53 protein-coding genes, 2 tRNA genes and 1 pseudogene (1 of these 56 only partly in view) are annotated in these 55073 nt (G+C 72.5%); 19 read left to right on the forward strand and 37 right to left on the reverse strand.

Annotation, left to right across the window (positions count from 1 at the left end):
* Both ACQP10_RS30735 and ACQP10_RS30740 read right to left on the reverse strand, forming a co-directional pair.
* Positions 1-883, reverse strand: the 5' portion of a protein-coding gene (locus ACQP10_RS30735) for an amidohydrolase family protein (RefSeq protein ID WP_433540188.1). Its footprint begins 341 nt before the window's first position; the window shows 883 of its 1224 coding nt (coding positions 1-883); the start codon lies at positions 881-883; the stop codon falls past the left edge of the window.
* Between the two features lie 151 nt (positions 884-1034).
* The gene (locus tag ACQP10_RS30740) at positions 1035-2216 is read right to left on the reverse strand and encodes an FAD-dependent monooxygenase (RefSeq protein WP_433540189.1); all 1182 of its coding nucleotides are present in this window, start codon (positions 2214-2216) and stop codon (positions 1035-1037) included.
* 62 nt (positions 2217-2278) lie between these two features.
* Here ACQP10_RS30740 and ACQP10_RS30745 point away from each other — a divergent pair, with 62 nt between their 5' ends.
* Positions 2279-2851 carry a helix-turn-helix transcriptional regulator gene (locus ACQP10_RS30745; RefSeq protein WP_389999713.1) on the forward strand — a complete coding sequence of 191 codons (573 nt, stop codon included), beginning with the start codon at positions 2279-2281 and terminating at the stop codon, positions 2849-2851.
* Between the two features lie 40 nt (positions 2852-2891).
* Here ACQP10_RS30745 and ACQP10_RS30750 read toward each other — a convergent pair whose 3' ends face one another.
* From ACQP10_RS30750 to ACQP10_RS30760, 3 genes are all read right to left on the reverse strand, one after another.
* A complete protein-coding gene (locus ACQP10_RS30750; RefSeq protein ID WP_179824645.1) occupies positions 2892-3350 on the reverse strand; it encodes a DNA-binding protein in 459 nt (152 codons plus the stop codon).
* A 292-nt stretch (positions 3351-3642) separates the two neighbouring features.
* Positions 3643-4230 carry an ATP-binding protein gene (locus tag ACQP10_RS30755; RefSeq protein ID WP_433540190.1) on the reverse strand — a complete coding sequence of 196 codons (588 nt, stop codon included), beginning with the start codon at positions 4228-4230 and terminating at the stop codon, positions 3643-3645.
* A 134-nt stretch (positions 4231-4364) separates the two neighbouring features.
* Positions 4365-5321 (reverse strand): TIGR03885 family FMN-dependent LLM class oxidoreductase, encoded by a 957-nt coding sequence (locus ACQP10_RS30760; protein ID WP_179824649.1) that lies wholly within the window; start codon positions 5319-5321, stop codon positions 4365-4367.
* A gap of 110 nt (positions 5322-5431) precedes the next feature.
* Between ACQP10_RS30760 and ACQP10_RS30765 the strand changes: the two genes are divergently transcribed.
* Positions 5432-6421, forward strand: a complete 990-nt coding sequence (locus ACQP10_RS30765) for an SCO6745 family protein (protein ID WP_389999707.1) — start codon at positions 5432-5434, stop codon at positions 6419-6421.
* A 48-nt stretch (positions 6422-6469) separates the two neighbouring features.
* Here ACQP10_RS30765 and ACQP10_RS30770 read toward each other — a convergent pair whose 3' ends face one another.
* Both ACQP10_RS30770 and ACQP10_RS30775 read right to left on the reverse strand, forming a co-directional pair.
* Positions 6470-6838, reverse strand: a complete 369-nt coding sequence (locus ACQP10_RS30770; protein WP_346019325.1) for an STAS domain-containing protein — start codon at positions 6836-6838, stop codon at positions 6470-6472.
* Positions 6839-7207: 369 nt separating this feature from the next.
* Positions 7208-10189, reverse strand: a complete 2982-nt coding sequence (locus ACQP10_RS30775) for a glycosyl hydrolase (protein ID WP_433540191.1) — start codon at positions 10187-10189, stop codon at positions 7208-7210.
* A gap of 416 nt (positions 10190-10605) precedes the next feature.
* Between ACQP10_RS30775 and ACQP10_RS30780 the strand changes: the two genes are divergently transcribed.
* A complete protein-coding gene (locus ACQP10_RS30780; protein ID WP_179824655.1) occupies positions 10606-10971 on the forward strand; it encodes a hypothetical protein in 366 nt (121 codons plus the stop codon).
* A 125-nt stretch (positions 10972-11096) separates the two neighbouring features.
* On the opposite strand, the gene ACQP10_RS30785 is transcribed toward ACQP10_RS30780, so the two are convergent.
* The 3 genes from ACQP10_RS30785 to ACQP10_RS30795 form a co-directional block, all read right to left on the reverse strand.
* Positions 11097-11546, reverse strand: a complete 450-nt coding sequence (locus tag ACQP10_RS30785; RefSeq protein WP_433540192.1) for a DUF6098 family protein — start codon at positions 11544-11546, stop codon at positions 11097-11099.
* 245 nt (positions 11547-11791) lie between these two features.
* The gene (locus tag ACQP10_RS30790; RefSeq protein WP_433540193.1) at positions 11792-12805 is read right to left on the reverse strand and encodes a cytochrome d ubiquinol oxidase subunit II; all 1014 of its coding nucleotides are present in this window, start codon (positions 12803-12805) and stop codon (positions 11792-11794) included.
* A 4-nt stretch (positions 12806-12809) separates the two neighbouring features.
* Positions 12810-14273, reverse strand: a complete 1464-nt coding sequence (locus tag ACQP10_RS30795; RefSeq protein ID WP_433540194.1) for a cytochrome ubiquinol oxidase subunit I — start codon at positions 14271-14273, stop codon at positions 12810-12812.
* A gap of 268 nt (positions 14274-14541) precedes the next feature.
* On the opposite strand from ACQP10_RS30795, the gene ACQP10_RS30800 reads away from it, so the two are divergent.
* On the forward strand, positions 14542-15099 hold the full coding sequence (locus tag ACQP10_RS30800) for a dihydrofolate reductase family protein (protein ID WP_179824667.1): 558 nt from the start codon (positions 14542-14544) through the stop codon (positions 15097-15099).
* 15 nt (positions 15100-15114) lie between these two features.
* On the opposite strand, the gene ACQP10_RS30805 is transcribed toward ACQP10_RS30800, so the two are convergent.
* From ACQP10_RS30805 to ACQP10_RS30835, 7 genes are all read right to left on the reverse strand, one after another.
* Positions 15115-16725, reverse strand: coding sequence for a beta-N-acetylhexosaminidase (locus tag ACQP10_RS30805; RefSeq protein ID WP_433540195.1), 1611 nt, complete (start codon positions 16723-16725; stop codon positions 15115-15117).
* A gap of 159 nt (positions 16726-16884) precedes the next feature.
* Positions 16885-18450 carry an NEW3 domain-containing protein gene (locus tag ACQP10_RS30810; protein ID WP_399500199.1) on the reverse strand — a complete coding sequence of 522 codons (1566 nt, stop codon included), beginning with the start codon at positions 18448-18450 and terminating at the stop codon, positions 16885-16887.
* A gap of 13 nt (positions 18451-18463) precedes the next feature.
* Positions 18464-20005 (reverse strand): alkaline phosphatase D family protein, encoded by a 1542-nt coding sequence (locus ACQP10_RS30815; protein WP_433540196.1) that lies wholly within the window; start codon positions 20003-20005, stop codon positions 18464-18466.
* 131 nt (positions 20006-20136) lie between these two features.
* Positions 20137-21471 (reverse strand): ABC transporter substrate-binding protein, encoded by a 1335-nt coding sequence (locus tag ACQP10_RS30820; protein WP_433540197.1) that lies wholly within the window; start codon positions 21469-21471, stop codon positions 20137-20139.
* A gap of 18 nt (positions 21472-21489) precedes the next feature.
* Entirely contained in the window at positions 21490-22371 is an 882-nt protein-coding gene (locus ACQP10_RS30825) for a carbohydrate ABC transporter permease (RefSeq protein ID WP_389999690.1), read from the reverse strand.
* A gap of 9 nt (positions 22372-22380) precedes the next feature.
* Positions 22381-23403 carry a carbohydrate ABC transporter permease gene (locus ACQP10_RS30830; protein ID WP_389999687.1) on the reverse strand — a complete coding sequence of 341 codons (1023 nt, stop codon included), beginning with the start codon at positions 23401-23403 and terminating at the stop codon, positions 22381-22383.
* Positions 23400-24734 (reverse strand): glycoside hydrolase family 36 protein, encoded by a 1335-nt coding sequence (locus ACQP10_RS30835; protein ID WP_346019317.1) that lies wholly within the window; start codon positions 24732-24734, stop codon positions 23400-23402. Before ACQP10_RS30835 ends, ACQP10_RS30830 begins: the two co-directional genes overlap by 4 nt.
* Before the next feature lie 171 nt (positions 24735-24905).
* Here ACQP10_RS30835 and ACQP10_RS30840 point away from each other — a divergent pair, with 171 nt between their 5' ends.
* Together ACQP10_RS30840 and ACQP10_RS30845 are read left to right on the forward strand one after the other, a co-directional pair.
* Positions 24906-26081 (forward strand): ROK family transcriptional regulator, encoded by a 1176-nt coding sequence (locus ACQP10_RS30840; protein ID WP_346019316.1) that lies wholly within the window; start codon positions 24906-24908, stop codon positions 26079-26081.
* A 128-nt stretch (positions 26082-26209) separates the two neighbouring features.
* The gene (locus ACQP10_RS30845) at positions 26210-27058 is read left to right on the forward strand and encodes an NAD(P)H-binding protein (protein WP_433540198.1); all 849 of its coding nucleotides are present in this window, start codon (positions 26210-26212) and stop codon (positions 27056-27058) included.
* A 115-nt stretch (positions 27059-27173) separates the two neighbouring features.
* On the opposite strand, the gene ACQP10_RS30850 is transcribed toward ACQP10_RS30845, so the two are convergent.
* On the reverse strand, positions 27174-28415 hold the full coding sequence (locus ACQP10_RS30850; RefSeq protein WP_433540199.1) for an MFS transporter: 1242 nt from the start codon (positions 28413-28415) through the stop codon (positions 27174-27176).
* Between the two features lie 80 nt (positions 28416-28495).
* Between ACQP10_RS30850 and ACQP10_RS30855 the strand changes: the two genes are divergently transcribed.
* From ACQP10_RS30855 to ACQP10_RS30865, 3 genes and pseudogenes are all read left to right on the forward strand, one after another.
* Positions 28496-29557, forward strand: coding sequence for an ArsR/SmtB family transcription factor (locus ACQP10_RS30855; protein WP_346019313.1), 1062 nt, complete (start codon positions 28496-28498; stop codon positions 29555-29557).
* 105 nt (positions 29558-29662) lie between these two features.
* Positions 29663-29857: pseudogene (locus ACQP10_RS30860) on the forward strand (WD40 repeat domain-containing protein); the annotation flags it as partial.
* An 81-nt stretch (positions 29858-29938) separates the two neighbouring features.
* Entirely contained in the window at positions 29939-30421 is a 483-nt protein-coding gene (locus ACQP10_RS30865; protein ID WP_346019312.1) for a WD40 repeat domain-containing protein, read from the forward strand.
* Between the two features lie 166 nt (positions 30422-30587).
* On the opposite strand, the gene ACQP10_RS30870 is transcribed toward ACQP10_RS30865, so the two are convergent.
* A tRNA-Lys gene (locus ACQP10_RS30870) sits at positions 30588-30664 on the reverse strand.
* A gap of 428 nt (positions 30665-31092) precedes the next feature.
* Between ACQP10_RS30870 and ACQP10_RS30875 the strand changes: the two genes are divergently transcribed.
* Positions 31093-31461 (forward strand): PRC-barrel domain containing protein, encoded by a 369-nt coding sequence (locus ACQP10_RS30875; protein WP_179824683.1) that lies wholly within the window; start codon positions 31093-31095, stop codon positions 31459-31461.
* An 87-nt stretch (positions 31462-31548) separates the two neighbouring features.
* Here ACQP10_RS30875 and ACQP10_RS30880 read toward each other — a convergent pair whose 3' ends face one another.
* A complete protein-coding gene (locus ACQP10_RS30880) occupies positions 31549-32145 on the reverse strand; it encodes a nucleotidyltransferase (protein WP_346019311.1) in 597 nt (198 codons plus the stop codon).
* A gap of 66 nt (positions 32146-32211) precedes the next feature.
* Here ACQP10_RS30880 and ACQP10_RS30885 point away from each other — a divergent pair, with 66 nt between their 5' ends.
* Positions 32212-32727, forward strand: a complete 516-nt coding sequence (locus ACQP10_RS30885; RefSeq protein ID WP_433540200.1) for a DUF6328 family protein — start codon at positions 32212-32214, stop codon at positions 32725-32727.
* A 22-nt stretch (positions 32728-32749) separates the two neighbouring features.
* Positions 32750-32899: a GPGG-motif small membrane protein gene (locus tag ACQP10_RS30890; RefSeq protein WP_175593845.1), complete on the forward strand. Its 150-nt coding sequence runs from the start codon at positions 32750-32752 to the stop codon at positions 32897-32899.
* Positions 32900-33122: 223 nt separating this feature from the next.
* Here ACQP10_RS30890 and ACQP10_RS30895 read toward each other — a convergent pair whose 3' ends face one another.
* Positions 33123-33836: a metallophosphoesterase family protein gene (locus ACQP10_RS30895; protein WP_312873488.1), complete on the reverse strand. Its 714-nt coding sequence runs from the start codon at positions 33834-33836 to the stop codon at positions 33123-33125.
* Positions 33833-34078 (reverse strand): BON domain-containing protein, encoded by a 246-nt coding sequence (locus ACQP10_RS30900; RefSeq protein ID WP_346019309.1) that lies wholly within the window; start codon positions 34076-34078, stop codon positions 33833-33835. The genes ACQP10_RS30895 and ACQP10_RS30900 overlap by 4 nt, the downstream gene beginning before the upstream one ends.
* Positions 34079-34229: 151 nt before the next feature.
* Here ACQP10_RS30900 and ACQP10_RS30905 point away from each other — a divergent pair, with 151 nt between their 5' ends.
* On the forward strand, positions 34230-35450 hold the full coding sequence (locus ACQP10_RS30905) for a glycosyltransferase (RefSeq protein ID WP_346019308.1): 1221 nt from the start codon (positions 34230-34232) through the stop codon (positions 35448-35450).
* Positions 35451-35632: 182 nt separating this feature from the next.
* Here ACQP10_RS30905 and ACQP10_RS30910 read toward each other — a convergent pair whose 3' ends face one another.
* Positions 35633-35884: a DUF4235 domain-containing protein gene (locus tag ACQP10_RS30910; protein WP_179824692.1), complete on the reverse strand. Its 252-nt coding sequence runs from the start codon at positions 35882-35884 to the stop codon at positions 35633-35635.
* A 125-nt stretch (positions 35885-36009) separates the two neighbouring features.
* Positions 36010-36273: a DUF6458 family protein gene (locus ACQP10_RS30915; protein ID WP_346019307.1), complete on the reverse strand. Its 264-nt coding sequence runs from the start codon at positions 36271-36273 to the stop codon at positions 36010-36012.
* 76 nt (positions 36274-36349) lie between these two features.
* Between ACQP10_RS30915 and ACQP10_RS30920 the strand changes: the two genes are divergently transcribed.
* On the forward strand, positions 36350-36868 hold the full coding sequence (locus tag ACQP10_RS30920; protein WP_346019306.1) for a shikimate kinase: 519 nt from the start codon (positions 36350-36352) through the stop codon (positions 36866-36868).
* Positions 36869-36945: 77 nt separating this feature from the next.
* Here ACQP10_RS30920 and ACQP10_RS30925 read toward each other — a convergent pair whose 3' ends face one another.
* The 6 genes from ACQP10_RS30925 to ACQP10_RS30950 form a co-directional block, all read right to left on the reverse strand.
* Positions 36946-37578 (reverse strand): DUF305 domain-containing protein, encoded by a 633-nt coding sequence (locus ACQP10_RS30925; RefSeq protein WP_433540201.1) that lies wholly within the window; start codon positions 37576-37578, stop codon positions 36946-36948.
* Positions 37579-37643: 65 nt separating this feature from the next.
* On the reverse strand, positions 37644-38519 hold the full coding sequence (locus tag ACQP10_RS30930) for a lytic polysaccharide monooxygenase (RefSeq protein ID WP_433540202.1): 876 nt from the start codon (positions 38517-38519) through the stop codon (positions 37644-37646).
* 259 nt (positions 38520-38778) lie between these two features.
* A tRNA-Lys gene (locus ACQP10_RS30935) sits at positions 38779-38852 on the reverse strand.
* A gap of 656 nt (positions 38853-39508) precedes the next feature.
* Positions 39509-39907 carry an OsmC family protein gene (locus ACQP10_RS30940; RefSeq protein WP_179824698.1) on the reverse strand — a complete coding sequence of 133 codons (399 nt, stop codon included), beginning with the start codon at positions 39905-39907 and terminating at the stop codon, positions 39509-39511.
* 157 nt (positions 39908-40064) lie between these two features.
* Complete coding sequence (locus tag ACQP10_RS30945) at positions 40065-40349, reverse strand: hypothetical protein (protein ID WP_346019303.1); 285 nt, start codon at positions 40347-40349, stop codon at positions 40065-40067.
* A 36-nt stretch (positions 40350-40385) separates the two neighbouring features.
* Positions 40386-41444, reverse strand: coding sequence for an NADP-dependent oxidoreductase (locus ACQP10_RS30950; protein WP_346019302.1), 1059 nt, complete (start codon positions 41442-41444; stop codon positions 40386-40388).
* Positions 41445-41810: 366 nt separating this feature from the next.
* On the opposite strand from ACQP10_RS30950, the gene ACQP10_RS30955 reads away from it, so the two are divergent.
* On the forward strand, positions 41811-42179 hold the full coding sequence (locus tag ACQP10_RS30955; protein ID WP_179824705.1) for a phage holin family protein: 369 nt from the start codon (positions 41811-41813) through the stop codon (positions 42177-42179).
* A 24-nt stretch (positions 42180-42203) separates the two neighbouring features.
* Here ACQP10_RS30955 and ACQP10_RS30960 read toward each other — a convergent pair whose 3' ends face one another.
* Entirely contained in the window at positions 42204-43157 is a 954-nt protein-coding gene (locus ACQP10_RS30960) for a LacI family DNA-binding transcriptional regulator (protein ID WP_346019301.1), read from the reverse strand.
* A 280-nt stretch (positions 43158-43437) separates the two neighbouring features.
* Between ACQP10_RS30960 and ACQP10_RS30965 the strand changes: the two genes are divergently transcribed.
* Both ACQP10_RS30965 and ACQP10_RS30970 read left to right on the forward strand, forming a co-directional pair.
* Positions 43438-44415: an amidohydrolase gene (locus tag ACQP10_RS30965; protein WP_433540203.1), complete on the forward strand. Its 978-nt coding sequence runs from the start codon at positions 43438-43440 to the stop codon at positions 44413-44415.
* Positions 44412-45017 (forward strand): cysteine dioxygenase, encoded by a 606-nt coding sequence (locus tag ACQP10_RS30970; RefSeq protein ID WP_346019299.1) that lies wholly within the window; start codon positions 44412-44414, stop codon positions 45015-45017. The genes ACQP10_RS30965 and ACQP10_RS30970 overlap by 4 nt, the downstream gene beginning before the upstream one ends.
* A gap of 78 nt (positions 45018-45095) precedes the next feature.
* Here ACQP10_RS30970 and qcrB read toward each other — a convergent pair whose 3' ends face one another.
* Positions 45096-46784 (reverse strand): cytochrome bc1 complex cytochrome b subunit, encoded by a 1689-nt coding sequence (gene qcrB / locus ACQP10_RS30975; protein WP_346019298.1) that lies wholly within the window; start codon positions 46782-46784, stop codon positions 45096-45098.
* A 342-nt stretch (positions 46785-47126) separates the two neighbouring features.
* On the opposite strand from qcrB, the gene ACQP10_RS30980 reads away from it, so the two are divergent.
* Positions 47127-48146, forward strand: coding sequence for a LacI family DNA-binding transcriptional regulator (locus ACQP10_RS30980; protein ID WP_433540204.1), 1020 nt, complete (start codon positions 47127-47129; stop codon positions 48144-48146).
* Between the two features lie 3 nt (positions 48147-48149).
* On the opposite strand, the gene ACQP10_RS30985 is transcribed toward ACQP10_RS30980, so the two are convergent.
* Positions 48150-49424, reverse strand: coding sequence for an MFS transporter (locus ACQP10_RS30985; protein ID WP_433540205.1), 1275 nt, complete (start codon positions 49422-49424; stop codon positions 48150-48152).
* 100 nt (positions 49425-49524) lie between these two features.
* Here ACQP10_RS30985 and ACQP10_RS30990 point away from each other — a divergent pair, with 100 nt between their 5' ends.
* Positions 49525-50511 (forward strand): ArsR family transcriptional regulator, encoded by a 987-nt coding sequence (locus ACQP10_RS30990; RefSeq protein WP_346019296.1) that lies wholly within the window; start codon positions 49525-49527, stop codon positions 50509-50511.
* On the opposite strand, the gene ACQP10_RS30995 is transcribed toward ACQP10_RS30990, so the two are convergent.
* The 4 genes from ACQP10_RS30995 to ACQP10_RS31010 all read right to left on the reverse strand — a co-directional run bounded on the left by ACQP10_RS30995 (position 50486) and on the right by ACQP10_RS31010 (position 54653).
* Positions 50486-51421, reverse strand: coding sequence for a carbohydrate ABC transporter permease (locus ACQP10_RS30995; protein ID WP_246424482.1), 936 nt, complete (start codon positions 51419-51421; stop codon positions 50486-50488). The two genes, ACQP10_RS30990 and ACQP10_RS30995, sit on opposite strands and share 26 nt — an antisense overlap.
* The gene (locus ACQP10_RS31000; protein WP_433540206.1) at positions 51418-52305 is read right to left on the reverse strand and encodes a carbohydrate ABC transporter permease; all 888 of its coding nucleotides are present in this window, start codon (positions 52303-52305) and stop codon (positions 51418-51420) included. Before ACQP10_RS31000 ends, ACQP10_RS30995 begins: the two co-directional genes overlap by 4 nt.
* A gap of 40 nt (positions 52306-52345) precedes the next feature.
* The gene (locus ACQP10_RS31005) at positions 52346-53638 is read right to left on the reverse strand and encodes an ABC transporter substrate-binding protein (RefSeq protein ID WP_179824718.1); all 1293 of its coding nucleotides are present in this window, start codon (positions 53636-53638) and stop codon (positions 52346-52348) included.
* A gap of 235 nt (positions 53639-53873) precedes the next feature.
* Positions 53874-54653 carry an AMP-binding protein gene (locus ACQP10_RS31010; RefSeq protein WP_346019294.1) on the reverse strand — a complete coding sequence of 260 codons (780 nt, stop codon included), beginning with the start codon at positions 54651-54653 and terminating at the stop codon, positions 53874-53876.
* Positions 54654-55073 lie beyond the last annotated feature (420 nt).

Raw genomic sequence — 55073 nt, forward strand, 5'->3', positions numbered from 1 at the left:
CCAGCCCGACGTCGAAGAAGACGTGCGGGTACGCCTGCGCCAGGAAGCCCGCGCCGCGATGGAACGGGTAGCAGTGCAGCAGGAGCAGCGGGATCCCGCGCGGCTCGGCCAGTTCCACGAAGCCGCGCAGCAGCAGCGGGTCGGCGCGGCGGAGGTCGAGGTCGGGGTCACCGTACCCGGTGTGGAACTGCAGCGGCAGCCCGCGCCCGACGCCCGTCCAGATGAGGTGGCGCACCAGCACCGGGTCGTCCAGGCGGGTCCCGCCGGTCCGCTCGACCCGACGCAGCCAGCGGCCGGCCGCCGCGGTCACCTCCCCCGGGGAGGGCGGGGCGGGGTCGAAGTCGAGGCCGCAGCGGTAGGCGGCGACGGTCTTCAGGCCGCGCGCCGTACGGCTGCGCTCCCACAGGGCCGCCTCGAAGGCGGCGGCGAAGGCCGCGGCGCCGACGCCCTCGGCGGCGACCCGCTCGGCGACCGCCTCCAGCCGGACGATCTCGTCGGCGGGCCGGCCGGTCAGGGCGGACATCCCGGACGGTCCCAGCAGTTCACCGGCCCGGTAGCCGGTCTCCACCAGGAAGCGGTCCACTCCGGCGGCGGCGAGCAGCCGCCGGCCGGTCTCCTCGGCGCCCAGCTCGGCGCGGCGGGCGAGGTAGGCGTCCGGTTCGGGATGCGGATCGAGGCCGAGCACGGGCGCGCAGTGACGGAGGACGGCGAAGCCGAGCTGTGAGTCGAACCGGGTCGTCCAGGCGGGCACCGGCCGGTCCGACTCGGTGAGCGCCTCCTCGAACTCCCACCGCGGCAGGTCGCGGACCAGCACCCCGTGGACGTGGTGGTCCACCAGCGGGATCTCCCCGATCGCCCGCCGCAGGTCCTCCAGGCCGGCCATCGGACCACCTCCGCCCGCCTCACGGCCGCTCTCCCACCATTGTGGGCACCGGCCGGACGCCCCGGTCGTACGGCCGCGCCCGTGTCACGGCCGGGCCGGGTAGGCCGGACGGGCGGGTCCGGCGGAACCCCGGCACGGAACCGGTGGGCGTTCAGCGGGACGGCGCGGTCACCGGGTCGTCCCAGGAGAGGCGGTGGTCGTACATCCAGGCCAGCATGTCCTTCTTCTCCACCTGCCGCATGATCGTCGGCAGCACGAGGTCACGGAGGAACGCGCCGGCGGGTCCCGGGGCCTTGCCGCTGCCGTTGCGCCGTCCCTGGGCCACAACCTTCTCCACCCGCTCGCGCCGCAGCCGTTCGAAGGCGGCGAACGCCTCGCGCGTACCGGGCACGTCGCGCAGGCACCTGGCCAGCACCACCGCGTCCTCGATGGCCATGGACGCGCCCTGGCCCGAGGAGGGCGAGGTCGCGTGCGCGGCGTCGCCCAGGAGCACCATGCGGTCGTTGAACCACGTCGGCACGGTCGGGAAGTCGTAGGTGTTCCAGGGGCCCAGGATGTCGCGGGTAGCGCCGATGACGTCGGCCATCGGCCCGGTGTCGCCCTCGAACAGCTCCAGCAGCCTGGCCCGCCACCGCTCCGGGCCGATCGCGGCCAGCTCCTCCTGGGTCGGCTCCTCGGGGCTCGCCGGGTTGGCGAACCACCACACCTCTCCGTCCGGGTGGATCACGTAGCCGAAGAAACACCTCCTGCCGAAGATGAAGTAGCTCGTCCCGGGGACGCCCGGCACCGTGACGCCGCGGGCGAAGCCTCCGGCGTTCAGCAGGCCGACGTGCCGGGCCCGCGGCGCGCCGTGGTCGATGATCGTCCGGGTGCGCGAGCGCAGGCCGTCGGCGCCGATCAGCAGGTCGCCCTCGGCGGTGCTCCCGTCCGCGAAGACCGCCCGCACGCCGTCCGGGGTGGCCGAGGCGTCGGTGAGGCGCCTGCCGTAGTGGATCGGCACGCCGCGCCGTACGGCCTCGTCGCGCAGCGCCCGGTAGAGGTCGGCGCGCCGGATCGTCCGGGAGGGCCGGCGCTGGACGGCGAGCCGCCTGCCGCGCCGGTTGAGGATCTCCATCCGCGGCGAGTCCACGCCCAGGTCGCGGACGATGTCGTACAGGTCGAGCAGGCGCAGCGCCTCCATCCCGTTGGTCGCGAGCGTGAGGAAGGCGCCCACGCCTTCGGAGCCGCGGTCGTACGCCTCGAACACCTCGCCGTCGATGCCGGCGCGCCGCAGGGCCATGGCCGTGACCGGGCCGGCGATGCCCCCGCCGATGATCAGAGCTTTCTTGGTCATGAAATGAATATACATAAAATGACTAACAAGGACCAGGGATGGCCGCCGTTACGATGACAGGCATGTCGACGAGGCGATCTCCACTGGCCATGGCGCTGCTCTCCCTGGTCAGCGAGGCGCCGATGCACGCCTACCGGATGCAGCAGCTGATCAAGGAGCGGCACAAGGACGACGTGGTCAACGTCGCGCAGCGCAACAGCGTCTACCAGACGATCGACCGGCTGCTGCGTGCCGGGCTCATCGCGGTCCGGGAGACCTCGCGCGAGGAGAACCGCCCCGAGCGGACCGTCTACGAGCCGACCGGCGAGGGCCACGAGACGCTGCGGCGGTGGATGCGGGAGATGCTCTCCGCCCCCGCCCGGGAGTTCCCCGAGTTCCCCGCGGCCCTGGCCTTCCTGCCGGTGCTGGAGCCCGACGAGGTCCGCGCGGCGCTGGAGGAGCGGGTCGCGTCCCTGGAGACCCGGCTGGCCTCGCTGGAGCAGGAGCTGGCGGAGGGGGCGGCCTTCCTGGAGCGCGTCTTCCTCGTGGAGAGCGAGTACCAGCGGACCGCGCTCACCGCGGAGCTCGGCTACGTCCGCGGCCTCGCCGAGGACCTCCGCTCGGGCCGCCTCGCCTGGGACTACCGGCTCCCCTAGTCGACCGGTACGGCCCGGCGGGCGGCCCCGCCGCCGAAGGTCAGCCGGAGCCGCCCGTCTCGGCGGCGATCCGGCCGGCCAGGCGCTCGTAGCGCTGCCGGGCCGCCTGGGAGGTGCCCAGCCCGAGCCCGAAGGCGATCTCCTGCCAGGTGAGACCGCGGCCCCGGGCCATCTGCAGGAGCCCCGCCTCAAGCTGGTCCATCTCCGCGCGGGCCAGCGGGATGAGGGTCAGGGCGGCGGTGATGTCGGCGTTGTCCACCTCCGGCTCGCCCTCCTCCGGCAGGGCGGAGCCCGCGGCGAGGAACGAGACGAGCCTGACGGCCTCGTGCGGGCCGAGCACCGACGGGTGGACCTGCCGGGAGCGCTGCTCCTCGGTGGCGGCGTGCCGGTCGGCGATGCGCGACAGCGCGGCGTACACGCGGTGCGCCCGCGCCTGCCCCGGGTCGGGGGGCGTGAAGGGATCGAGTGACTGCGATGACTGGTCGGTATCAGAAGACATGCGATCAGCATGGCTCCGGCAACACAACGTTGTCAACGAATTGATTTAAACGAAATGTTCAAAAGAGGGTGACGGTTCGGCGCTCTCCCCCACCGCGCCGTGTGGATCGCCCCCCGGTCCGGCCCGGCACATGACATCCCCACCTGACGTCCCCCGTCACGTGACGTTCCCACCTGACGCGCCACCCGTCACGCGACACTCCGATCCGACGTGCCACCCGCCACGCCGTACGACTCCACCCGCCCTGGCAGGCGTCCGTCACGCCGTACGGCCTCACCTCTCGGCCGGCCCGTCACGCCGTGCGGTTCGGCCCGTTCCCGGCGGCCGGGGCGCCGGGGGTCCGCGGGTGCGGGACGGGCGCACCGAAGACGAACCAGACGACCTTCCCTCCGGCGGCCGGCCAGGTGACGCCCCAGCCGTCGGTCAGGACGCCGACGATCTGCAGGCCACGCCCGCCGGTGGCCTCGTCGTCGGCCTCGCACACCCGGGGTGTCCCGGCCCCCGGATCGAACAGCTCGCCGTACACGTGGCCGGCACCGCAGCGCAGCCTGAGCGCGCACGCCGCGCCGCCGTGCCGGACGGCGTTGGTGACCAGCTCGCTGACGACGAGCACGCAGTCGTCCACCAGGTCCCCGGCCCCGGACAGGGCGAGCTCGTCGCGCACCAGGGAACGCGCGTCACGCACGCTGGCGGGGGTCGCGGGCAGCAGGCGCTCGGCCGTGCGGGTGAAAGCCGTGCCTGCGGAGACCACGGGCGCGGGCACGACAGGCGCGGGCACGGCATGCCCGGACGCCACCCGGACCGGCGCGGCGTGGGCGGCGGGTCCGTGGGCGGACGCCGGGCCGAGCGGCTCGGCGCACGAGCTGGGCTGGAGGGTCACCTGCTTCTCCTCTGCATGGGAGCGCTCCCACACCTCAATGTAGAGGAGATGACCGGGTTATGTGAACTGATTGCGACACAACTGTTTCGTCCGGATCCCCTTTCCTCACCCGACCTTCGGCGACACCCGCGGACTCAAGGAAGCTGCGGCAGGACCTTCGCCCCGAAGGCGTCGATGAACGCCTCCTGCTTCTGGCCCACGTGGTGCAGATAGATCTCGTCGAAGCCCAGCTCCACGTACTCGCCGATCCGGGCCGCGTGCCATCCCAGGTCCGTCGAGACGTTGACCGACTCGGTCACCTTCGACGGCGGCACGTCGGCGGTGACCATGTCGAACAGCTCGGCGCTGTCGATGTCCCAGCTCACCGGCGGGCCGAAGACGTTGCTCCGCCACTGGTCGTGGGCGGTCGCCAGCGCCTCGTCCTCGCTTTCGGCCCAGCTCAGGTGGACCTGCAGGACCGCCTTGCCCTTCCCTCCGGCGTCGCGGTAGGCGCCGAGGACCTCGCGCAGCGTCTCCACGGGGCCGTTCACGGTGATCAGCCCGTCCGCCCACTCCGCGCACCACTGGGCGGTCCGCGCGCTCACCGCCGCGCCGAACAGCTCCGGCGGGACCTCCGGCCTGGTCCACAGCCGGGCCCGGTCCACGGTGACCAGGCCGTCGTGGCTGACCTCCTCACCGGCCAGCAGCGCCCGGATGACGTCGACGCACTCCCGCAGCCGCGCCGTACGGACGTCCTTGCGCGGCCAGCGGTCGCCGGTGATGTGCTCGTTGCTCGCCTCGCCGGTGCCCAGCGCCGCCCAGAACCGTCCGGGGAACATCGCCCCCAGGGTGCCGATCGCCTGGGCGATGATCGCCGGATGGTAACGCTGGCCGGGAGCGTTGACCACGCCGAACGGCAGGCTCGTGGCCTGGAGGGCGGCGCCCAGCCAGGACCAGGCGAAACCGGAGTGGCCCTGCCGCGCGCTCCAGGGCGAGAAATGGTCCGAGGACATCGCCGCCGCGAACCCGGCCTGCTCGGCCCGCGTCACCGCCTTCAGCAGCTCGGCCGGATGGATCTGCTCGTGTGATGAGTGGAAGCCATAGGTCGCCATGGCACCCGGCTACCCGAACCGGGACGGTTCACGCGAAACCGCGCGTGACGGTCCCGCGCCGGTCGCGCATGCTGGTGGACGGAGGATCTTCGACGAGGAGGGAGCCGGGAATGGGCTCGAACGTGCCCCGGATGATGTGGCAGTTGCTGGAACCCCTGCACGCCGTCACCTACTTCGCACCGGAGGCGCGGTCGGCGGCCGACGCGGCCGGCATGCGCGGGTTCTGGATGGGATACTTCGCGACCCGGGCGGCTCCGCTCGGCGCGGTGGGCCCGGAGGTGGTCACCGCCGCCTTCCACGGTTTCCCGCCCGCCAGGGTGGCCCGGGCGCTGCCGGACGCCTGGGGGTTCGCGTCCCCGGAGGCCGTGCTCCGGGCGCGTCTCGACGGGGCCGGGGCCGCCCTGCGGCGGCTGCTCGCGGGCGCGGCGGCGCCGGGCTCCCCCGAGGGGGCCGGTTCGCTGCCGGACGCCCCGGAGAAGGCGGGTTCGCCGGCGGATGTCCCTGAGAAGGCGGGTCCGCTGCCGGACGTCCTGGAGGAGGCCGGTTCGCTCGCCTGGGAGGCGGCCCGCCGCGCCGACACCGCCGGGCGGGTGCTCGCCGCGGCGAACCAGGCCCTTCCCGAGCCGGCGGAGCCGTACCTGCGGCTGTGGCAGGCGGCGACCACGCTGCGCGAGCACCGCGGTGACGGGCACGTCGCCGTCCTCGTCGCCTGTGGCGTCTCCCCGGTCGAGGCCCACCTGCTCAAGATCGCCGCCGCCGAGACCGGCGCGGACGGGCTCCGCCTGGCCCGGAAGTGGGACGAGGCCGAGTGGGACGCGGCGCTCGGCTCCCTGCGCGCGCGGGGATGGCTGGACGGCGCGGGCCGCCTGACCGGGGAGGGCGCGCGGGAGCGCGACCGGATCGAACGGCTGACCGACGAGGCCGCGGCCGGCCCCTGGCGGGCGCTGGGTGAGGAGTCCACCGCCACGCTCGCCCGGCTGCTGTGGCCGCTGGCGAACGCGGTGATGGAGTCGGGCGTGTTCCCGGTGCCGAACCCGGTCGGCATGCCGTGGCCGCCCGAGCCGGTGGACGACCTCACCGGCGGCCCCGTGACACCCTGATCCATGACGCCGGGCGTGGCGTCCCCTCCCGGGCTGCGGCCGGGGCCGTCAGCCGCGGGTCCGCGCGCTCGCCAGGGAACCGGCGACGTCCGGGTCGATGATGAAGAAGGAATGGAGGTCGGTGATCTGCAACAAACGCTCCAGGTGGCCGCCCACCCCGGCCAGCCGCAGCCAGCCGCCCGCCTCGAAGGTCGCGTTCATCCCGCTCAGGAAGGTCCGCAGGCCGGTGGAGTCGCAGAAGGTGACGTCCTTGACGTCGATGACGATGCGCGCCTGCCCGCCGGAGACCAGGCGGTCCACTGCGCCCCTGAGCAGCGGGCTGGAGGTCCGGTCGATGTCGCCGGTGACGGTGACCACGGCGCAGCCCGCGTCATGATGGTGGGCGACGTCGACGAACAGCTCTCTACTCATCGTCATCCACTCATTCCACGCGGCTGAGATGCCACCCGCGCCGGTAGCCGGCCAGTGATCAAGGTATACCCCTGGCGCCGGGTCGGCCGGGCGACGCTCAGGAGACATGTGCGTAACGGCCCCGCCCGCGCCGGTCGGGTCGCCCTCCGACCGGTGGAAGCAGACCTGCGGCGGCTTGCCGGCCCCGTCGCGCGGAACGCCCACCCGCGCCGCACGAGGCGGCCGGGGCCGTCATGGCCCCGGCCGCCTCACGTTCCACCCGGCCGCGCCGCGCCGCCACCCCGCCCCGGGGTACGGCCGGCCACCACCACCGTCGCCGCCGCCACCGCCGTCGCCGCGGCGGGCCGGCCGGACGGCGGCCGGTGTCGCGGTGGATCAGCCGAACGGCAGCCGTACCAGCGACGTGTCACCCGCGCCGAGGGTGGTGGCACCGTTGCCGATGGCGTTCCAGACCTCGACCCGCACCGTGCCGCCGACGAGGTTCCCGTACGCTCCGGACGCCGACTGAAGTCCGGCCGCCTGGGTGTAGTGCTCCCACCCGGCCAGCGGGTCGGTGGCGAAGTAGCGGTAGGTCTCCACCCGGTCCCAGCTCCCGTTCCCGGTGAGGTCGTAGGAGATCCTGAGCTGGGTGCCGTTGCCGACCGTGGTCCCGGCGTCCAGGAACAGGTCGAAGGCGGTCGTGCCGCCGTTGTGGGCGGCGGTCAGGCCGGTCGCGGTGAAGACCCGCGCGTTCGTGGGCGTGCCGTCGTGGTTGACGCCACCGGCCGAGGTGATCGTGACGGCGCCCGCCGTGCCCTTGGCACCCGGGAGCGTCCCGTCCGCCCGGAGGTACCGGGTCGCGGTGAAGGGGGCGGCGGTCACCGTCGGCGTCACCGTCGGGGTCGCCGTCGGGGTCGCCGTCGGGGTCGCCGTCGGCGTCGAGGTGGGGGTCGCCGTCGGGGTGGCCGTCGGGGGGAGGCCGCCGTCCGCGTCACCGCCGCTCCAGTTCAGGGCGCCCGAGGCGACCGTCCTGCCCGCCGGCACGGTGAGCCGGGTGCCGTTGGAGAAGGTCACCGTCATGTCGGTGCCGGTGATGTTGGACGCCACGTAGGTGCGGGCGCCGTTCCTGCTGAACACCTTGGCCAGCGGGTGGTCGGCGACGACGGTGGTGTCCACCGTGCCGAGCGCCGCCAGGTTGCGGATCCAGTGGAAGGTGTGCGCCCGGCTCTCGCCCTCCTCGGGGGTGTAGCCGGGTGCCGCGCGCAGCTTGGCCAGCGCGGCGTCGCCGTCGCCGAGCGCGAGGTACTCCCACAGGATGTCCTGCCACACCGTGGGCTCTCCTCCGTTGTTCCTGACCACCTCGGCGTAGTTGCGGCGCACGTAGCCGGGGTCGTCGCCGAGGTAGAGGTGTCCGCCGGTGACCGGGAGCATGTTGATGCCCTGGATCATCTCCGGTTCGGCGCTGAACCAGGTGGCGTAGGCGCCGCCGTCACCCCAGACCATGCCGACCGCGCCGTGGCCGAACTCCCCGGGGAAGTTCCGGTCGCGGATGTCGAACCAGTACTCCTTGATCGCCTCGGCCTGGGTCGTGTACATGTAGACGCCCGCGTCGCGGACGGCGGTGTCGCCGGTGGCCTGGCCCCACTGGATGAGGGCGTTGGCGAAGTTCATGCCCTCGGACGAGGACTCCTGGTTGTTGCCCGCGGCGAACGCCCCGTGGCCCGACGCCCAGTCGTGGCCGGCGTAGATGTCGAAGTCGCGCAGGTACGGGAAACGCTCGTCGCCGCGGTCGTAGTTGTCGGCGTCGCGGATCAGCAGGTCCACCATGCCGCCGTACCGGCTCTTCTTCGCCCAGTCCGGCTGGAACTTGGCGAGCGTCGCCGCGGCGGCGATGTAGTAGCCGTAGTGGAAGTGATGGTCGTTGAGCTCCTGGTCGGAGCCGTAGGAGGCGGGGTAGCCGATCAGCGTGCCCCAGTTGCGGTCGTAGTAGAAGACGCGGGAGGTCTTGCCCGCGGCGGCGGTGAACCAGTCGGTGAGGCGGGTGCGGACGGCGGTCAGCGCCGCGTCGCGGACCGAGGTGAGGCCGAGCTGGTCGGCGATCTCCGCGATCCGGGCGGCGCGCCCCAGGCCCTTGCCGGTCCAGTAGGTGTCGTCGCCCCGGGCCGCCATCGGGTCGCCCAGCTCGGCGTTGAGGTGGCCGGTGACCGTGGCCAGGTCGGCGCCCGAGCCGTCGGCGACCGCGGGGACCTCGGGCAGTACGCCGGTGTAGGTCATCGTCGTCGTGAACCCCGTCCCGGTGATGATCTTCATCGGGCCGCGCGCGGAGGCGTACGTGGGGGTGAGGGGGGTCGCGCCGGTCAGGCGGTTCCACTGGTGGGGGTACAGGGCGATGACGGTGCCCCGCTCCGTGCCCTGCCTGGCCGCGGTGGTGAAGCCGTACGTCGTGGTGACCCTGCCGCTCGGCTGGTCGTACGCGTAGGAGACGCGGGTCCCGGTGACGTGCGCGTGCGCGTACCTGGCGTAGGTGGCGGCGAGGGCCGCCCTGTCCTGGCCGCCGGGCAGCACCGCCACCGAGAAGAAGCCCTTGCCCGCGAGGGAGGAGGTGATCGCCGTCCCGCTGACGGTCCAGGTGGAGCCCGCCGGGGCGTAGGCGACGTAGTCGCTGCCGCCCGCGGTGAACCCGATGACGGGGCCGTCGTTCGACCAGACCGCGGGGGCGCCCGCGGTGCCGTTGATCCGCGCGTCGCCGCCGGTGACCTGGAAGTAGGTGAACGGCAGGCCGTGGCCGATGGTCGCCTTCATGGTCCGGGCCCCGTCGCTCCAGTACGGCGTGACGGTCCAGTCGCTCCAGCCGTCCACCTTGACGTCGGGGGAGCTCATCCCGGTGACGCCGACCCGGATGTCCTCGCGGTACTCGTACTTGTACTCCCCGACGCCGGTCGCCGTGCCGGTGATCGACGTCGGCCCGGAGTTGTAGGAGAGGCCGATGCCGTCGGGGAAGGTGTCGTAGGAGGCGGGGTGGGCGTGCAGGATGTCGCTGTAGGCGCAGTCGTTCCGCTTGAAGAGGAGCGAGGACCACCAGTCGTTGGTGGGGACGGCGCCCTTGGGCGCGTTGCCGGTCACCCAGCGGCGCGGGTTGGTGGAGAGGTCGGCGCAGCCGGTCGGCAGGGAACGGCCGGCGGGCAGCGTGTCGGCGTAGCCGCCGGCGCCCACGGCGGCCGCCTCGGCGGGACGCGCCGCGCCGAGGCCGGTGCCGGCGCCGAAGACGCCGGCCAGCAGCGTGACGGCCGCGAGCACGGCGAGGCCGCGCCGGCGGGCGGGGCTTCTTCCCGGGGGTCGTGGTGTGTCCGGCCTCGCGGCGTGGTTCGGGTGATCCATGGGGGTGCCTCCAGGGGAGGGATCGGATCTGGAGCGGAGCGGCTGAGAGAGCGCTCTCACAGCGGAACGTAGCCAGCCACCCGGCCGCCGTCAATGCTTCGCCGCGATTGCCGCCGGACGAATTTCCGCCGCCCGCTTTTCTCAATGGAACCGCTGGCAGGAGGGGTTGCCCTCGGGCTCCGGGAACCTGACGGGGAGACTGACCGGAGGATCCGATCAGCGTCCGAGAGCTAGAGAGCGCTCTCCCATCAATGTCGGAGGGTCCGGGCGGGCGCCTCCCGGCCGCGCCCGTCCGGAGAGCGCCGGCCCGCGCGCCGCAACTGGCGGAGCGGCCACAAAACCATGACTGGACACGCAGAGTGATTGTTCGTTTACTTTCAGTGTTCACTCCGGCACCCCCTGCTTCAGGAGGAATCATGCGGCACGGAAAACTCATGGCCATCACGCTGGCGACCGTCGTCGGCTGCGCGGGCCTGGCTGCGGCGGCGGCCGCCCCGGCCACCGCCACCGTCGACGCCCCCACCAGCTCGGCGGCCGACTTCACCGGCTACCAGATCGTCAAGCTCCCCAACGCCAACGTTCCCAACTTCTCCCGCCGCGTGGTCCGGTGCCCCGCCGGTAAGCGGGCGGTAGGCGGCGGCGCCGAGGCACAGGGCGCGGACGCGATCCTCGTCGGTTCCTTCCCGACCGACGACGGCACCGGCTGGATCGGCCTCGGCCGGCAGAACCGCTACGGCGACGTCGGCATCAGCGTCTACGCGGTCTGCGCCAACGTCGGCTGATCCGCCTTCCCCCGCTCTGGCCAGACCTCCCCCGGGTCTGGCCAGAGCCTTTTTCGGATCCAGGTCCGGGCTCGGGTCCGGGTCCGGGGCCTGTCCCGGTCTCCCGCGGCGGCCCGGCCGCCCCATCAGCGGGACCGCTTGCGGTCCAGCGTGCCCCAGGCATGGCTGTTCTGGGCCTCGACGAGTTCCGCGGCCTCCCGCATCACCGACTCGTCCACGGTCGCGACGACCTCACCGCACCGGATGAGGGGCTCGTTGTCCGGGCCCCGGGACACCTCCTCCCCCGCGAGGATCCACGCCCTGACGCCCGGCCCCCGGTCGCGGCGGATGTGGGAGTAGTCGTACAGGCGCCGGGCGGCCCACAGCCTGGTCGAGCGATCCCCCCACCAGCTCTCGACGTCCAGCGGATTGGCCGACAGTCCGGGCAGCTCGGCGCCGGTCAGGGCGTCGCGGCTGCGGCCGGTCGTCTCGTCACGGTCCAGGTCCCGCGCCCACCGGATGAAGAGCCCGTGCCGACTGTCCAGCAGCGTCGCGAGTTCCGACAGGCTGGTGATCACAGCCGGTGCCAGCGCCATCGTCTCCACCTCGCTTCGACATGCTTCCCCGATCGGGCCCGTCGGCCTCCCCGGGGGCCCGCCGGCCTCACCCGCGGGCCACCTCCGGCTTCCCGCCAGGCGACATTCCCACGGTTCCCACGTTCTCCCAGCTCACACCTGACCCGGGAATCCCTCCCCGGCGACGGCGCACGGGTCAGCCGTGCGATCCGGTGCCGTACGGCGCACGGGTCAGCCGCGCGATCCGGCGCCGTACGGCGCACGGGTCAGCCGTGCGATCCGGTGTCGTACGGCGTGCGCCGCTGCAACAGCAGCAGCCACGCCATGGACGGCAGGACCAGCAACGCGCCCACGGCGAGCACGAGGAGCGTGGCGCCGAGCACCGACCGGGTGGCGGCGGCCTGGTAGACGGTCAGGCCGGGCGGCAGCATCGCCGGGTACTGGGCGACCGGCCACCCCCACAGCACCGCCGTGACGGCCAGCGCGGCGGTGACCCGGACGAGCAGGAAACGCCTCAGCCACAGCAGGACCAGGGAGACCAGGCCGAGTACGGCGCTGCCCGCCACCAGCGGCAGCGCCCGGTGGATGAGCCCGTCGAACAGCCGGGGGGCGTCCCAGTGCAGCACGGCGATGCCGACCAGCGCGACGGCGCCCACGGCCAGGCCCGTCACCAGCGCCCGGCGCCGGAACCCCTCGGCCAGGTCCGGCAGCCCGGCCCGTCTCGCGTCGTCGCACAGGTACACGGCGGCGAGGTAGACGCAGACCCCGATCGCGAGGACCCCGCCCAGCATCGAGGTGGGGTTCACCCAGCTCGCCATGATGTCCCCGGCCCCCAGCCCCGGCGGGACGCGCCCGGAGGCGATCCCCCCGGCGACCGTGCCGAGGAAGAAGGGCGTCAGGACCGAGGAGAACGCGAAGGCCGCGCCGAACAGGCGCTGCTGCCACAGCTCGGTGCTGGCCTTGCGGAAGGCGAACGCGGCGCCCCTGGCGATGATGCCGAGCGCCACGAGCGTCAGCGGGATGTAGAGGGTGGACATCACCGCGGCGAACGTGGACGGGAAGCCGGTCCAGAGCACGACGAGCACGAAGATCAGCCAGACGTGGTTGGCCTCCCACACCGGCCCGATCGTGTGCTCGATGAGCCGGCGCTGCGGCATGCCCGCCCTGGCGCGCCCGGCCAGCAGGTCGAGGACGCCGCCGCCGAAGTCGGCCCCGGCCAGCAGCGCGTACAGCGTCACGCCGACCCACAGCACCACCAGCATGGCCTGCACCAGGTCCACCGGGTCACCCCCGGTCCCCGGTCGCGGGCGTCGCCCCCTGGGCGGGTTCCTCCGGTTCCTGGGGCGCGTGCGTCCCCTCCCCGGCGGCCTCCGGCGTCCTGGACGCGCGCGCCATCCGCCGCAGCACGTAGACGGTGGCGACGGTGAGGATCGCGTAGACCAGCAGCACGACGACGAACCCCGCCCACAGGCCGGGCACCGGGTTGACGGCGTCGACGGTGCGGAGCCTGCCGTACACCGTCCAGGGCTGGCGGCCGACCTCGGTCACGATCCAGCCGGACTCCACCGCGGCCGCGGCGGCCACCCCGGAGATCGCGGCCAGGCGCAGGAACCACGGGGAACGCGGCAGGTCGCGGTGGCGCCACCAGGCCACCGCGAACCACGCCGACAGCAGGAGCAGGAAGAACCCGACGGCCACCATCGTGTCGAAGGCCAGGTGGACCGTGGTGACCGGGGGCCGGTCGGCCACCGGGACCGTGTCGAGGCCGCGGACCACCGTGCTCGGGCTGTTGCCGACCAACAGTGACAGGCCGCTGGGGATCTCGACCGCGTAGCGCATCTCTTCGTTGACCGCGACGCCGCCGAGGCTCAGCGGGGCGTGCGATCGGGTCCGGAAGACACCCTCCATCGCGGCGAGCTTGACGGGCTGGTACTCGGCCAGGAACCGGGCCGCGTAGTCGCCCACCACGATCTGGATCGGGGCGAAGACGGCGCCCAGCGCGAAGGGGATGGCGAAGCCGAGGCGGTGGTAGCGGTCGCGCCGCCCGCGCAGCAGCGCCACGGCGTAGACGGAGGCGACCGTGAAGCCGGTCACCATGAACGCCGCGATGATCATGTGCAGCGTCTGCGGCGGTGTCGCCGGGTTCATCATCGCCCGCCAGGGGTCGACGTCGCGGATCCGGCCGCCCTCCAGGGTGAACCCGACCGGCTGGTTCATCCAGGCGTTGGCGGTCACCACGAAGAACGCCGAGGCCACCCCGGCGACCAGCACCGGCACTCCGGTCAGCAGGTGGAGCCGGGGCGACAGCCGGCCCCAGGCGTAGAGGTAGACGCCGATGAAGATGGCCTCCAGGAAGAAGGCGTTGCCCTCCAGCGCGAAGGGAAGCCCGATCACCTCCCCGTAGACGCCCATCAGGCCCGGCCACAGCAGGCCCATCTCGAAGCTGAGGATCGTCCCGGAGACCGCCCCGACGGCGAACAGCACGCCCACCGCCTTGGCCCAGCGGTGGACCAGCCGCAGGTACTCGCCGTCACCGGTTCGCAGGGCCCGCCACTCGGTGAACAGCAGCAGCGCGGGCATCCCCACCCCGAGGCAGGCCAGCACGATGTGCCAGCCCAGCGAGAAGCCCATCTGCATGCGCGCCGCGAACATGTCGGCCGGGCTCGCCGGGCCGGCCGCCGCCGCCGACACCGGTACGGCGAGCCCGGTCAACCCGAGCAGTCCGGTCAAACCGAACAGCCCGGACACGGCGCCCCTTCCCCCCGGACGGCGGTCCCGCCGGCCCTCGCGCGTTCCCCGGCCTCCATGACGTTCCCCCAGGTCACATGGGACCCCATGACCCCATGGGGTCCTCACCCATACGGCCCTCCCCCCGTCCGTTTCCCGGCAAACGGCGGAAAGCCGCGTTGGAGCCACCGGACTGCCATCACTTTCCGTAGTGTTTCCATGACGCGCCGTCACACCTCATCGGGTGTCACGGCCCCGCGCGGCACGCCCTTCGACGGAGGAGAGCAGCATGAGAAAGGTCATCGCGTCGGTCTACACGACGCTGGACGGCTTCATCGACGACCCGCACCTCTGGTCGCTCAAGTACTGGACGGACGAGGCCGCCGCGTACTCCCACGACCAGCTCTTCGCGAGCGACGCGCTCCTGATGGGCCGCGTGACCTACGAGGGGTTCGCACTGGCCTGGCCCGGCAGGACCGGGGAGTTCGCCGACCGGATGAACGGCATGCCCAAGTACGTGGTGTCCTCGACGCTGGACAAGGCCGACGAGTGGCACAACACCTCGGTCATCCCGGGCGGCGAGGTCGTCGGGACGGTGGCCGAGCTGAAGCGGCGGCCCGGACGGCAGATGCTGATCTACGGCTGCGGCCGGCTCACCGACACGCTGATGGAGCACGGTCTCCTCGACGAGTACCGGATCTGGGTCCACCCGCGGATCCTGGGCAGGGGCAGGCGCCTGTTCCGGGAGGGCACCGACGCCCGGCTGAGACTCCTCGACACGCTGAGGTTCAGCTCGGGCGTCGTCGTCCTCTCCTACGCCCCGCAGGACCCCTCCCCCACGACCTGACCCCTCCCCCGCCGCTCAGGTCAGCCGGATGTTGCTGGTCAGGGTGGCGATCCTGGCGGCCCAGGCGTCCCGCTCCTCGGGGCGCCCGAGGACGCCGGGGCGCCGCTGCCAGGGCAGCGGCCCGTCCTCGCGCCGGTACTCCACGCCGAGCGCGGCGAGCCGGTCCTCGTGGACGCGCATCCGGTCGCGGAAGCCGGCGAAGTCCCGGGCGCGCGGGCTCCACACCGTCTCGGCGAAGGCGCACATCCGGGGGAAGACCATGTAGTCGACGTGCCGGGGCGAGTCGATCAGCTCGGTCCACAGGCAGCACTGCGAGCCGAGGACGTGCCGGGCGGCGTCCTCGCCGTCCAGCTCGGCGGGCACCGGGTCGAAGGAGTAGACGTCCTCCAGGGTCAGCACGGTGCCGAACGGCACCGGCTCGTCGTCACCCGGCGCCTGCCGGTAGTCGAGATAGACGGAGGTGTTCGGGCAGGTGATGACGTCGTGCCCGGCCCGTGCCCCCAGCACCGCCCCCAAGGTGTCCCGCCAGGAGGCGACGACCGCGCCCGGCGCGAGCCCGCCCTCCAGGATCTCGTCCCAGCCGACGAGCCTGCGGCCACGCGCGGTGAGGTGGTCGTCGAACTGCCGGATGAACCAGCTCTGCAGGTCGTCCTCGTCGCGCAGGCCCAGCTCGGCGAACCGGCGCCGCGCCGCGGGGCTGGCCCGCCACTGGTCCTTGCGGGCCTCGTCGCCGCCGATGCACACGTACGGACTCGGGAACAGCTCCATGACCTCGTCCAGCACGTTCTTGAAGAACGCGATGGTCCCGTCCTCGACGTTGACGACGTTGGGGCCGACGCCCCAGGTGGTGCGGACCTCCAGCGGGACGTCGAGGTTGCCCAGCTCGGGGTAGGCGGCGATGGCCGCCTGGGTGTGCCCGGGGATGTCGATCTCGGGCACGATCGTGACGTGCCGCCGCGCCGCGTAGGCGACGATCTCCCGGATGTCGTCCTGGGTGTAGTAGCCGCCGTGCGGCCGGCCGTCCGCGGGGCCGTTCCAGCCGGTCGAGCTCTCGCGGCGCCACGCGCCGACCTCGGTGAGGCGGGGGTAGCGCCTGATCTCCAGCCGCCAGCCCTGGTCGTCGGTGAGGTGCAGGTGCAGGACGTTGAGCTTGTGCATCGCCATCAGGTCGACGAACCGCATCACCTCCCGCTTGGTCATGAAGTGCCGGGCGACGTCCAGCAGGCAGCCGCGCCAGGCGAACCGCGGCCGGTCCTCGATCCGCACGGCCGGCAGCGACCACTCCCGCGGGCCGTCCGCGGCCCTGCGGAACGCCTCGGCGGGCAGGAGCTGGCGGAGCGTCTGCGCGCCGTAGAACGCGCCGGCCGGCCCGCCGGCCTCGATGCGCACGCCGTCGTCGCCGACGGTCAGCGTGTACTCCTCCGGGTCCATCGCGCCGACCGCGAGGACGATCGCCCCGGGACCGGGCTCGCCCGGGAGCAGCTCCCAGCCTCCGGCCGGGCCGAGCTCGCTCCGCAGCCAGGCGGCCACCCCGGCCAGCGCCGGGTCGGGCGCGAGGACGGTGCCGGGGCCCAGCGTGAGACGGCCCGGTCGGGTCTCGAACCGGACGGGCTTGGGGATGATCATTTCTTCCTTTCGGTGGGGCTTCTCCCCGCGCGGCCCCCTGCGGGCCGCGCGGGCGCGACGCGGTTCTCCGTACGGCGCCGGCGCGGGTCCGGCGCGGGTGGGCCGCCGGCGCCCCGCGGGGGCGGGACTCCCCGGGGAAGGGGGCGCCGGCGGCCGGTCTCAGGGGGCCTGGGCGACCAGGACGGCGGCGGACGAGGTGACCTCGGCGCGGCCGTCGAAGGACGCCTTCGCGCCGATCTCGTACCGCCCCGCCGCGATGCCGGCCGGCGGGGTGACGGCCCAGGTGACGGTGAACGCCTCACCCGCGGCGAGCTTCTCCGGCGACGCCGCCGGGGTCACCGGCCGGGCCCGCCAGCCGTCCGGCAGGGTCAGGGTGATCTCGGCGCCGGTGAGCTTCTCCGTCCCGCCGGTGTTGACCAGGCGGGTGACGATCTCGCCCTCCCGGCCCGCGGTGAGCGTGGTGAGGCGGTCCTCGCCGAGGGTGGCGGCGGGGTCGGTCTCCAGCGTCACGAGGGGCGCCGCGCGGTCGCCGCCCGCGTCGCGGGTGGCGACGCGGTACATGACCGCGCCGTGCGCGGGCACGTACGCCGCGAGGTCGCCCCGGGTCGCGGCGACCTCGCCGGTCCACAGGTCCTCGACCCGGTAGCGGGGGGCGCGGGGCAGCTTCAGCTTCGCGGCGGTGACCGCGATGGTGGCCGCCCGGTCGCTCTCGTTGAACAGCACCACCGCGCTGTCGCCGTTCTCCAGCGGCTTGACCAGCGCGTGGTACCAGCCGTCGGTGCGGGCGTAGCGGCTCTGCACGCCCAGCCGGTCCTGGTTCACCGCGATCACCTTGGGATTGGCGACGATCGCGGCGGGCGCCTTGGCCGGGTCGGCCTGCAGGATCAGTGGGGAGGCGCCGATCGCCCACAGGCTGAACTGGGCGCGGTACTCCCGCTCGGTCATCTTGCCGAGCCCGGCCTGCAGCAGGTCGGGGTCGTTCCAGGAGCCGGGCCCGGCGTACTCGTGGCGGAGCATGTTCGTCTCCCACACGTCCACCATGTGCGCGTAGGAGTCGGTGAGCGGTTTCGTGACCACGTTGGTCCGCCAGGTCGTGGCGACCTGGCGGCCCCACAGCCAGGGGACGGTGCTGCCCTCCTCGTTGTTCATGGCGAACGCGATCCCGTCGCCGAGGGCCTGCCGCATCGCCGGGTAGAGGATCTGCGCGATCTGCTGGACGTTCTTGCCGGGGAAGTCGGCGGTGGGGATCGAGCACCAGTCGTACTTGAGGTAGTCGACGCCCCAGGTCCGCAGCAGGGCGCCGTCGGCGTCCTCGTGCCGGTAGGCGCCGGCGCCGCCGCCGGCGCACGCCTTGGTCCCGGCCGACAGGCCGAGGCCCAGCTTCAGGCCCTTGCCGTGGATGTGGTCGGCCAGGGCCCGGATGCCGGAGGGGAACCGGGCGGGGTCGGCCACCAGGCCGCCGGAGGCGTCGCGCCCGGCGGCGGTCCAGCAGCCGTCCACGATGACGTACCGGTAGCCGGCGGCGGCGAGGGGGCCGTCGGCCAGGGCGTCGGCGGCCCGCTTCACCGCGGTCTCGGAGACCGAGCAGGCCAGCGCGCGGCTGTTCCAGCCCATGGGCGGGGCGTCGATCCCGGGCGGCGCGGCGGAGGTGCGGGCCGTCGCCGCCGAGGGCACGGCGAGCGCGCCGAGGAGGACCGCCGACAGGGCGGCCGTGCGTGTGCGCATGGAAGGACTCCCGTCAGGCAGGGTTGAGGGCCGGGTCGCCGGGCTCGATGACGAAGGACCCGGAGGTGTAGGCGCGGGCGTAGGGTTCGGTGACCCGGTCGACGGAGCGGAAGTCGACCTTCATCTCCCGTTCCGACACCACGGTGCGCACGTAGCCCCGGCGGCCGTTGAAGAACTTCACGTGCGGGTTCTCGGCGAGCAGGGTCTTGGTGTCGGGGTACTCGTCCCGGCCGTCGCCGGCGGAGGTCACCGAGGTGGTGACCAGCTCGACGCCGACCGGCTTCGACTCCGGGTCGCGGTGGTCGCGCTTGATCTGCCCGGCCCAGTGGGAGTGGACGTCGCCGGTGAGCACGACGCCGTTGCGCCGGTTGTCGGCGATGGCGGCGGCCAGCCGGTTCCGGCTGGCGACGTAGCCGTCCCAGCCCTCGTTGGAGTAGCCCTTGGCGGGGCCGTTCGTCCAGTCCATCTCCATCATGAACACCTGCTGGCCGATCAGGTCCCAGGTGGCCCGCGACTCGCGCAGCTCGCCGGTCAGCCACGCCTCCTGCTCGTCGCCCAGGATGGTGCGGTTCGGGTCGAGGCGCTCGGCGCAGTCCTCGCCGACCGTGCCGCTCCTACCGGTGCAGGCGTACAGGTCGCGGTACTGGCGGGTGTCGAGCAGGTGCAGGTTCGCCACCGAGCCCCAGCGCAGCGTCCGGTACAGCTTCAGCGACGGTCCGTCGGGCCGCTGCGCGCGCCGCAGCGGCATGTTCTCGTAGTACGCCTGGAACGCGGCGGCCCGGCGGGGCAGGAACGGCGGGTCGGGCTGCTCGGGCACGTCACCGGCCCAGCCGTTCTCGATGTCGTGGTCGTCCCAGACCACCACCCAGGGCGCGACGGCGTGGGCGAGCTGCAGCTCGGGGTCGGCCTTGTGCTGGGCGTGCCGGAGGCGGTACCCCGCCAGGTCGAGGCACTCGCCGCCGGCCTGGTCGCGCACGGGGTACTTGTAGTCGCCGTACTCGTAGATGTAGTCGCCGAGGAAGGCGATCAGGTCGGGCTCGTCCTCGGCCATCCGGCGGTAGGCGGTGAACCAGCCGGTCTGGTAGTCGGCGCAGGAGGTGAACGACAGGTTCAGGTCGCGGCCGCGGGTGCCGGGCTCCGGCGCGGTGCGGGTCCGCCCGGCCGGGGAGATCTCGCCCTCGACGCGGAACCGGTAGAAGTACTCGGCGCCGGGGTCGAGGCCGTCCAGCTCGACGTGGACGCTGTGCGCCTCCTCGGGCCGGGCCGTCTCGGTGCCGCGCCGGACGATCTTGGTGAACCTCTCGTCGGTGGCGAGCTGCCACTGGACGGGGACCGGCCGGTTCGGCATGCCGCCGAGGCCGTCGGGGGCGATCGGGTCGGTCGCCAGGCGGGTCCAGAGCACGACGCCCTGGGCGTCGGGCTCGCCGGAGGCCACGCCGAGCTGGAAGGCGTCGGTCAGCGGGGTACGGCGGGCCGCCGCGCGCGCGGGTGAGCCGAGCGCCGCGGCGAGTCCGAGACCCGCGCCGCCGGCCAGGAGAGTACGCCGGTTGATCATGGGGGAACCGCTCCTCAAGGGGGGTGCCTGCGGGGGAAGGAGGGCGGCGCCGCCCGGGGGTCGGGGCGGTGCCGGGCGGGAAGGGCGGAGGAGGACGGCATCGCCCGGAGCCCGGGACGGTGCCGGGCGGGTCAGCCGATGCTCGCGTTGCCCTCCTGGACCGCCTGGTCGGCGGCCTGCTTGGGGGTGATCCGGCCGAGGTACATCTCGTTGAAGATCTGCACCAGCTTCGACTCGTAACCGGGGAAGCCGGTGACGACCGGCATGCCGTACGTGGTGCCCTTGGACTCCTCAAGGAAGGGCGAGACGTCGAGCTTCTTGCTGTTCTTCCAGTAGTCGACGTAGTTCTGGCCGAACTCCACCAGCGCCGGGAAGACGTAGCCGCCGTCGGCCATGATCTTCTGCGCCTCGGGCGAGCCGAGGAAGGCGGCCAGCTTGTTCGCCTCGGCCGGGTGCTCGGTCTTGGCGTAGACCGCCTCGGACAGGCCGTTGAGGTTCACCGAGCGCCCCTTGGGGCCCTCGGGCATCATCGCGATGCCGAGCTCGAAGTTGATCTCCGGGGCGACGAACGGCAGGAGGGCGTTGTTCGCCGGGAACATGGCGACCTCGCCCCGCTCGAACATCTCGGTCATCTTGCCGGTCGGCAGGTTGGTCTGGGCGGCCGGCGGCGCGACGTGGTACTTGTTCACCAGGTCGACGCCGAACTGCAGTGCCTGGACGGAGGCGTCGTCGTTGAAGGTGTAGCGGCCGAAGTTCTTGTCCACGAGCTTGCCGCCGTTGGACTCCACCCAGTTCATCCACTGCGTCTGGTAGTGGTTCCAGGAGCCGAAGCCGTACTGCTTGACCTTGCCGGCGTCGAAACCGGGCTCGTCGGGGTGCTTGCCGGCCTCGTCCACGGTGAGCTTGCGGGCCGTCTCCAGGAGCGTGCCGGAGCCGTCGGGCGCCCAGGTCAGCTTCTCCGGCATCTCGACGCCCGCCTTCTTGAAGGCGTCCTTGTTGTACAGCAGGCCGACGATGCCCCAGTCCTTGGGCACGCCGTACAGCTTGCCCTGGTAGGTGTAGGCGTCCACGACGGTCTTGTGGTACTTGCTCGTGTCCAGCTTCAGCGGGCTGAGGTCGGCCAGCACGCCCTTGGTGACGAACTCGGGGAAGTAGGAGGTCTGCATCCAGAAGGCGTCGGGCGCGGTGCCCGCCACCGCGTCGGCGGTGAGCTTGGTCCAGTACTGGTCCCAGGGCAGCATCTCGACGGTGACGTCGATGTTCGGGTTGGCCTTCTCGAAGGCGGCCATCACCTTCTCGTAGCCGACCTTCTGCTGCTCGTCCCAGAGCCGGTAGGTGAGCGTGACCTTCTCACCCGACCCCCCGGAGGAGGAGCCGGAGGAGTCGGAGGAGCCGCAGGCGGAGACGGCGGTGAGGAGCGCGGCGCCGGCGAGCGCCGCGGCCCAGCGGATGCGGGGGGTGTGCATGTTGTGGCCTCTCACTGTTCATTTCAGGCCGGTCAGGACCACCGACCGGACGATGTACCGCTGGAAGAAGATGAAGATCAGGAGCATGGGCAGCAGCGCGATCAGGCCGCCGGCCATGATCAGGTTCTGGTCGACGCCGATGCCGTTCCTCAGGCCGGCCAGCGCGACCGTGATGACCTTGGTGTCGTCACCGCTGGTGATGATCAGCGGCCACAGGAAGGAGTTCCACGAGGAGATCACCGTGATGATCGCCAGCGTGCCCAGGGCGGGCCGGCACAGCGGCAGCAGGATGCGCACCAGCACCGTCAGGGGCCCGGCGCCGTCGATCCGCGCGGCCTCCTCGATCCCGGCGGGCAGGCCGCGGAAGAACTGCCGCATCAGGAAGATCCCGTACGGCGTGCCCAGCAGGTGCGGGAGGAGCAGGCCCCACCAGGTGTTGATCAGCTCCAGCTCGCGCATGATGAGGAACAGCGGGATCACCGTGACGGCGCCCGGCACCATGAGCGTCGCCAGGTACAGCCAGAACAGCGCGTCCCGGCCGCGGAAGCGCAGCCGCGCGAAGGCGTAGGCGGCGAAGGTGGTGAAGACGAGCTGGCCCGCGGTGAGCGCGACGGTCATCAGCAGCGTGTTGCCGATATAGCGGGGGAAGTCCGACGCGAGCAGCGTGGTCAGGTTGGCGGTGGTCGGCGGGAGGCCCGGCAGCCACGGCTCGGTGGAGTTGAGCTGGCTCCTGCTCTTGAACGCGGTCAGCACGACCAGCAGGTAGGGGAAGACCGTGACGAAGGCTCCGGCGGCGAGCACCGCGTGCAGCAGGATCCGCCGGGCCCTCCCACGGGGCGTCTTCCCGGCCGGCGGTCCGGGCAGCGCGCCGGTCGCCGTCTTGGTCGCCGTCATCGTCATCGTCGTCCCTCAGCTCAGGTCGTAGGTGGTGCGCTTGGCGAAGAACCGGACCTGGACCAGCGTCACGGCGAGGATGACCACGAAGAGCAGCATCGACAGCGCCGAGGCGTACCCGAAGTCGAACTCGCGGAACGCGGTGCCGTAGATCTTGAAGTTGATCACCTCGGTCCGGTGGCTCGGCCCGCCGTCGGTCATCACGAAGACGGTGTCGAAGACCTGGAAGGCGCCGATCAGGTTCGTCACCAGGACGAAGAACATCGTGGGGTTCAGCAGCGGCAGGGTGACCCGGAAGAACCGCTGGACGGGCGCGGCGCCGTCCACGGCGGCGGCGTCGTAGAGCTCGCGCGGGATGCCCTGCAGGCCGGCGAGGAAGAACAGCATGTTGTAGCCGGCGTACTGCCAGACGTTGACCAGGGCGATCGCTGGCAGCGCCCAGGTGGGGTCCGACAGCCAGGCGGGCCCGGTGACGCCGAACAGGGCGAGGACGTTGTTGACCACGCCGTCGCGCGGATCGAAGATCCACTTCCAGGTCAGGCCCAGCACGATCGGGGTGGCCATCCACGGCACCACGTACAGCGCGCGGTAGAACCGCACGCCCGCGAGGCGCTGGTTCAGCAGCAGGGCGAGGACCATGGCGAGCACGGTCTGCAGCGGGATGCACAGCAGCACGTAGCCCACGGTCACCAGCAGCGAGCGCCACACGCCGCCGTCCCCGGCCATCCGCCGGTAGTTGTCCAGGCCGACGAACGTGGGCTCGGACAGCAGCTCCCAGTCGAAGAAGCTCAGGACCAGGACGATCAGGACCGGCAGCAGCAGGAAGGCCAGCACGCCGAACAGGCTCGGCGCGATGAAGAGATAGGCGTGCAGGTCGCCGAGCCCGCGGAGTCCGCGGAGCCCGCGCCGGGGCCGCCGCGCGGGGCGGGAGTCCGCCGTGCCCGTCGGTCCGGCGGGGGCGGCGGGCTCCTCGACGTCCGGGGCGGGGGCGGGGCCGGGGTGCGCGCCGAGGCCGGAGCCGGAACGGGGGGCGGTCACGACGGCTCCGTGGCGGTGGGGACCATCAGCTCCCTGGTGGTCCGCAGCCCCCACTCGTCCAGCGCGGCGATGGGGTCGCTCGACCCGCGCAGGCCCCCGGTCGCGGCGATGTGGGCGGCCCACTCCTCGCGCGCCTCCACCTCCGGCCGCAGGATGACGCAGTCGGGGTCGTTGACCCACCAGCGGGCGTGCAGGAACTCGCGGGCCGCGCCGGTGAGCCGGGCGCCGAGCTGGGACGGCTGGCTGATGTCGCCCGAGCGGGGCATCAGGTTGGGCGCCATGTCGGGGCTGACCCGCATGATGTCCACCAGGCCGATGCTGGGCAGCAGCGGGGCGCCGCAACCGTGCAGCGTGGCGTCCGGGCCGGCTCCGGCGCGGACCAGCTCCAGACCGCGCCGGTAGGCGGTGATCGGGTCCACGTCCTCGTGCCGCGCGCCGGCCAGCGCCCCGGCGTAGCAGTAGTCGAGCTTGAAGTGGGTCACGCCCAGGCGGGCCAGGCCCTCGAAGACGCCGATGAGATGGGCGGCGGCGTCGGGGTGGGTGACGTCCAGCACGGCCAGTTCCTGGTCCCACATGCGCCCGGCGCTCACCGGCCCGTCCGGGCCGCCGACCAGCCAGTCGGGGTGCTCCCGGAAGAGGCGGCTGCCGTGGCCCACGAGGTACGGCGCGACCCAGATGCCGGCCCGGCGGCCCGTCCTGACGACGGCGTCCACCGCCCGTTCCAGCGAGCCGAACCCCGGCCGGATCTCCAGCCAGTCACCGATGCCCGCCTCGTAGCCGTCGTCGATGAGGAACATGTCGGCGTCGATGCCGTGCCGGGCGGCCAGGTCGAGGTTGTCGACGATGTCGTTCTCGGTGACCCGGTCGAAGTAGCCGTACCAGCTGCACCACATCGGCGGCACCGCCGGGAAGGCGGCGGGCGCGTGTCCCTCGGCCATGGTGCCGGCCCAGCCGCGTAGCGCGGCGTCCAGGCCGCCCTCGGCCAGCCAGTGCCGTACCGGGCCGTCCGCGGAGATCACCAGCCGTCCGCCCTCGGCGCGGGCCCTGATGGAGGGGACGGTCAGCGGGTCCGGCGCCGACCAGACGGCGACCGGGCCGCCGTCCCCGGGATCGACGGCGAGCAGTCCCTCGCCCTGGAACGTCCCGGCCGGGACGGGGGTCTCCGGGCGGTAGCAGATGAGGTGGATGTTGTCGTCGGCCGGCCGGGGAGGCGTGCCGTCGAGGGGGTAGGCGCCGGTGGGGCTCCAGGATTGCCAGCCGTGCTCGAAGACCCGCGCCCACCGGGGGTCGCACGTGGTCTCGCCCACGTCTGTGAAGCCGGTACGCGGCATCGAGCTTCCTCGCTCTCGCTCAGTTACGAAGGAGTCCATCATTATTAACACCGCAGCCATCAGCGGGCAATGGCCGTTTTCCAGGAAAAGTCCGGCCCGATTCCCTCCGCCCAGGGCGGGGATCGCTGGCATACTTGGGCTTTAAACAGGAGACCTACATTAGGGATGGCGATGTCGAATCCCCCGCCGAGCGGCGGAGATCTCTCCCGGCTCCGGCAGCTCAACGCGCTGTCGGCGATCAGGGCGCTGCGCGGGGCCGAGCCTCTCCCCCTGTCGGCCATCGCCTCCCGCACCGGCCTGTCGAGGCCGTCCACCAAGGAGGTCGTGGACGAGCTGATGGGCCTGGGCTGGGTCGAGGAGGTTCCCCCGGCACCGGGGACGGTGGGCAGGCCCGCCCGCCGCTACCGGTTCCGCTCCGGCAGCGGCCACCTGGCCGGGGTCGACATCGGGGCGCACAACGTGCGCGCCGCGGTCGCCGACCTCGACGGGAACATCGTGGCCGAGACCCGGCAGGCGGTCCGGCCCGACACCCCCGTCGCCGACCGCCTGGCCGCGGTGGAACGGGCGGTCGCGGGCTGTCTGGCCATGAGCGGACTGACCGCGGGGAACCTGTGGACGGTCGTGATCGGCACCACCGGGCTCGTCGACCGCGACGGCCGGGTCATCTTCTCCGCGGCGATCCCCAACTGGAGCGGCCTCGACCTGGCCGGCCTGCTGGGCGGGAAGTTCCCCTGCGACGTGCTGGTCGAGAACGACAGCCGGCTCGCCGCGCTGGCCGAGACCCGCCGCGGGGTGGCCCGCGGCTCCCGGGAGGTCGTGTTCCTGCACATCGGGCGCAGGATGGGCACCGGTCTGATCATCGACGGCAGGCTGCACCGCGGGTTCGGGGCCGCGGCGGGCGAGATCGGCATGCTGCCGGAGACCCGCTGGAAGAGCGCGATCACGCACCTGCACGGCTGCGCGATCGTGCCGGAGGGCACGCCGCCGGAGGACGCCGCGGGCTACGTCCTGGCGGCGGCGCGCACCGGTGACCCGGCCGCCGTGGCGGCCGTCGGGCGCTACGTCGACGAGCTGGCCGTCGGCGCCGCCGCGACCGTGCTCACCCTCGACCCGGAGCTCGTGGTGCTGGGCGGCGGCTTCTCCCGCTCCGCCGACGTGCTGCTGCCCCCGCTGCGCAGCAGGCTGGAGGCGGTCTGCCTGCGCATGCCGGAGCTGCGTGCCTCCACGCTGGGCGACGAGTGCGTCGTCCTCGGTGCGATCGACTACGCCGCCGACCACCTCGACCGGCAGCTCTTCGCCGCCGACACGGGACCCGCCCTGCCGCTCCCGCTGTCCGTCACCCGCTGACCGTACGGCCACCGGCCCGTACGGCCGGCCGTACGGGCCCCGGCCTCGGTCTCGGCCGGGTTGACCTCGACTTTGGTCGAGGTTGCAGGCTGGTCTCAGCACTTCCACCGAGGAAAGAGATCACTCTCATGATTCTGGTCACCGGGGCGACCGGCAACGTCGGCGGGCACGTCGTCTCCCAGCTGCTGAACAGGGGCGTCGCCGTACGCGCGCTGACCCGCGACCCCGCCACGGCGGCCCTGCCGGACGGCGTCGAGGCGGTGCGGGGCGACCTGGCCGACCCCGCCTCCCTGGACACCGCGCTGGACGGGGTGGAAGCGGTGTTCCTGCTCTGGCCCACGCTGGCGGCCGACCACGCCGCCGCGGCCGCCGTCGAGAGGATCGCCGGACGGGCGCGCCGCGTGGTCTACGTCTCCGCGCGCGGCGTGTCCGACGACCTGGAGCGGGCGCCGGGCTCGATCCTGGGCTCCCACGCCTACCTGGAGCGCCTGATCAGGGGGGCCGGCGTGGAGTGGACGTTCCTGCGTCCCGGCGGGTTCGCGGTGAACACCCTGCTGTGGGCGCCGGAGATCCGCGCCACGGGCGTGGTCCGCAGGTCCCACGGGGCGGCGGGCCGGGCGCTGATCCACGAACGGGACATCGCGACCGTCGGGGTGCTCGCGCTGACCGGGGACGGCCACGCCGGGGCGGTCTACGAGCTGACCGGGCCGGAGACCCTGACCCAGGCCGAGCAGGCGGCCGCCATCGGCGAGGCGATCGGCCGCCCGGTGCGCTGGGAGGAGGTCCCCCCGGAGAACACGCTCAGGGACCTCGTGGCGAGCGGCATGCCGGCCGCCATGGCCGAGGGCATCGTCGCCGCCCACGACGCGATGGTGACGTCGCCCGAGACGACCACCGCCACGTTCGAGAAGGTCACCGGGGTCCCGGCGACGCCGTTCCGGCAGTGGGCGATCGACCACGCCGGCGACTTCCGCTGACCACCGCCCTCCCGGACACCGTCCTCCCAGGCTCATGCCCACCGGGGGCGGGCACGAGCCTGGGAGGACGCCGGCCGCGCCGGGTCCGTACCCGTCTCCCGCGCCCCGGCCACCGTCAGGCGGTCACCGCGACGCCGACCGGTTCGGCGGGCCCGGCCGGCTCGGGGACGGCGGTACGGCGGGCCACGGCCGGCCCCATCGCCATGACCGCGATCCCGGTCGACACCCCCGCCACCAGGGCCGACCACCAGAGCACGGCCGGGTCGAAGCTCGTGTAGACCGCGGCGCCCACGGTCAGCGCGATGAACCGGGCCAGCCCCCACGTCCACTGGAAGGCGCCCTGGTAGCGGCCGCGGGCGTGGGCCGGCGCCAGGTTCGCGACGATCGCGGCGGCGATCCCGCCGACGCACGCCTCCCCGACCGACCACAGCAGCACGGTCAGCGCGTACTCGACCGGCCGCTCGGCCACTCCGGTCAGTGCGACGCCGACCGCGATCAGCACGCTCGCCGCGCCGAGCACCGGAAGCTGCGGAAGCCGGGTGAGCAGGCCCGTGGCGACCGGCTGGAGCACCACGACCACCACCGCGTTGACCATGGCCATGAAGCCGTAGACGGCCGGGGACAGCCCGTCGTCGCGAATGGCGAGGGGCAGGGCGACCTCGGTGAGCGAGTAGACCAGGAGCTGGACGCCGAACAGCGGCAGCAGGGCGAGCAGCAGCCGGTCGCGTAGCACCACCCCGTAGCCCGCGCCCTCGGTCTCCGGGGCCCGGCCCGAACGGTCGGCCGGCAGCAGGACCGCGATGACGAACGCGACGGCGAGCGAGGTGGCGGCGTCCACCCCGAACAGCAGCCAGTACCCGCGCTCGGCCAGGAACCCGCCGAGCACCCCGGCGACCGCGGTGCCGACGTTGATCCCCCAGCCGAACAGCGAGTACGCCGCCCGGCGCCGCTCCGGCATGACCGTGTCGGCCATCATCGCGTACACCGCCGGGGTGACCAGCGCCCCGGCCGCGCTGAGCAGCGCCGCGGCGAGCGCCAGCGTGACCAGCCCCGGCGCCGCGAACAGCGCTCCGGCGGCGGCGGCGTTGCCGGTCAGACCGATCAGCATCGTGGGCCGCCGGCCCAGCCGGTCGGCGAGCAGGCCGCCCAGCATCGGGCCGACGAGGTTCCCGGCGCCCAGCGCGCCCAGGACGTAGGGGGTCTGCTCGGCGGAGACGCCACGGGTGGCCAGGAAGAACACCAGGAACGGACCGACCAGGTAACCGAGCCGGCTGACGACGGTCCCGGTGAAGAGGACCCAGACGGGCCGCGGGAAGCCGCCGAACTGGACGGCCAGGGCGGAACGCAGAGAGGACATGGCGCAGATCCTGCGCGTTCCGCTCGAAGGAGACCATTGATTAAGCTGAGGCTGAATCATCTGCCACCGGAGGAGCGGGCATGCGGACCGAACTGGCCTTCTCGACGGGCGACCTGGCGCACACCCGTTTCGCCGTGTCCCCGATGTGGGAGGTCGTGACCAGCTTCCGCGTCCTGGCCGGGCCCTCCGTGCCGGAACCGCACCGGCCGTGGGCCGAACAGGTGCTGCCCCGGCTGCGGGCGGCGGGCCTGGACCGCGGCCGGCTCGCCCGCCTGGTCCCCGCCACCGGCTACCTCGCCGACTTCCTCACCCCCACCCCGGCCACGCCGTTCCCCACCCTGGAGGCCGAGCTGGCCGCGATCCGGGCGACCTCCGCCGAGCAGGCGCGCCGGGACCTCGCCGTCCTGGCGGCCGAGCGGACGCGCCAGGGACCCGGCCACCCGGCGGTGACGCGGGACCCCGGCGACCCGGCGGCGGGACGGCCGCGGCGGGGTTCCGGCGGTCCGGCGGTCGTGCCGTCCCGGCGCGACCCGGCCGAGGACCTCGACCGGGTGACGGCCGAGATCGAGACCTATTGGGAGCTGGCCCTCGCCCCCTACTGGGCCCGCGTCCGCGCGACGCTGGAGGCCGACGTCTTCCACCGGGCCCGGCAGGTGGCCGAGTACGGCGCCGCCCACCTGCTCAACGACCTGCACGCCTCGGTGAGCTGGGGCGACGACACCCTGCGGCTCGTCAGGCGGCACTGCACGGTCACCCGGGAGCATGCCGGCCCGGGGCTGGTCCTACTGCCCTCGGTGTTCTCCTGGCCGCACGTACTCACCAGGGTGGCCGCGTCCGAACCGCTGCAGGTCGCCTACCCGGCCCGCGGGTTCGGGTCGGTCTGGGAGCGACGCGTGGGCGCGGACGCCGACGCCATGGCCGCCGTGCTCGGCCGGTCCCGCGCGCTGCTGCTGGCCGAGCTGGAGTCGCCGGCCTCCACCACCCAGCTCGCGCGGCGGTCCGGGCTGTCGGCGGCGGGGGTCTCCCAGCACCTGACCGTCCTGCGCGACGCGGGCCTGGTCACCGCCCACCGGGCCGGTCGCTCCGTGCTGTACGCCCGTACGGCGGTGGCCGACTCCCTCCTCGCCGCCGCCCCCGCCTGACCCGCCCGCGCAACCGAAGAAGGCCCAGATCGGCATGCCGACCCGGGTGTTCTTTCCGTGCACCGCCGGGGACTCCTTCGGAGCCAGGCACGCGGTATCGATGCCGTGGCGATGAGCCCTGACGGACGGATGCTCGCCATCTGCGACAGCGACGGGCACACCGTGTTGTGGGACCTCTCCGACCCGGCTAGCCCCAGACCCTTGAGCTCACCGCTGCCCGCACCGGAAACAGGGGCACTCTCGGCGGCGTTCGGCCCAGACGGTCGAACCCTGGCCGTGGGGAGCGGCCAGGGAACGGTACGGCTGTGGGACGTCTCCGATCCGGCCCGCCCCGTGCCCCTAGGACAGCCCATCACCGCCCCCGCGCAGATGGTGTACGCCGTGGCGTTCAGCCCGGACGGCGCCACCCTGGCAGCCGCGGCCGACGAGCTGATGGGGACGAGCATCGATCAGTCCATAGCGCTCTGGCGGGTCTCCGATCCGGCCCACCCTACGCCCTGGGGCAGACCGCTTCCCGGCCACACCGGCTCCATCCTTACGTTGGCGTTCAGCCCGGACGGGCGAACGTTGGCCAGCGGCGGAGACGATGGAGCCATCCATCTGTGGGACGTCTCCGATCCGGCCACGGCCGCGCCCAAGGGCGAACCGATTCTCGGACACGTCGGCTCCATCACCGCGGTGACGTTCAGGCCGGACGGATACACCTTGGCCCTGACCAGCTCGCACCGGGAGACGTCACTGTGGTCTTTGGACGTGGATCTGGCCGCCCGACGCATCTGCGGCATCACAAAGGGGAGTCTCACGACCGCCAAATGGCGGGGGTACTTCGGCGACGACATTCCGTACACCGCAGCGTGCCCATGACGGTGATCGGGATCACGAACGCACATCGATCATGACGCTGACAAGATCACGACAGACGGGCAGCCGACGAGCGACCATCGTGATCAACGCCGAGCGCGAGGCGCCGCCGAGGTGATCGTCGAATGGAGAAACCCCAGGTCAGTGACACTGACCTGGGGTTTCTCGCTGGTGCGCCGCCAGGGACTCGAACCCCGGACCCGCTGATTAAGAGTCAGCTGCTCTAACCAACTGAGCTAGCGGCGCCCGACTTCGACAAGACTACCGGATTCGCGGCAGTGGTCCGTACCCGAAGCGCCCGCACTCGTCCGTCACCACCGGCCCGGGACCGCCGCGCGGCCCCCGACCCCACCGGCAAGCCATCCCAGCCCTCGTAGATTCGCCTAGACAGGCGCATAACCGGCGAAATAAGTACATATCTACACAAGCATCTCCCATGCTTTGAATTCCATCGGCAAGCAACGTCTCGCCCCGAGGTGACATTTCGCCGCCGGGCTCCGATCGGCAGGCCCGCACCGCCGTACGCCCATCCCCTGGTCGAGGTCGATGATCCTCTCCCTCGGGGAGGGCAAGCCGTTGCCCCGGTTCTCCCAGACGCCGCCGGGTCTCGTTTAGGTCTCATTCCCCGGGTAGCAGGGTGGAGTCCGGAGAACCGACCAAGGGAGACAGACACCATGCAGCCTGATCTCTGGAACTACCGATCCGACATCTACGGTGACGACAAGACCCTGGATCTCGCGGGCTATCACGTCGAGGCGACCGACGGGAAGATCGGCTCCGTGGACGAGGCGACCTACGACGTCGGCGAGAGCTACATCGTCGTCGACACCGGCCCGTGGATCTTCGGCAAGAAGGTCATGCTGCCGGCCAGCACGGTGACCCGGATCGACCCGCAGGAGCGCAGGGTCTATCTGGCCCGTACCAAGGAAGAGATCAAGAACGCTCCGGAGTTCGACGAGGCGACCTTCAAGGAGCCGACCTACCGCAAGACGGTGGGCGACTACTACGGCCGCTTCCCCTACGACGGGCCCGGCACCTTCTGACCTGGCCACGGCGAAACACATGAAAGGGGCCCCGCCTGATGGCGGGGCCCCTTCGCGTGGCGGACCGGCCGGTCCGCCACGGGGAGTTCAGGGCCACGAGGAGTCGCCCGTGGCGTCGACGGAGCCGGGGATCACCTCCAGGCGCTCCAGCAGGGTCAGGAAGGTGGAGGCGTACGGCGAGACCTGGGCGACCGATGCCACCCGGTTCCAGTCGACCTGCTCACGCAAAGCCCTGACCTGCGGAAGAAGCGAGCCGTAGTCGCAACTGTGCTCCGACAGCGGCAGGAGCCAGGAGATCACCAGGTCGGTCGCCTCCAGGACCGGCACGATGACGGCCGAGGCCTTCATCTGCTCGGACCGCTCAAGTAGCTCCGGGGTGACCGGGTTGCCGCAGATGTTGAAGATCAGATCTACCAGTCTGCCCTCGTCGTATGCCTTGACCAGCCAGTCCTCCGGGGGCTTGGCCGTCTCGAAGCCCAGCTCGCGCAGCGCTTCCAGGGCCGTCGGCACGTCCTCCTGGGGCAGGACGAAGTCGACGTCGTGCAACGAGGGCGCGGCCCCGCGGGCGTAGGCGGCGCACCCGCCGGCGAGCGCGAACCTCACCTTCGCGTCCTTCAGGGCCGTACTCGCCCGCTTCAATGTCTCCAGGATCGAATCCGTTACCTCATGGCTGTGACTTCCCATGGGACTCGCTTACCCCGTGTCTCCGCAGGTAGGCATGGCAATCTTTTACCAGGGCATTGGAATGGCATGATTCAGCCAGAATTTGTCCAAAAAGAGTCGACCGAGGAGGATCCCCAGCCGAACGAGAGCCACAAGGAACGGGTGGACCGGGAACTCGGGGAACTGCTGCAGGGACTGCGGGTCGCCGTCACGGGCGTCCAGGTCCTGTTCGCGTTTCTGCTGACCCTGCCGTTCGCCAGCGGTTTCCACAAGGTGGACTCGTTGGGCCGCTGGCTGTTCTTCATCGCGTTGCTGAGCGCCGCCCTCGCCTCCGTCTGCTTCATCACCCCCGCCGCCCAGCACCGCCTGCTGTTCCGGACCGGGCTGAAGGAGAGGATGCTGCACCGGGCCAACGAGCTCGGCATCGCCGGGGCCGTCGGGCTCGCGATCGCGATGACCACCTCGGTGGCGCTGGTCGCGGAGACGGTCATCAACGCCTGGCCGGCCGCGCTGTTCGGCGGCGCGATCGCCCTGTCCAGCGTCTGGCTGTGGATCCTCCAGCCCATCGTCGATCTCTACCGGAGCAAGGATGTTAAGCCGTGAAACGTGAGGGCAGTGCATTGTCATGGCTACCTTGCTCTGGATCATCGCAGTCGTTCTCGTCATCGCCGGGATCTACGTCATCCTGGCCCGCCGCGACCTCCTCTGGGGGATCGTCCTCATCGTCCTCGGTTTCCTGGTCGGCCCCGGGGGCGTGAGCATCTTCAATGTCTGATGCGGGCTTATGAGCCCGCGCACTGAACAACCGAACACGAAGTCGCCCCGAATTCCAAACAAAAGCATCGGCGGGCCGGGTTCACACCCGGCCCGCCTCTTCTTTCCCTGACGGCTTCTCACCGGTTTCTCTCCCCGGCGGAGCAGCCCACGGCCTCGGGGCGGGACACCTCAGGGCCTCAGGGCGGGCAGCCCCCGGCCTCGGGGCCGGGCAGCCCGCGGCCTCAGAGGCAGTACAGCCCGTAGGCGCGTTTCAGCACCGGCAGCGCCACGTTGCGCACCCGGACGCCGCCGGGCGTCTCCCCCTTCTCCGTGCCCGCGTGCGCGTGCCCGTGGATGATCAGGTCGGCGCCCTCGCCGTCCACCGCCTCGGCCAGCAGGTAGCTGCCGAGGAAGGGGTAGATCTCCAGGGGCTCGCCCTCAAGGGTGTCCTTGACCGGGGAGTAGTGCGACAGCACCACCTTGCGGTCGGCCTGGAGCTCCTTCAGCGCCACCCGCCAGCGCTCCGCGATCCGCTTGGTGTGCCCGACGAACGCCTTGATCTCGGGCTCGCCGAAGTCGCTGGCGCACTTGCCCGCGTACCCCCCGCCGAACCCCTTGCCCCCGACCACGCCGAGCCGTACCCCGTCGATGTCGAGCACGGTCGAGTCGTCGTGCAGCACGGCGATCCCGACGCTCTTCAGCAGGGCCGCGATCTCCCCGGGAACGTCGGAGTGGTAGTCGTGGTTGCCGAGCACGGCGATGACCGGGACCGGCAGGTCACGGAACTCGTCGGCCACCACCCGCGCCTCCTCGATCGTGCCGTGCCGGGTGAGGTCACCGGCCAGGAGCAGCACGTCGGCGTGGTCGGCGAGGTCCTCCAGCCGCTCGCGGTAACGGCCCCGCATGCTCTCGTCCAGGTGCACGTCCCCGACGGCCGCGATCCGCAGCTCTCTCACAGCTTCTCCCTCTCCCCGGGTTCCCTGACGTCCATGACGGCGATCTCGTTGCGAACCGTCAGTCCGGGAGCCGCCTCGCCGGCCACGTCGGCGATCAGCGAGCGTCGCTCGTCACAGGAGACCTGACCGTGCAGGAAGATCTGGTCGCCCCGGACGACCACGCGGATGCCCAGCTCGTGGGTCCTCTCGTCCTCCGCCAGCGCGCTCTGCACGCGCGCGGCAACGTACTGCGGAGCCTCCATCGCCTGAACTCCTTTCGTCCAAAACGCTCGCTTTCCCGAGAACGCCGAGGTCAAACGCGTTTAAAGAGCCCGTGGCCGGGGAATTACCTCCGATTGGATGCCTAGGACGCAGGCACGTTCCTGTCGCATTTTCCGCCACGGAGCCGTGCCCATGAAGATCGCAATGGTGTCCGAACACGCCAGCCCTCTGGCGACCGTCGGCGGCGCCGACGCCGGAGGTCAGAACGTCCACGTCGCCGCCCTCTCCCGGGCACTCGCCGAGCGGGGGCACGACGTCACCGTCTACACCCGCCGGGAATGTTCCTTTCAGCCCTCCGAGGTGGCCTTCGCCCCCGGCGTCACCGTGGTCCACGTGCCGGCCGGCCCGGCCGTGACCCTGCCCAAGGACGACCTGCTGGCCTGGATGCCCGACTTCGGCCGATGGCTGGCCCGGCGCTGGGACGCGGCCCCTCCGGACGTCGCGCACAGCCACTTCTGGATGAGCGGGCTGGCCTCGCTGGCCGCCGCCCGGGACACCGCGGTGCCGATCGTGCACACCTTCCACGCCCTCGGCGCGGTCAAGCGGCGCCACCAGGGGAAGGCCGACACCAGCCCGCGCGAACGGGTGGGCGCCGAGACGCTCGTCGCCCGGCAGGCGGACGCGGTGATCGCCACCTGCGCCGACGAGGTCGCCGAGCTGGTGCGGATGCGGACGCCCGAGCGGGCGGTACGGGTGATCCCCTGCGGCGTCGACCTGGCGGCGTTCACCCCGGACGGCCCCGCGGCGGACCTCGGCCTCCGGGACTCCGGACCGGTCCTGCTGGCCATCGGCCGGGCCGTGCCGCGCAAGGGAGTGGAGACCACGATCCGGGCACTGCGCCATGTTCCGGACGCCACCCTCGTCGTCGCGGGCGGCTCCCCCGGCGAACCGGAGCCGGCCCGCCTGATGCGGATCGCCCGCATGTGCGGCGTGGCGGACCGCGTCCGGTTCATCGGCCGGGTGGCCCGCGAGGACGTCCCCGCGCTGATGCGCGCGGCGGACGCGGTGGTCACCGTCCCCTGGTACGAGCCCTTCGGGATCGTGCCACTGGAGGCCATGGCCTGCGGGACGCCGGTGGTCGCCTCGGCGGTGGGCGGACATCTCGACACGGTCGTCCCCGGCGTCACCGGCCTGCTGGTCCCGCCGCGTGACGTGGCCGCACTCGGCCAGGCCCTGCGCGAGCTGCTCGCCGACCCGGCCCGGCTCGGCGCGTACGGCGCCGCCGCGGCCGCGCGGGCGAGGTCCGGCTACGGCTGGGACGAGGTGGCGGGCCGCACCGCCGCGGTCTACGCCGAGGTGCTCGCCTCGCAGGGGCCGGCGGCGGGCGCCTTCCGGGGCACGGGAGCCGCCTGACGGCGACGGGAACGCGGGAGGCCCCCGCTGAGGACCTGGAGAACGCGGGGACCTCCCGACGACAGCGGAGACGCGGGAGCCCCCTGTCGAGGACCGTGCGCGGGGCCTCCCGACCGCCTCGGAGACGCGGGAGCGCCCCGGCCGCACCGGGGATCCGGTGCGGCCGGGGCGCTCCGCGAGGGTCAGCGGCCGGTGGCTCGATGGATCTTCCCCGTGGCGGTCCGGTCGATCACGGCCTTGACCACTCCGAAGATCGCACCCTGGATGGCCGCCGCGACCAGGATCTCCTTCCAGCCGTACTGGTCGGAGGTCGGGTCCGGGGTCTCGTCCTTGCCCGAGGCGAGCTTCCAGACCTGCTTGAAGATGGCTCCGGCGACGGCACCGCCGACCAGGCCGGTCACGGCGCCGGTACCCTTGGATACGATCTTGCTCAACTTCGCGTCCTCCGTTCGCGTTCGATGGGGGCCGCGCCTACCCGGTACAAACCGCCGTTAACGGTGTATACCAGAGGAACGGACGGCAGCGAGGGGCGACGTCCGCGCCCGGGAACCGCCTCGGATCACACGACCGGCGGGTCGTCGTAGTGGCGCTCCTCGTACACGCGACGCTGGGTCACCGGGTCCTCGATCACCGTGGTGGTGGGAGGCTGCACGACCCGGCGTGCGACGCGGAGCCGGTAGAGCGCGAACAGCAGCCATACAAGGCCGCCGAGCATCAGGATCACACCGACGATGTTGATGTCGAACCCGGCGATGTCGAACTCGACCGCCCAGGTGAGAATCGCACCGAGCATTATGAGGATGATGCCGCCTGCGATGGTCATGGGATTACCTCCTTCGAGCCAACGCCCCATCCCCTATCCCACCCACGGATCTCAAACGTCCCTCGCGGGAGGACACGTGAAATATGACCCCCCGATCGTCGTCACGGGCCTGATGGGGGCGGGCAAGTCGTCCGTCGCCCGGATTCTGGCCCGCGAGCTCGGCCGGCCGCTGCGGGACAGCGATCCCGACCTCGCCGCCCGGTACGGCGGCGCGACGGCGGCCGAGACCGCCGCCCGGGAGGGCGTGGGCGTGCTCCACGAGCGGGAGGCCAGGCATCTGCGCGAGGCCCTCGCTGAGCGGCCCTCGGTGGTGACGGCCGCCGCGGCCAGCGTGGTGGAGAACCCCGCCTGCCGCCGGGCGCTGGTCCCGGCGCTGGTGGTCTGGCTGGACGCCCCGCCCGCCGTGCTCGCCGTGCGGATGCTGTCGAGCGGGCACCGCCCGCACTTCGAGCCGGACCTCACGGCCATGCTCACCGAACAGCGCGCGGTACGGGGGCCGTTGTTCGCCGAGGTCGCGGACCTGACGTTCGACGTCTCGGCGCTGACCGCCGACGAGGTCGCCGCCCGGGTGCTCGCCTCGCTCGAAGGCCGCTGACCCGCCGGGCCGGACCGGCCGCCGGACGCGCCGTCGAATGCACCGCCCGACGCGCCGTCGAATGCACCGCCGGGCGGTCACCGGCCGAGCAGTGCCAGCATCCGCTGGATCTGCGCCGTACGGGACGCCTCGATCCGCCCCGCCAGCGCCCGCACCTCGGGATTCACCCCGTTCATCGCCTCCAGCCTGGCCAGCTGGATCGCGTCGTCCTGCTGGGCGATCACCATGTTGAGGAACCTGCGCTCGAACTCGGCGGGCGGCGCGTCCGCGACGGAGCCGATCTCCGCCTCGGTCAGGCCCGGCATGCCGCCGTGGGCGGCGTGCTCGCCGGGGTCGGCGGTCAGGGGCCGCCCCCACGCTCTCAGCCACCCGGCCATCGTCGCGGTCTCCGCCTCCTGGGTGGTGGCGATGGCCGCCGCCAGGATCCTGACCTCCGGGCGGGCCGGCCGGTCGCGGGCGAGCCGTGCCAGCCGTACGCCCTGGCCGTTGTGCGGGCCCATCATCTGCAGGAACATCACGTCGACGGCGTCGACGTCCCCGGACGGGGTGGTCACCGGAGCGGCCGCCGGAGTGGACACGGCGGCGTTCCCCCCGCCGTGCGCCCCGTGGCCCGGGCCGGTGCCGTAGAACTCGTGGGCGTCGGTACCGCACCCGGCGAGCAGGGCGGCGCACAGGGCGAGGCCCGGCACGGCCCAGGCGATGCGCTTCACGGGAGACCTCCTCGGCGAGGGCTACGGCGGGCCGGGACGGCGTGGCGTCCCGGCCCGCCGGCGGATCAGGCGCGGGTCCAGAGCGAGGAGGCGTTCGGCGGCTCCCAGCCCGGCAGGGAGGTGTGCGCCTGCAGGCACCGGTAGGCCAGGCCGCCGTAGGTGACGCGCGCGCCCACCGCGTAGGCGGTGTTCGCCTTCCACTCGTCACCGGGCTGCGGCGTGGTGGTCGCCGTCGGGGTGGCGGTGGGCGTCGCCGTGGGGGTCGCGGTGGGGGTCACGGTCGGCGTGGGCGTCGGGGTGGGCGTGGTCCCCCCGCCGAAGTCCACGTCGGAGCAGGTGTAGAACGCCTCGGTGCTGCCGACCACCCGCTGCCAGATCGAGTAGATGAGCTGGCGGCCGGTCCGCTGCGGGAGGTTGATGGTCCAGTTGGTGAACGTGGTCGGGTTCTGGTTGGTGAAGGTCTTGATGGGCTCCAGGTCCGACCAGCGCAGCGGCTGCGTCGGGTTCCAGCTCTGCTTGGTGATGTAGAACTCGAAGTTGCTGTTCGAGTGCGGCGCGGTCGCGTGGTAGGTGATCGTCAGCGGGCCCGGGGAGACTCGCGTGGCGGGCCAGTCGGCCCGGGCCAGGTCCAGGCCCCGGTACTTGTCGCGTCCGGCGCTGCACAGCTTGCCGTCCGGGATGATCGCGCGGTGGTTGCCCCCGGCCTCCAGCCGCGAGACCTCGTGCCAGTCGTAGAACGCCTGGGTGCCGCCGGCGGCGATGGCGGCCTTGCAGGCGTCCGACTTCGGCGTCTCCGGACCCTCCAGGTGGCAGACGTAGGCGCGGCTGGGCGGGTTCGACATGGAGCCGTGGGCGGCCGCCGGGGTGGAGGGCAGCAGGACGACCAGGGACGTGACGATGAGCGCGGCGGCGCCGGCGGCCGCCTTGTGTCGCAGGAGCACGTGGACTCCTCCTTCGGGGAATGGAGGCGGGCATGTCCAACGGCCGACGGATAGCACGTTATTAAAAGTAAACCTTACTAACAATTAGTATCACCGCGCCAGCCATTCCCACGTGTTCCCCGCGGCTCCCTCGGCTCCCGCCCGGCGGCATCGTCCCCGCTCGGCCGCGGCGCCGGTCCGCGTGATGGCGCTCGCCGCTGGAACACCCGTCGATGACGAAAGCCCAGGCCGGATGATCCGTCCTGGGCTTTCCCGTCGGTGCGCCGCCAGGGACTCGAACCCCGGACCCGCTGATTAAGAGTCAGCTGCTCTAACCAACTGAGCTAGCGGCGCTTGCGACGGACGTAACTGTAGCAGCAGCCACGGGGCCAACGCACATCAACCGGGCGGGGACGGGCGGTACGGCCCGCCGTGCGGATGACCCCGCGAAAGAACCCGGGACCCGCCGCACAGAGCCGGACCTTCGGCGGACGGAGGCCGGACGAAGGCCGGACGAAGACCGGACGGAGGCCGGACGGTTCCCCGGCCCCCGACGAGCGGCCCCGTGAAAGAGCCGGGGCCCGGCGGTCAGACGACCGCCGGGCCCCGGCAGAGCGGAGGCCGGACAGCCCCCCAACCGTCCGGCCTCCCATCGGCCGGGTGGGCAGTCCCCCAACTACCCGAACCCAGCCTCCTCGCGGGCCCTTCCTTCGTCTCCCCCAAGACTCGGGCGGCTCCGCTCGGGGACGCGATCCCCCTCGCGTCCTTATCCGGTGAAAAGTCTCTGCAACGCTCCCCCCGGGCTTCGCAGAACCCCTTGACCTGCTACAACAGTACAGAACCGAACGTAAGAAGCACGTCATACGCGGGTTGTTTTTGGACCTACATCCACGCTTGACCCGGTATAGCCGAACGGGTCCGTCCGCCCCCCGCGGCGGACCCGGACAACCGCAGGAAAGCCCCCGCGGGCCCGGGGATCCCGGGTGCGGAGACGGCGTGGGGAGCGCCCGTCAGGCGGGCAGTTCGAGGACGACCTCGCTCTTCTCCCGCAGCGCCCGGCTCACCGTGCAGTATTTGTCCTCGACGCGCCGGGCCACCGCGCGGAAGACCTCGTCGGCCTTCTCGTCGCCCTCGGGCAGCTCCACGTCGTAGGTGATGGTGATCGGCCCGAGCAGCGTCGGCTCGACCTTCTCCGCCTGGACGGTCATGGCCAGCCGGACCAGGCGGTGTCCGCGCTGGGCGGTGAGCGGCTCCACGGTGACGATGTTGCAGCCGCCGAGGGCCGCGAGCAGCAGCTCGACCGGGGTGAAGACCCCCTGCTCGTCGGCGCCGCCCATGGCGACCTCCGCCCCGCGATCGTTGCGGGCCACGAACCCGTCGTCGGTCCGCTCCACTCTCACCTGCGCCATGGCGCACCTCCCCGGCTACGCCGCTCACCCTATCGAAACGGGCCGGGCTCCGGGCTCCGGGCCCCGGACCGGGACCCGGAGCCCGAGCCCCGGGCCCCGGGCCCGGAGCCTGTTCTGCGGACCGTCCCGCCTGGCGCGGGGACCCGCGGAACGGAACCTATGCCTCGGGGTGCCTGGCCAGGTACTCGATGTAGAACGGGCGCAGCGCCTCCCCCAGCTCGCCCTCGCCGGCGGCCACCGCGTCGCTGAGCAGGGCCGAGACCCGGCTGAGCTCGTTGGCCGTCTCCTCCTCGTTGCCCGTGGACGCCTCCGCCGCGGGGATCATCTTGAGCAGCTCCCACAGGAACGCGAGGTCCCCGTGGTGAACCGCGTAGCGGACTGCGCGGTCGTGCAGTTCCTGGGCCGGCAGCGCCTCCAACTCGTCCGTTTCCAACCGTCCCACCTCCTCACCGCGCCTTCTGCCCTCCGATCGCGCTGATCATGCGTGGTCGGCCGCCAACCGGACGATCATCTTGCCGACGTTGGCGCCGCCCAGCATGTCGATGAAGGCCCGGGGCGCGTTCTCCAGGCCGTCGACGACCGTCTCCTGGAAGGTGATCCGGCCCTCGGCGAGCCACGGCGCCACCTCGGCGAGCATGTCGCCCATGCGGCCGGCGTGGTCGCCGGCGATGAACCCGCGCAGGGTGAGCCGCCTGCCCACGGCGAGGAAGAGGTTGCGCGGCCCCGGCGGCGGCTCGGGGGCGTTGTAGACGGAGATCGCCCCGCACATCGCGACCCTGCCGTACGTCCGGAGCGCGCCGATGGCGGCCTCCAGGTGGTCGCCGCCGACGTTGTCGAAGTAGACGTCGATGCCGTCGGGGGCCGCCCGCGCCAGCAGGTCGTGGACCCGGCCCTTCTTGTAGTTGAAGGCGTCGTCGAACCCGAGCTCATCGATCAGGTAGGCGACCTTCTCGTCCGAGCCCGCGCTGCCCACCACCCGGGAGGCGCCCTTGAGACGGGCGATCTGCCCGACCAGGCTGCCCACGGCCCCCGCCGCGCCGGAGACGAACACCGCGTCTCCCTCCTTGAAGGAGGCGATGTCGAGGAGACCGGCGTAGGCGGTGAGGCCCGGCATGCCGAGCACACCGAGGTAGGCCGACAGCGGTATCCCCCGCAACCGGTCGATCCGGCGGGCCTGCCCGGCGTCGAGGACGGCGTGCTCACGCCAGCCGTACCCGTGCAGGACGAGGTCGCCGGGCGCCAGGGCGGCGACCCGCGAGTCCACGACCTCGCCGACCGCGCCGCCCTCCAGGGCCTTGCCGAGCTCGAACGGCGGGACGTAGGACTCGCCCTCGTTCATCCGGCCCCGCATGTAAGGGTCGACGCTCATGAAGAGGTTGCGGACGAGGACCTGGCCGTCGCGGACGTCGGGCGGCCCGGCGTCGGCCATCTCGAAGTCGTCCTCGGTCGGCCACCCCGAGGGCCGCGAGGCGAGCCGGATCTCACGGAACATCGTGCCGCCCGCGAACCGCGGACCGTCGGACGTCTGGTCTGCCATGGTGAAGCCCCCTCGGCCTTCCTGCTCCTTCGCCGGAGGCGTTCTGCGTCCGGCGCACGGGACCATCCCCACATCCGGGCGGATCTCTCATCCCTGTGACCGAACACACCGCCCCCGACCTGCGGCGACGACCGTACGGCGTGGCCCCGCGAGGCGCCGCCCCCTCCGGGGGACGCCCCGTCCCGGGAGGCCGCGCGACCTCCGTACGGCACCGCCGCCGCGGCCGGGCGCCGCCGGAGTCCCGCGGGAACCTCGTCGTGGTGACGGGGTCGTGACCGCCGTCGCGGGTGCGGAGTGGCTAGGGTCCGGGTAGGCCCGCGCGGCGGGTCTACCGTCCGTCCGACTCTCCTGCGAGGATGCCCAGGCGTGAGAATCATCATCAAGATCGTGGCCGTGGCGGCCGCCCTGTGGGTGGCCACCCAGCTCGTGCACGGCATCACGGTGTCCGCGTCCACCACCGCCGGAGAGGTCGGCACGCTGCTCGCGGTCGCCCTGGTGTTCGGCGTCATCAACACGGTCCTCAAGCCGATCATCAAGACCGTCGGCTGTGCCTTCTACGTGCTCACCCTCGGGCTGTTCGCCCTGGTGGTGAACGCCGGCCTGCTGCTGCTCACGAGCTGGATCGCCAAGCAGTTCCACCTGGCCTTCCACGTGAGCGGGTTCTGGGCGGCGTTCTGGGGCGCGATCATCATCGGCCTGGTGAGCTGGCTGCTGGACCTGGTGTTCGGCGACTGAGCGACCCGCGCCGCCGGGCGGGGCTCAGCCGACCGAGCCCCGCTCGCGGAGCTGCGGGGACTGGACGATGCGCCGGTGACGGGTCTCGCCGTCCGCCGCGTCCACGACCGCGCCGACGGCCGCCCGGACGATGCGGTCGATGTCCCAGTCGACGGTGGTCAGCGGCGGAGTGAGCAGCCCCGACATCGGGTGGTCGTCGTAGCCCATCACCGAGACGTCGAGCGGGATGCGCAGGCCGTCCGCGACGGAGGCGGCGTAGACGCCGTAGGCGATCGAGTCGGAGAAGCAGAAGAACGCCCGGTGCCCGGTGGCGAGCGCGCCCCGGGCGACGCCGGTGGCGGCGGCCGGAGACTGGGGCGCGGTGATCACCTCGATGTCCAGCGCCAGCCGTTCGGCCTCGGCCAGGACGTGCACGTCGGCGGGGCGGTCGGGGGTGCTGGCCCGGGTGGGGGTGAGGACCGCCAGCCGCCGGTGTCCCCGGTCGCGCAGGTGCTCCAGCGCCAGGGTGACCCCCGCGCGGTTGTCGAAGACGACCTCACCCGCCGTACGGGCCCCGGCCAGCGCGTCGCCGATCGACACCACCGGCAGGCTCTCGCACAGCTCGGCCCAGAACGGCGCGGCCGGGTCGACCGGCTGCACGATCAGGGCGTCCACCCGCTGGTCCCGGAGCTGCCGGGCCAGTGTGCGCTCCCGCGCCGGGTCTCCCACGGCGTCGAGGATCAGCGCGTAGCGGTCGTTGTCCTTCAGCGCCCGGCCGATGCCGACGGCCAGGGCCTGCTGCCAGAGGTCCTCCAGGGATCCGCAGAGCAGGCCGATCATCCCGGTCCGGCCGCTGGCCAGCGCGCGGGCGATGGGATCGGCCTCGTAGCCGAGCTCGGCGGCGGCCCGCCGTACCCGCTCGATGGTCTCTCCGGACACCTGCATCCCGCGCAGCGCGTACGAGACCGAGGCCGGGGACAGTCCGGTGGCCTTCGCCACCTCACGTATCGTCGCTCGTTTCCGTGGCTGGGGCACCAGCCCAGGGTATGCCGCGGTCCGCCGCGGCAGGCGTCTCCCGCGCGGTATTCCGGAGTTTCACCGCGTCGCCGGGACCGGCCGGGCCCGATGGCGCCGCGCCGGAGCAGGTGATCGCCGTGGGTCGGCGGAAGCGGCCCGGCCGGGCGGTCCGGCGGCGGCCCGACACGCCATCGCAAGGTCGAGGATGCGGCCCACCCAATTACCTGTATTCTAGGTAGGAAATAACAGAAGGGAGGGCCTGATGGCCGTCGACGTGCACCAGCACCTCTGGACGCCCGCGTTCACCGACGCGCTCCGGCGCCGTACGGCCGCGCCGCGTCTCGACGGCTGGACCCTCCACCTGGACGGCGAGCCCCCCTACGAGGTGAATCCCGCCGACCACGACCCGGCCGCGCGCCTGGCCGCCGACCCCGGCCTCGACCTGGCGCTGGTGTCGCTGTCCAGCCCGCTCGGCGTGGAGTCGCTGCCGCCCGGGGACGCCTGGCCGATCATCGACGCGTACCACGAGGACGCTCTGGCCCTGCCCGCGCCCTTCGGCGCCTGGGCCGCGACCTGCCTGAGCGACATCGACCCCGGCGCGCTCGCCGGCGCCCTCGACCGGGGGCTGGCCGGGCTCCAGCTGCCCGCCACGGCCGTGGGGTGCGCCGCCGGCCTGGCGCGGGTCGCCCCGCTGCTCGACGTGCTCGCCGAGCGGGACCTGCCGCTCTTCGTGCACCCGGGCCCGGCCGTGCCCGCCGTACCCGGGGCCGGGCCCGGAGCACCCGCCGGGATCGCGACCGGTGTGGAGGCCCCCGCCCGGCCGGCGGCCGGCTCCGGGGCGCCCGCCGCACCCGGGTGGTGGCCGGCCGTCGTGCCGTACGTGCAGCAGATGCACGCCGCCTGGTTCGCCTTCGCCGCCTTCGGCCGTCCCCGCCACCCCGGCCTGCGCGTCTGCTTCGCGCTGCTGGCGGGCCTGGCGCCGCTCCACTCCGAGCGGCTGGCCCGCCGGGGCGGCGGCGGCCGGGGAGAGGTGGACCGCGACGTGTTCCTTGAGACCTCCTCCTACGGCCCGCGCGCCATCGACGCGATCGTGCGTGAGCTCGGCATCGACGTGGTGGTCAACGGCTCCGACCGTCCCTACGCCGAAGCCCCGGACCCCGCGCTCGGCGACGCCGCCCGGCACGCCGTCACGGTGGTCAATCCCAACCGCCTGCTGAACCGGAAGGAGCCCGGAAGATGAACCAGGTGATCACCCCGGCCCGGGAGCGGCACGCGCTCCCCGAGGGGCCGGACACGGGCGGCGCGGGCTACGACAGCCTGCCCGCGCGCCCCCTCGACCGGCGCGAGCTGCGCGCCCTGGTCGAGGAGCTGGCCGCCGACCCGTCCCGGTGGGAGGGCGATGTGGACTTCCCCGCCGAGGGGGGCCGCCACTACGCCTCGCTGCACCGCGACTCGCACGTCGACGTCTGGCTGCTGTGCTGGCGGCCCGGGGACGACACCGGCTGGCACGACCACGACATCTCCTCCGGGGCCGTCCGGGTGGTGGCCGGGGCGCTGCGGGAGTCCAACCCCAGGATCGGCGGGGAGCACGTGGAGACGCTGGTCACCGCCGGGCAGTCGTTCTCGTTCGGCCCCGACCACATCCACCGGCTGAGCGGGGCGGCGGAGGGCAGCGTGTCGATCCACGCCTACTCCCCGCCGCTGTGGCGTCTCGGCCAGTACTCGATCGACGAGGGCGGGGTCATGCGCCGCGTCTCGGTCAGCTACGCCGACGAGCTGCGGCCCGTGGACCCGGCGGAGGAACTGCCGGACGCGCCGGTCGGCGAGGCCGCCCTCGCCTGACGGAGCCGCCCCTCGGTCCGGGGCGGCCGTCCCCGGCCGGCGGGACGGCCGCCCGGAGCCCGGCGGGGCCGCCCTCGCCTAGTGGGGACCGCCGCTTCCGCCCGTTCCGCCTTTCCGGCCGCCCGCGGGGCGGGTGGCCATGACCGCGTGCTCCTCCTCCTCTTGCTCGCGGTACTCCTCGTGGCTCTCCTCCAGCGGCACCTTCTCGCCGCCGTAGGCCCGGCTCATCCTGGCGCGGAGCCTGCCGAACCGGCCGCGCAGCTCCTCGGGCGGGATCTCGCCGTGGCCGTTCCCGTGGCCGTCGCCGAGCCCGGGCAGCATCGGGACCGGCGCCTTGCCGCGGATCCGGTCCTCGAGGTCCGGGGTCGGCGGGGCGTGCACCTCGATGTACTCGCCGTCGGGCAGCCGCTTGATGACGCCGGCCTCCACGCCGTGGGCGAGGACCTGTGCGTCCCTGTGCTGCAGGCCCAGGCAGATCCGGTAGGTGATGACGTACGCCAGGAACGGCCCCAGGAAGACCAGGACGCGGCCGACGTAGATCAGCGCGTTCATCGAGAGATGGAAGTGCGCGGCGATCACGTCGTTGGCGGCGCTCAGCCACAGGACGCCGTAGAAGGTGACCGCCGCCATGCCGATCGAGGTGCGGTGCGGGTTGTTGCGGGGCCGGTCGGCGACGTGGTGCTCGCTGCGGTCGCCGGTGACCCACTGCTCCATGAACGGGTAGAGGGCCAGGCCCAGCGTGATGAGCAGGATCGGGCCCAGTGCCGCGACCAGCACGCCCAGCGCCAGCGTGTAGCCGGTGAAGTCGGCCTCCCAGCCGACCATCAGCCGGAGCGCGCCGTCCAGGAACCCCATGTAGAAGTCGGGCTGGGTGCCGGCCGAGATGTTCGCCGGGGTGTACGGGCCGAACAGCCAGATCGGGTTGATCTGCGCGAGGCCGCCCAGCAGCGCGACGACGGCGAAGGTGAACATGAAGTACGCGCCCGACTTGATCATGAAGGCCGGCCAGAGCGGCGAGCCCACCACGTTCATGTTCGTGCGGCCCTTGCCCGGCATCTGGGTGTGCTTCTGCACCCACATCAGGATCAGGTGGCCGGTGATCAAGGCCAGCAGCAGGGCCGGGATGAGCAGGATGTGCAGTGAGTAGAACCGGGCGATGATGTCACTGCCCGGGAACTCTCCGCCGAAGATCAGGAAGGTCATCCAGGTGCCCACGATCGGAATCATCTGGGCGATCCCCGCGGTGATCCGCAGGCCGGCGCCGGACAGCAGGTCGTCCGGCAGGGAGTAGCCGGTCAGGCCCTCGACGAGGGTGATCAGCAGCAGGGCGACGCCGATCAGCCAGTTCAGCTCGCGTGGCTTGCGGTAGGCGCCGGTGAAGAACACGCGGAGCATGTGGATCATCAGGCCGCCGATGAACAGCAGGGCGGCCCAGTGGTGCATCTGCCGCATCAGCAGGCCGCCGCGCACGTCGAAGCTGATGTCCAGCGTCGAGGCGTACGCCTCGGACATCATGACGCCCCTGAGCGGCTCGTAGGAGCCGGTGTAGGTGACCTCCTGCATGCTGGGTTTGAAGAAGAACGTCAGGAACGTGCCGGTCAGCAGCAGGATGACGAACGTGTAGAGGGCGATCTCCCCCAGAAGGAAAGACCAGTGGTCAGGAAAGATCTTCCGCATGTTCCGCCGGAGGAAGTTTCCCGCGCCCAGACGATCGTCCAGGAAACTGCTCGTGCTCGCTATGGGCTTCGGAACGGTTCCGCTGCTCACGCGTGGCCTCCGTTCTCAGGGCCCCGGCTCCGGCGCGGTCTGGCGCCCGATGGCCGGACCGGGATGTACGGCGAAGCACGCCGTCGCCGACCAGGTCCTTCCATCATCCACAGCGGGTTACAAGCGAATGTAAAGACAGAAGCCCACAAATAGGAATGAAAGCCCTGAAACTTATTCACCGGGTGGGCGGTGGCCACCGGCCGGACCATCCGCACGGCGGGCGGCGGCACGGCCTTTATCGCCCTTTTAACCTGCGTCGTTATCCTTTCGGAGGGCGCGACGACGAGCCGTCGCCCCGATGACAACGTTGTCGGCGAGGAGTTCCTGGGTGATGATCGGGCCGTGACAGACAGTGTGCGCGGACGGCCCACCATGAAGGACGTCGCGACGGCGGCCGGGGTGGCGCTCAAGACCGTCTCCCGGGTCGTCAACGAGGAGCCGGGCGTCACCCCGGCCACCGCCCGGCGGGTCCTGGCCGCCATCGAACGGCTCGGTTACCGGCGCAACGAGAGCGCCCGGCTGCTCCGCCGGGGACGGACCGCGACCATCGGCCTGGTGATCGAGGACGTGGGCGACCCGTTCTACTCCGGGATGGGTCGCGCGGTGGAGCAGGTCGCGCTCGCGCACGGCTCGCTGATGTTCAGCGGCTCCTCCGGCGAGGACCCCCGGCGCGAGCGCGACCTCCTCCTCGCCTTCTGCGCCCGCCGGGTGGACGGGCTGGTCATCGTGCCCGCCGGTCCCGACCACGGTTATCTCCGCCCCGAGCTCGACGCGGGCGTCGCCGCCGTCTTCGCCGACCGGCCGGGCGGCCTCGACGCCGACACCGTGCTCTGCGCCAACGCCGCCGGCGCGTACGCCGGGGTGACCCACCTGCTCCGGCACGGCCACCGCCGGGTCGCGTTCCTCGGCGACGACCCGGCCATCTTCACCGCCGCCGAACGTCTCGCCGGCTACCGCCGCGCACTCGCCGACGCGGGGCTCGGCGCCGACGCGTCGCTGGTCGCGATGGGGCCGCCGGAGCGGGCCGGGGCGGCGCTGTCGGCGATGCTCGCGGGCGGCGACCCGCCCACGGCCGTGTTCACCGGCAACAGCCGGATCACCGTGGCCGTGCTGCGCGCCGGCCACCGGCCGCCCCTGGTCGCCTTCGACGACTTCGAGCTGGCCGACCTGCTGACGCCCGGCGTGACCGTGGTGGCCCAGGACCCGATGGGGCTGGGCCGTACCGCCGCGGAGTTGCTGTTCGAGCGGATCGCGGGCGGGCGGGGGCCGCCCCGCCGGATCGAGCTGCCGACCCGGCTCGTCCCCCGCGGCTCCGGCGAGCTGCCGCCCGCGCCCGGTACGGCGGGTCCCGGGCTCAGGTGACGGTCAGGCGGGTCCCGGGCTCAGGTGACGGCGGAGCGCGAGCGAGCAGCCGATGACCGCGAGCCCGGCCAGGGCGATCGCCAGGTGCGGGGCGGTCGCCTCGGCCACCGCGCCCGCCAGGGCGGCGGCCAGGGCCTGTCCGGTCATCACCCCCGCGCCCGCCAGGCCGAACGCCTGCCCGGCGACCGCTTCGGGCACCGCCGCCACGAACCGGCGTTGCAGCCCGAGCGCGTAGGAGCCGCCGGCCACCGTGGCGAGGAGGATGAGGAGCGCGGCCGCCGCGAGCCCCGGCCGGAGGACGAAGCCGAGCAGCGGAACGCCCGCCAGGACCGCGAGCGGCAACGCCAGCCGCTCCCGGCCGGACGGGGAGGCCAGCCGCCCCACGGCGAGGTTGCCCGCCGCCAGCCCGGCCGAGGCGGCGGCGAGCGCCACGCCGGCCGTGCCGCCGAGGTAGGGGATGAGCACCGCCTCGGCCCCCGTCAGGAACGACACCGGCAGCCACTGGGCGAGCAGCAGCCCGCGCACCCGCGGGTCCGCCAGCAGCACCCGGTTGACGCGCAGCGTCTCCCGCACGGTCCCGCCGCCCGCGCCCCGGGTCCGCGCGCCCGCCCCGCCCGCACCCGGGCCCCGGACCCGCGCGCCGGCCTCGCCCTCGCCCTCGTCCTCGCCCGCGCCCCGGGCCGGTACGTCCGGCAGACCGAACCGGAGCAGCACGGCGGCCACGGCGGACAGTCCGGCGGTGGCGGCCAGCGCGCCCGCGGGACCGGTCGCGGCCAGCACCCCGCCGCCGGCCGCCAGCCCGGCGACCTGCCCGCCGGCGGCCGTCATCGACAGCACGGACCTGCCCAGCACGAACGTGTCCCCGGGCAGCAGCGCGGGCAGCAGGGCGTTGCGGGCCGCCATGAAGACCGGTGAGAACAGGCCGCCGGCCAGTACCAGCGCCAGCATCGCCCAGACGGAAAGCCCGGCGAAGGCCAGCAGCAGGCAGGTCACCGCCCGGACGAGCTCGCCGACGATCATCAGTGTGCGGGGCCGGACCCGGTCGGCCAGGGAGAGCAGGAACGTCCCGCCGACGATGTACGGCAGGAAGCCCAGCATGTAGGCCGCCGCCGACAGCCCGGGTGAACCGGTCCTCGCGTACACCAGCGCCGACAGGGCCAGCGCCTTGACCTGGTCCCCGGCGATCAGGAGTGCGAAGCTCGCGAACAGCGTCCGGAATTCGGCGACGGCGAAGAGCTCTTTGTAGGTGGCGGCCCTTTCCCGCGCGGTGATCGTCATGTCCGCCAGGGTGGGGCGTCCCGCCGCCGGGAGATAGGCTTTCGGAAATCGCCGAAAGATCGCCACCCGACCTGCCGTGCCGGGCGGCCGGGGAGACGTCGTGGCCATCAGGATCGAGGTCAGCCCGGGAGACGTCGTGGCCACCAGGTTCGCCGTCTCCCCGCTCATCGTCACCAAGCTCGCCCTGTGGGTGCTGTCCGGCAAGAAGCAGGCCGGGGTGTGGCGGGCCTGGGCGGACCGGGCGCGGGAACCGTACGGGAGGCTGCTGGCCGAGCGGCCGGGGCTCGGGGCGATGGTGACGCTGTTCCGCGACCGGCGCTACAACGTCGACTTCGCCGCGCCGCCGCCGGCCGGGGTGGACACCCCGTTCGAGGTGGAGATCGCGGCGGTGCGCGCGACCTCCGCGGCCCAGGCGCACCGGGAGATCGCCAGGAACCTGGACGGCATGCCCCGGCCGCCGGCCGCCGTGCTGGACGTGCTGTCCTCACCCGACGTGGTGACGCTCTTCGCCGACGCGCTCCAGGCGCTCTGGGAGGAGATCGTCGCCCCCGCCTGGCCGCGTTTCCACGCGATCCTGGAACGCGACGTGATCCAGCGGGCCGGCCGCCTGGCGACGTACGGCTGGGCGGCGGCGCTCGCCGACCTCAGCCCCCGGGTGCGCTGGCACCCCGACGGGGTGATCGAGGTCCGGGCGGAGAGCCCGGGCGAGACCCGCCGGCTCGACGGGCGCGGCCTGCTGTTCGTGCCCTCCCCCTTCCCGTCCGGGGTGGGCTCCTACCTGGAGGACGCCTGGCCGTACGCGATCTCCTACCCGGCGCGCGGGGCCGGGATCCCGCACGAGGTGCCGGACGGCCTGACCGGGCTGATCGGCCGGACCAGGGCGCGGGTCCTGCTGGAACTGGCCGTCCCGGCAACCACCAGCCATCTCGTCGCGCTGCTCGGCCTGGGGCTGGGCACCGTCGGCGACCATCTGGGCGCGCTGCGGCGCGCGGGCCTGGTGGCCCGGTGCCGCACCGGCCGCGCCGTGCTCTACCACCGCACGGCGCTCGGCGACGCGCTGGTCAGCCCTTCAGTGCCCCCGCCATGAGGCCCCGCATGAAGAACCGGCCCAGCAGGACGTAGACCACCATCGTGGGGATCGAGGCGAGCAGGGCCGCGGCCATCTGCTGGCTGTAGGGGACGGTCTGCGCCCCGGCGATGTTGTTGAGCATGACCGTGGTGGGCCAGCTCTGCGGCCCGGTGAGGAAGACGGCGAACAGGAAGTCGTTCCACATCGAGGTGAACTGCCAGATGACCACCACCGCGAACGCGGGCCCGGAGACCGGCAGCACCACCGACCGGTACGTCCGCAGCATCCCGGCGCCGTCCACCCGGGCCGCCTCGATCAGCTCCTCGGGGATGGTGACGTAGTAGTTGCGGAAGATCAGCGTGCAGATCGGGATGCCGTAGACCACGTGCGCGAGCAGCAGCCCGGGGATCGCGCCGTAGAAGACCCCCTGCGCCCCGGTGACGGCCTCGGTGATCTCGTTGAGCTTCACCAGGAGCTGGACCAGGGGGATCATGACGCCCTGGTAGGGGATGAACATCCCGAACAGCAGCAGGGTGAACAGCACGTCGGCGCCGGGGAAGCGCCACCTGGCCAGCACGTAGCCGTTCATCGAGCCCAGCACCGCCGAGATCAGCGCCCCCGGTACGGCCAGCAGCACGCTGTTGACGATGCCGGGGGCGAGCTTCTCCCACGCCACCCGCCACGGCTCGAACGTCCAGACCTCGGGCAGCGCCCAGGCCCGGCTCGGGTCGGCCTCGGTGAGCGGCTTGAAGCTGGTGACCAGCAGCACGTAGATCGGGATCAGGAAGACGACGAGGAAGGCGAGCAGCAGCGCCAGGCGCACGCCGCGCGCCCACCCCGCCCGGGTGCGCGCCCGCCCGCCGTCCCGCGCGTCCCGCACCGGGGGGACCGGGGCGGCCGGGGCGGCGGGGGTGGTCGCGGCCGTCATGATCGCTTCTCCCTGCGCAGGGACCAGATGAGGTAGGGGACGACGAAGACGCTCACCGCGAGCACGATGTAGGACGCGATGGCGGCGCCCTTGGCCGGGTCGTGGGAGTCGAAGACCGCGACCCACATGGAGATCGCGGGCACGTAGGTGACGATCTGCTTGCCGGAGACCGCGACGATGAGGTCGAAGACCTTCAGCGAGATGTGCCCGAGGATGATCAGCGCGGACAGCGTCACCGGGCGCAGCAGCGGCAGCACGACGTGCCGGTACACCTGCCACTCGGCGCAGCCGTCCACCCGGGCGGCCTCGCGCAGCTCCTCGGGGACGCCCCGGAAACCCGCCAGGAACAGTGCCATGACATATCCGGATATCTGCCAGATGGCGGGGATGGCCATGGCGGCCATCCCCCAGTCCTGGTCGCGGAACCATCCCCACTGCAGGACGTCCAGTCCCAGCCCGTCGAACAGCCGGTTCAGCCCGACGGCCCGCTCGTCCCGCGCGGAGTTCATCAGCCAGCGCCAGACCACCCCGGTCGCCACGAACGACACCGCCATCGGGAACAGGTAGACCGCCCGGAAGGTGCCCTCTCCCCTGATCCCCTTCTCCATGAGGAATGCCAGCAGCCAGCCCAGCGCCAGCGCCCCGAGCACGAAGACGGCGGTGAAGACGATCGCGTGGTGGACCGAGATCACCCACGGCTTCTGGCTCCACAGCGAGAAGAAGTTGTCCAGGCCGACGAAGGACCCCTCGGACACCTCGTCGTGCCTGTCGGTCATGGCCAGCCGGAAGTTCCAGCCGAGCATGCCGTACACGAAGACCCCGATGGCGACGAGCGACGGCATGACCAGCAGCAGGCCGGGCAGCCACCTGCGCACCCGCGTCATCCGGCACCTCCCGCGCCCCTCGACGGCGGCTTCCCGGCGGTCACTGGCCGGAGTTCTTGGCCGCCTCGGCCAGGGAGGACTGCAGGGCGGCCACGTCCTTGTCCTCGTGGAACAGGCCGACCGCCTCGTTGATCGCGGTCCGCCAGGCGTCGTTGACCACCACGCCGTGCTGGATGGACCCGGCGAGCTTGTTGCTCCCCCAGTCCTTCAGCGCGTCGGCGAGGTAGTCGGTGTAGAGGGAGGTGTCGGCGTCCTTCCGGGCCGGGATGGAGCCCTTCTTGGGGTTGAAGGCGTCCTGGCCCTCCTTGCTCGCGGCCACCTTCAGCCAGGCCACCGCACCGTCGCGGTTCGGCGCGCCCTTGGGGAGGGTGAAGCTGTCCGACAGCCACATGAACGTGCCGGCCGTTCCGGGCGAGGGCGCCCAGTCGAAGTCGGTCTTGGACTTCTTGCCCAGGCCGCCGTCCGGCGGGTTGTGGAAGTAGCCGTAGGCCCAGTCGCCCATGACGGTGAACGCGGCCTGGCCGTCGGCCACCTGCTTGGCGGCGGGCTGCCAGTCGTCGGCCGGGTCCCCGGCGTAGGACAGGACGGTCTTGAAGTCGTTGAGCGCCTTGGTCATGGCCGGGCCCGACCAGTCGGCGTTCGCGGTCCACAGGGCGTTGTAGGCGTCGGTGCCGAGCGAGCCGAGCAGCACGCTCTCCAGCAGGTGGACCATCGTCCACTCCGAGCCGATCGCCAGCGGCACCTTGCCCGCCTTCTTGACCTTGTCCAGGGCGGTGACGAACTCCGGGATCGTCTTCGGCACCTCGGCGACCCCCGCCTCCTTGAGCACGCCGGGGTTGAACCACATGACGTTGGAGCGGTGGATGTTCACCGGGACGGAGTAGATGTCGCCCCGCACGCTGATCTGGTCGATGAGCTGCTGCGGGAAGACCTCCTTGAGCTTGAGCTCGTCGTAGAGGAAGTTGACCGGCTCCAGCTGCCCCGCCTTGATGTACCCCTGCAACTCGGCGCCGGCGTGGCCCTGGAAGGTGTCCGGCGGGTCCCCGGCCTGCAGCTTGGTGGTCAGCAGGGCGCGCGCCTTGTCGCCGGACCCGCCCGCCACGGCCGCGTCGAAGAACTCCAGACCGGCGTTGTTCTTCTGGAAGATCTCCCGCATGGCCTTCAGGCCGTCGGCCTCGCCGGGGCCGGTCCACCAGGAGAAGACCTCGACCTTCTTCTCTCCTCCGCCGCCCTGCGTGCCCTGCGCCGCGCCGCCGCCGTCACCGCCGCAGGCGGTCAGGGTGAGCAGGCCCGCCACGGTGGCCGCGACGGCCGCCATCAATCGTCGTCGCACAGTTTCCCGTCCCTCCGGAATCAATCCGACAGAATCACCGAGAGATATGACAACGTTGTCAGCAAGGCAATCAACCCCACCGGATCGCGTCAAGGCATGCGCGCACAACCCGCGGATAACGTCTGTGCATCCCCGCCCCGGAAAAGGGTGTGGGGGCCCCGCCCCGCCGCGGGACCCCCACCAGGCGCGCCTCAGAGGCCGCGCCGCCCGCCCGTGCCATCGGCGGGCCGCGCGCTCACCCCTGGACGCGCTGGATCGCGCCGTCGGGCAGCGCCATCACGGTGACGCCGAAGTCGTGGATGGTCGCCGCCAGTTCCTCGGAGGAGAGGCCGGGGGCCACCACGACCAGCGCGCCGCGCATGAGCGCCAGGCCGATCAGCGTGGTCGTGGCCAGGACGCAGGTCAGGGACCACGTCACCAGCAGAACGTCTGACTTCTCCAGGACCGCGAGCCGGTCGAGGACGTGCATCCGGCCGATGAGGTCCTCGTGGGTGAAGACCCCGGCGTCCTGGGTCAGCAGGGCGGGCTGGACCGACGGGTCGAGCAGGGGCAGCGGCCCGGGTTCCAGCAGCAGCAGGTCGGCGAAGTCGACGGTGTCCCGCGCCTGGCCGAACGTGATCACCTGCCGGACCCTGGACGCCTCGGCCGCCCGCAGCGACGCCTCCGCCAGCTCGGGGGTCGTGATGAGCAGCCGGGCGTCCCACCGGGCCAGCAGCGTGCCGACCTCCCCGCCTCCGGGGGCGACGGGGGCGGCCACGCCTCCCGCCGCGATGACGGTGTGCACCGCGAGGGTCTGCGCGGCGGCGTCGCCGACGTGGATCCCGGCCACCTGGCGTCTGCGGGCGCCCCGCCGGACCAGGCCGGAGGCGCCCAGCGTCACCTCGCCGGCGAGGCGGCGGTAGCCGTACACGACCCCGGCGCCGAGATCGATCAGCGCGGGCCGGTCACCCCGTTCGTACGCGCGACCGAACACCGCCTCGGTGACGGTTCCCCTGATGGAGGAGGTCGGTCTCATGGCGCCGACCGTAAGGCCGGTCTGACGGTCGGGGCATCGTTCGATGTATGTAGATGAGTGTGTATTCGAGATCACCCTTTCCGAGGGGGGCGGGCCCGAGCCCTGCGCGGCTCGGACCCGCTGTCGCGTGCCCCGTGGCCCCGAAGTCCCCACCCCTCCGAGGAGACCTCGGCCGACGGGCGGGACACGCGACGCCTCCGGTGTGCCCGGCCGTGACGCCGGGGATGGTGTGGGCCCGCCGCGCTCGTGCCCCTCGCCCCGACGGGACGATGCGGAAGGCCGGCCTCACCGGCCGGACACGAGGGAACCGTACGGCGGGCATCCGGGGCCGCGCATGCGCCGAACTGCGTATCCCGAGGTGTAGCCGTACGGCCACCGGCGTCCGCCGGGGTGTGTAGACGCGCTCCCCGGCCGCCGGAG

The sequence above is a fragment of the Streptosporangium sandarakinum genome, from assembly GCF_050942225.1.
Classification (GTDB): Bacteria; Actinomycetota; Actinomycetes; order Streptosporangiales; family Streptosporangiaceae; genus Streptosporangium; species Streptosporangium nondiastaticum.

What these genes read in the sequence shown, in the direction of transcription:
- ACQP10_RS30740 (WP_433540189.1), bottom strand. Translation starts at nt 2,216, where the DNA reads ATGACCAAGAAAGCTCTGATCATCGGCGGGGGCATCGCCGGCCCGGTC.
- ACQP10_RS30745 (WP_389999713.1), top strand. Translation starts at nt 2,279, where the DNA reads ATGTCGACGAGGCGATCTCCACTGGCCATGGCGCTGCTCTCCCTGGTC.
- ACQP10_RS30750 (WP_179824645.1), bottom strand. Translation starts at nt 3,350, where the DNA reads ATGTCTTCTGATACCGACCAGTCATCGCAGTCACTCGATCCCTTCACG.
- ACQP10_RS30760 (WP_179824649.1), bottom strand. Translation starts at nt 5,321, where the DNA reads ATGGCGACCTATGGCTTCCACTCATCACACGAGCAGATCCATCCGGCC.
- ACQP10_RS30765 (WP_389999707.1), top strand. Translation starts at nt 5,432, where the DNA reads ATGGGCTCGAACGTGCCCCGGATGATGTGGCAGTTGCTGGAACCCCTG.
- ACQP10_RS30770 (WP_346019325.1), bottom strand. Translation starts at nt 6,838, where the DNA reads ATGACGATGAGTAGAGAGCTGTTCGTCGACGTCGCCCACCATCATGAC.
- ACQP10_RS30775 (WP_433540191.1), bottom strand. Translation starts at nt 10,189, where the DNA reads ATGGATCACCCGAACCACGCCGCGAGGCCGGACACACCACGACCCCCG.
- ACQP10_RS30780 (WP_179824655.1), top strand. Translation starts at nt 10,606, where the DNA reads ATGCGGCACGGAAAACTCATGGCCATCACGCTGGCGACCGTCGTCGGC.
- ACQP10_RS30785 (WP_433540192.1), bottom strand. Translation starts at nt 11,546, where the DNA reads ATGGCGCTGGCACCGGCTGTGATCACCAGCCTGTCGGAACTCGCGACG.
- ACQP10_RS30800 (WP_179824667.1), top strand. Translation starts at nt 14,542, where the DNA reads ATGAGAAAGGTCATCGCGTCGGTCTACACGACGCTGGACGGCTTCATC.
- ACQP10_RS30805 (WP_433540195.1), bottom strand. Translation starts at nt 16,725, where the DNA reads ATGATCATCCCCAAGCCCGTCCGGTTCGAGACCCGACCGGGCCGTCTC.
- ACQP10_RS30810 (WP_399500199.1), bottom strand. Translation starts at nt 18,450, where the DNA reads ATGCGCACACGCACGGCCGCCCTGTCGGCGGTCCTCCTCGGCGCGCTC.
- ACQP10_RS30815 (WP_433540196.1), bottom strand. Translation starts at nt 20,005, where the DNA reads ATGATCAACCGGCGTACTCTCCTGGCCGGCGGCGCGGGTCTCGGACTC.
- ACQP10_RS30820 (WP_433540197.1), bottom strand. Translation starts at nt 21,471, where the DNA reads ATGCACACCCCCCGCATCCGCTGGGCCGCGGCGCTCGCCGGCGCCGCG.
- ACQP10_RS30825 (WP_389999690.1), bottom strand. Translation starts at nt 22,371, where the DNA reads ATGACGATGACGGCGACCAAGACGGCGACCGGCGCGCTGCCCGGACCG.
- ACQP10_RS30835 (WP_346019317.1), bottom strand. Translation starts at nt 24,734, where the DNA reads ATGCCGCGTACCGGCTTCACAGACGTGGGCGAGACCACGTGCGACCCC.
- ACQP10_RS30840 (WP_346019316.1), top strand. Translation starts at nt 24,906, where the DNA reads ATGTCGAATCCCCCGCCGAGCGGCGGAGATCTCTCCCGGCTCCGGCAG.
- ACQP10_RS30845 (WP_433540198.1), top strand. Translation starts at nt 26,210, where the DNA reads ATGATTCTGGTCACCGGGGCGACCGGCAACGTCGGCGGGCACGTCGTC.
- ACQP10_RS30850 (WP_433540199.1), bottom strand. Translation starts at nt 28,415, where the DNA reads ATGTCCTCTCTGCGTTCCGCCCTGGCCGTCCAGTTCGGCGGCTTCCCG.
- ACQP10_RS30855 (WP_346019313.1), top strand. Translation starts at nt 28,496, where the DNA reads ATGCGGACCGAACTGGCCTTCTCGACGGGCGACCTGGCGCACACCCGT.
- ACQP10_RS30875 (WP_179824683.1), top strand. Translation starts at nt 31,093, where the DNA reads ATGCAGCCTGATCTCTGGAACTACCGATCCGACATCTACGGTGACGAC.
- ACQP10_RS30880 (WP_346019311.1), bottom strand. Translation starts at nt 32,145, where the DNA reads ATGGGAAGTCACAGCCATGAGGTAACGGATTCGATCCTGGAGACATTG.
- ACQP10_RS30885 (WP_433540200.1), top strand. Translation starts at nt 32,212, where the DNA reads ATGATTCAGCCAGAATTTGTCCAAAAAGAGTCGACCGAGGAGGATCCC.
- ACQP10_RS30890 (WP_175593845.1), top strand. Translation starts at nt 32,750, where the DNA reads ATGGCTACCTTGCTCTGGATCATCGCAGTCGTTCTCGTCATCGCCGGG.
- ACQP10_RS30900 (WP_346019309.1), bottom strand. Translation starts at nt 34,078, where the DNA reads ATGGAGGCTCCGCAGTACGTTGCCGCGCGCGTGCAGAGCGCGCTGGCG.
- ACQP10_RS30905 (WP_346019308.1), top strand. Translation starts at nt 34,230, where the DNA reads ATGAAGATCGCAATGGTGTCCGAACACGCCAGCCCTCTGGCGACCGTC.
- ACQP10_RS30915 (WP_346019307.1), bottom strand. Translation starts at nt 36,273, where the DNA reads ATGACCATCGCAGGCGGCATCATCCTCATAATGCTCGGTGCGATTCTC.
- ACQP10_RS30940 (WP_179824698.1), bottom strand. Translation starts at nt 39,907, where the DNA reads ATGGCGCAGGTGAGAGTGGAGCGGACCGACGACGGGTTCGTGGCCCGC.
- ACQP10_RS30950 (WP_346019302.1), bottom strand. Translation starts at nt 41,444, where the DNA reads ATGGCAGACCAGACGTCCGACGGTCCGCGGTTCGCGGGCGGCACGATG.
- ACQP10_RS30965 (WP_433540203.1), top strand. Translation starts at nt 43,438, where the DNA reads ATGGCCGTCGACGTGCACCAGCACCTCTGGACGCCCGCGTTCACCGAC.
- ACQP10_RS30970 (WP_346019299.1), top strand. Translation starts at nt 44,412, where the DNA reads ATGAACCAGGTGATCACCCCGGCCCGGGAGCGGCACGCGCTCCCCGAG.
- ACQP10_RS30985 (WP_433540205.1), bottom strand. Translation starts at nt 49,424, where the DNA reads ATGACGATCACCGCGCGGGAAAGGGCCGCCACCTACAAAGAGCTCTTC.
- ACQP10_RS30995 (WP_246424482.1), bottom strand. Translation starts at nt 51,421, where the DNA reads ATGACGGCCGCGACCACCCCCGCCGCCCCGGCCGCCCCGGTCCCCCCG.
- ACQP10_RS31000 (WP_433540206.1), bottom strand. Translation starts at nt 52,305, where the DNA reads ATGACGCGGGTGCGCAGGTGGCTGCCCGGCCTGCTGCTGGTCATGCCG.
- ACQP10_RS31010 (WP_346019294.1), bottom strand. Translation starts at nt 54,653, where the DNA reads ATGAGACCGACCTCCTCCATCAGGGGAACCGTCACCGAGGCGGTGTTC.